Origin of the sequence: Streptomyces sp. NPDC058691, assembly GCF_042714775.1 — a bacterium.
Taxonomy (GTDB): Bacteria; Actinomycetota; Actinomycetes; order Streptomycetales; family Streptomycetaceae; genus Actinacidiphila.
On sequence record NZ_JBHXSO010000003.1, the window covers coordinates 1 to 56614 of the forward strand.

Annotated in this window: 46 protein-coding genes (1 of these 46 cut by a window edge); 14 read left to right on the forward strand and 32 right to left on the reverse strand. The window is 74.3% G+C overall.

What is annotated here, in order from left to right; all coding sequences use genetic code 11:
• Positions 1-4: 4 nt before the first annotated feature.
• Positions 5-2020, reverse strand: coding sequence for an acetoacetate--CoA ligase (locus tag ACFWVC_RS02765; protein ID WP_384275035.1), 2016 nt, complete (start codon positions 2018-2020; stop codon positions 5-7).
• A 219-nt stretch (positions 2021-2239) separates the two neighbouring features.
• Between ACFWVC_RS02765 and ACFWVC_RS02770 the strand changes: the two genes are divergently transcribed.
• Positions 2240-4594, forward strand: a complete 2355-nt coding sequence (locus tag ACFWVC_RS02770) for a glycoside hydrolase family 31 protein (protein ID WP_384275042.1) — start codon at positions 2240-2242, stop codon at positions 4592-4594.
• Here the strand turns inward: ACFWVC_RS02770 and ACFWVC_RS02775 are convergent.
• Positions 4588-5097: an NUDIX domain-containing protein gene (locus ACFWVC_RS02775; RefSeq protein WP_384275048.1), complete on the reverse strand. Its 510-nt coding sequence runs from the start codon at positions 5095-5097 to the stop codon at positions 4588-4590. The genes ACFWVC_RS02770 and ACFWVC_RS02775 overlap by 7 nt on opposite strands.
• Before the next feature lie 165 nt (positions 5098-5262).
• On the opposite strand from ACFWVC_RS02775, the gene ACFWVC_RS02780 reads away from it, so the two are divergent.
• Positions 5263-6684 (forward strand): VWA domain-containing protein, encoded by a 1422-nt coding sequence (locus tag ACFWVC_RS02780; RefSeq protein ID WP_384275054.1) that lies wholly within the window; start codon positions 5263-5265, stop codon positions 6682-6684.
• Here ACFWVC_RS02780 and ACFWVC_RS02785 read toward each other — a convergent pair.
• From ACFWVC_RS02785 to ACFWVC_RS02800, 4 genes are read right to left on the reverse strand one after another with little or no spacing between them, the layout of a single operon-like run.
• A complete protein-coding gene (locus tag ACFWVC_RS02785) occupies positions 6615-7928 on the reverse strand; it encodes an adenylosuccinate synthetase (protein WP_384275060.1) in 1314 nt (437 codons plus the stop codon). The two genes, ACFWVC_RS02780 and ACFWVC_RS02785, sit on opposite strands and share 70 nt — an antisense overlap.
• A 50-nt stretch (positions 7929-7978) precedes the next feature.
• On the reverse strand, positions 7979-8998 hold the full coding sequence (locus ACFWVC_RS02790; protein WP_384275067.1) for a hypothetical protein: 1020 nt from the start codon (positions 8996-8998) through the stop codon (positions 7979-7981).
• Between the two features lie 20 nt (positions 8999-9018).
• Entirely contained in the window at positions 9019-10050 is a 1032-nt protein-coding gene (locus tag ACFWVC_RS02795) for a molecular chaperone DnaJ (protein WP_384275074.1), read from the reverse strand.
• The gene (locus tag ACFWVC_RS02800) at positions 10047-10931 is read right to left on the reverse strand and encodes an NUDIX domain-containing protein (RefSeq protein ID WP_384275077.1); all 885 of its coding nucleotides are present in this window, start codon (positions 10929-10931) and stop codon (positions 10047-10049) included. Before ACFWVC_RS02800 ends, ACFWVC_RS02795 begins: the two co-directional genes overlap by 4 nt.
• 517 nt (positions 10932-11448) lie before the next feature.
• Between ACFWVC_RS02800 and ACFWVC_RS02805 the strand changes: the two genes are divergently transcribed.
• Both ACFWVC_RS02805 and glpK read left to right on the forward strand, forming a co-directional pair.
• Positions 11449-12180, forward strand: coding sequence for an MIP/aquaporin family protein (locus tag ACFWVC_RS02805; RefSeq protein WP_384275080.1), 732 nt, complete (start codon positions 11449-11451; stop codon positions 12178-12180).
• Between the two features lie 7 nt (positions 12181-12187).
• Complete coding sequence (gene glpK, locus ACFWVC_RS02810; protein WP_384275086.1) at positions 12188-13822, forward strand: glycerol kinase GlpK; 1635 nt, start codon at positions 12188-12190, stop codon at positions 13820-13822.
• Between the two features lie 14 nt (positions 13823-13836).
• Here glpK and ACFWVC_RS02815 read toward each other — a convergent pair whose 3' ends face one another.
• The 4 genes from ACFWVC_RS02815 to ACFWVC_RS02830 form a co-directional block, all read right to left on the reverse strand.
• Positions 13837-14442, reverse strand: coding sequence for an ATP/GTP-binding protein (locus ACFWVC_RS02815; RefSeq protein ID WP_384275094.1), 606 nt, complete (start codon positions 14440-14442; stop codon positions 13837-13839).
• A 135-nt stretch (positions 14443-14577) separates the two neighbouring features.
• Positions 14578-14970 (reverse strand): DUF742 domain-containing protein, encoded by a 393-nt coding sequence (locus ACFWVC_RS02820; RefSeq protein WP_384275101.1) that lies wholly within the window; start codon positions 14968-14970, stop codon positions 14578-14580.
• A 10-nt stretch (positions 14971-14980) separates the two neighbouring features.
• Positions 14981-15397, reverse strand: a complete 417-nt coding sequence (locus ACFWVC_RS02825) for a roadblock/LC7 domain-containing protein (RefSeq protein WP_384275106.1) — start codon at positions 15395-15397, stop codon at positions 14981-14983.
• Positions 15394-17943, reverse strand: coding sequence for a nitrate- and nitrite sensing domain-containing protein (locus ACFWVC_RS02830; protein ID WP_384275113.1), 2550 nt, complete (start codon positions 17941-17943; stop codon positions 15394-15396). Before ACFWVC_RS02830 ends, ACFWVC_RS02825 begins: the two co-directional genes overlap by 4 nt.
• 323 nt (positions 17944-18266) lie before the next feature.
• Between ACFWVC_RS02830 and ACFWVC_RS02835 the strand changes: the two genes are divergently transcribed.
• Positions 18267-18710, forward strand: a complete 444-nt coding sequence (locus ACFWVC_RS02835) for a hypothetical protein (protein WP_384275120.1) — start codon at positions 18267-18269, stop codon at positions 18708-18710.
• Between the two features lie 31 nt (positions 18711-18741).
• Here the strand turns inward: ACFWVC_RS02835 and ACFWVC_RS02840 are convergent, their stop codons facing one another.
• The 7 genes from ACFWVC_RS02840 to ACFWVC_RS02870 form a co-directional block, all read right to left on the reverse strand.
• Positions 18742-23451 (reverse strand): hypothetical protein, encoded by a 4710-nt coding sequence (locus tag ACFWVC_RS02840; RefSeq protein WP_384275127.1) that lies wholly within the window; start codon positions 23449-23451, stop codon positions 18742-18744.
• Positions 23452-23548: 97 nt separating this feature from the next.
• Positions 23549-24430, reverse strand: a complete 882-nt coding sequence (locus tag ACFWVC_RS02845) for a hypothetical protein (protein WP_384275132.1) — start codon at positions 24428-24430, stop codon at positions 23549-23551.
• A gap of 79 nt (positions 24431-24509) precedes the next feature.
• Positions 24510-26030: a hypothetical protein gene (locus ACFWVC_RS02850; RefSeq protein WP_384275137.1), complete on the reverse strand. Its 1521-nt coding sequence runs from the start codon at positions 26028-26030 to the stop codon at positions 24510-24512.
• A 239-nt stretch (positions 26031-26269) separates the two neighbouring features.
• Positions 26270-27334, reverse strand: a complete 1065-nt coding sequence (locus tag ACFWVC_RS02855) for an SGNH/GDSL hydrolase family protein (RefSeq protein WP_384275143.1) — start codon at positions 27332-27334, stop codon at positions 26270-26272.
• Positions 27331-28482, reverse strand: a complete 1152-nt coding sequence (locus ACFWVC_RS02860) for a glycosyltransferase (RefSeq protein ID WP_384275149.1) — start codon at positions 28480-28482, stop codon at positions 27331-27333. Before ACFWVC_RS02860 ends, ACFWVC_RS02855 begins: the two co-directional genes overlap by 4 nt.
• A complete protein-coding gene (locus tag ACFWVC_RS02865; protein ID WP_384275154.1) occupies positions 28479-29600 on the reverse strand; it encodes a glycosyltransferase family 4 protein in 1122 nt (373 codons plus the stop codon). The genes ACFWVC_RS02860 and ACFWVC_RS02865 overlap by 4 nt, the downstream gene beginning before the upstream one ends.
• A 320-nt stretch (positions 29601-29920) precedes the next feature.
• Entirely contained in the window at positions 29921-31375 is a 1455-nt protein-coding gene (locus ACFWVC_RS02870; RefSeq protein ID WP_384275161.1) for a HEAT repeat domain-containing protein, read from the reverse strand.
• A 346-nt stretch (positions 31376-31721) separates the two neighbouring features.
• Between ACFWVC_RS02870 and ACFWVC_RS02875 the strand changes: the two genes are divergently transcribed.
• Positions 31722-33212, forward strand: coding sequence for a PP2C family protein-serine/threonine phosphatase (locus ACFWVC_RS02875; protein ID WP_384275164.1), 1491 nt, complete (start codon positions 31722-31724; stop codon positions 33210-33212).
• A 232-nt stretch (positions 33213-33444) separates the two neighbouring features.
• Here the strand turns inward: ACFWVC_RS02875 and ACFWVC_RS02880 are convergent, their stop codons facing one another.
• A complete protein-coding gene (locus tag ACFWVC_RS02880; protein WP_384275167.1) occupies positions 33445-34920 on the reverse strand; it encodes a hypothetical protein in 1476 nt (491 codons plus the stop codon).
• 394 nt (positions 34921-35314) lie between these two features.
• Between ACFWVC_RS02880 and ACFWVC_RS02885 the strand changes: the two genes are divergently transcribed.
• Both ACFWVC_RS02885 and ACFWVC_RS02890 read left to right on the forward strand, forming a co-directional pair.
• Positions 35315-36412, forward strand: a complete 1098-nt coding sequence (locus ACFWVC_RS02885) for an aminoglycoside phosphotransferase family protein (protein WP_384275170.1) — start codon at positions 35315-35317, stop codon at positions 36410-36412.
• A gap of 311 nt (positions 36413-36723) precedes the next feature.
• Positions 36724-38751 carry an N-acetylmuramoyl-L-alanine amidase gene (locus ACFWVC_RS02890; RefSeq protein WP_384275175.1) on the forward strand — a complete coding sequence of 676 codons (2028 nt, stop codon included), beginning with the start codon at positions 36724-36726 and terminating at the stop codon, positions 38749-38751.
• Here the strand turns inward: ACFWVC_RS02890 and ACFWVC_RS02895 are convergent.
• From ACFWVC_RS02895 to ACFWVC_RS02905, 3 genes are all read right to left on the reverse strand, one after another.
• Complete coding sequence (locus ACFWVC_RS02895) at positions 38711-39214, reverse strand: hypothetical protein (RefSeq protein ID WP_384275181.1); 504 nt, start codon at positions 39212-39214, stop codon at positions 38711-38713. The two genes, ACFWVC_RS02890 and ACFWVC_RS02895, sit on opposite strands and share 41 nt — an antisense overlap.
• Positions 39215-39263: 49 nt before the next feature.
• The gene (locus ACFWVC_RS02900; RefSeq protein WP_384275188.1) at positions 39264-42146 is read right to left on the reverse strand and encodes an ATP-binding protein; all 2883 of its coding nucleotides are present in this window, start codon (positions 42144-42146) and stop codon (positions 39264-39266) included.
• Positions 42147-42734: 588 nt separating this feature from the next.
• Positions 42735-42974 carry a DUF397 domain-containing protein gene (locus ACFWVC_RS02905; protein WP_384275196.1) on the reverse strand — a complete coding sequence of 80 codons (240 nt, stop codon included), beginning with the start codon at positions 42972-42974 and terminating at the stop codon, positions 42735-42737.
• Between the two features lie 313 nt (positions 42975-43287).
• Here ACFWVC_RS02905 and ACFWVC_RS02910 point away from each other — a divergent pair, with 313 nt between their 5' ends.
• From ACFWVC_RS02910 to ACFWVC_RS02930, 5 genes are all read left to right on the forward strand, one after another.
• On the forward strand, positions 43288-43809 hold the full coding sequence (locus ACFWVC_RS02910) for an isochorismatase family protein (protein ID WP_384275204.1): 522 nt from the start codon (positions 43288-43290) through the stop codon (positions 43807-43809).
• Entirely contained in the window at positions 43800-44465 is a 666-nt protein-coding gene (locus ACFWVC_RS02915; protein WP_384275212.1) for a phosphotransferase, read from the forward strand. Before ACFWVC_RS02910 ends, ACFWVC_RS02915 begins: the two co-directional genes overlap by 10 nt.
• Positions 44466-44502: 37 nt before the next feature.
• Positions 44503-45051 (forward strand): chloramphenicol phosphotransferase CPT, encoded by a 549-nt coding sequence (gene cpt, locus ACFWVC_RS02920; protein ID WP_384275219.1) that lies wholly within the window; start codon positions 44503-44505, stop codon positions 45049-45051.
• 223 nt (positions 45052-45274) lie between these two features.
• Positions 45275-45847: a cysteine dioxygenase gene (locus tag ACFWVC_RS02925; protein ID WP_384275227.1), complete on the forward strand. Its 573-nt coding sequence runs from the start codon at positions 45275-45277 to the stop codon at positions 45845-45847.
• Complete coding sequence (locus tag ACFWVC_RS02930; protein ID WP_384275235.1) at positions 45844-46275, forward strand: rhodanese-like domain-containing protein; 432 nt, start codon at positions 45844-45846, stop codon at positions 46273-46275. Before ACFWVC_RS02925 ends, ACFWVC_RS02930 begins: the two co-directional genes overlap by 4 nt.
• On the opposite strand, the gene ACFWVC_RS02935 is transcribed toward ACFWVC_RS02930, so the two are convergent.
• The 9 genes from ACFWVC_RS02935 to ACFWVC_RS02975 form a co-directional block, all read right to left on the reverse strand.
• On the reverse strand, positions 46241-46942 hold the full coding sequence (locus ACFWVC_RS02935) for an alpha/beta fold hydrolase (RefSeq protein WP_384275241.1): 702 nt from the start codon (positions 46940-46942) through the stop codon (positions 46241-46243). The two genes, ACFWVC_RS02930 and ACFWVC_RS02935, sit on opposite strands and share 35 nt — an antisense overlap.
• A 30-nt stretch (positions 46943-46972) precedes the next feature.
• Positions 46973-47785 carry a universal stress protein gene (locus tag ACFWVC_RS02940; RefSeq protein ID WP_384275247.1) on the reverse strand — a complete coding sequence of 271 codons (813 nt, stop codon included), beginning with the start codon at positions 47783-47785 and terminating at the stop codon, positions 46973-46975.
• A 78-nt stretch (positions 47786-47863) separates the two neighbouring features.
• A complete protein-coding gene (locus ACFWVC_RS02945; RefSeq protein WP_384275251.1) occupies positions 47864-48262 on the reverse strand; it encodes a hypothetical protein in 399 nt (132 codons plus the stop codon).
• A 243-nt stretch (positions 48263-48505) separates the two neighbouring features.
• Complete coding sequence (locus tag ACFWVC_RS02950) at positions 48506-50416, reverse strand: tetratricopeptide repeat protein (protein WP_384275256.1); 1911 nt, start codon at positions 50414-50416, stop codon at positions 48506-48508.
• A gap of 109 nt (positions 50417-50525) precedes the next feature.
• On the reverse strand, positions 50526-51392 hold the full coding sequence (locus ACFWVC_RS02955; RefSeq protein WP_384275263.1) for an oxygenase MpaB family protein: 867 nt from the start codon (positions 51390-51392) through the stop codon (positions 50526-50528).
• Positions 51393-51518: 126 nt separating this feature from the next.
• A complete protein-coding gene (locus ACFWVC_RS02960) occupies positions 51519-52382 on the reverse strand; it encodes a biotin-dependent carboxyltransferase family protein (RefSeq protein WP_384275271.1) in 864 nt (287 codons plus the stop codon).
• On the reverse strand, positions 52379-53011 hold the full coding sequence (locus ACFWVC_RS02965; RefSeq protein WP_384275279.1) for an allophanate hydrolase subunit 1: 633 nt from the start codon (positions 53009-53011) through the stop codon (positions 52379-52381). The genes ACFWVC_RS02960 and ACFWVC_RS02965 overlap by 4 nt, the downstream gene beginning before the upstream one ends.
• Positions 53008-53772: a LamB/YcsF family protein gene (locus ACFWVC_RS02970; protein WP_384275286.1), complete on the reverse strand. Its 765-nt coding sequence runs from the start codon at positions 53770-53772 to the stop codon at positions 53008-53010. The genes ACFWVC_RS02965 and ACFWVC_RS02970 overlap by 4 nt, the downstream gene beginning before the upstream one ends.
• A 39-nt stretch (positions 53773-53811) precedes the next feature.
• Positions 53812-54603: a putative hydro-lyase gene (locus ACFWVC_RS02975; protein ID WP_384275295.1), complete on the reverse strand. Its 792-nt coding sequence runs from the start codon at positions 54601-54603 to the stop codon at positions 53812-53814.
• A gap of 108 nt (positions 54604-54711) precedes the next feature.
• On the opposite strand from ACFWVC_RS02975, the gene ACFWVC_RS02980 reads away from it, so the two are divergent.
• A complete protein-coding gene (locus ACFWVC_RS02980; protein WP_384275302.1) occupies positions 54712-55410 on the forward strand; it encodes a GntR family transcriptional regulator in 699 nt (232 codons plus the stop codon).
• 188 nt (positions 55411-55598) lie between these two features.
• On the opposite strand, the gene ACFWVC_RS02985 is transcribed toward ACFWVC_RS02980, so the two are convergent.
• Positions 55599-56264, reverse strand: coding sequence for a response regulator (locus ACFWVC_RS02985; protein ID WP_384275309.1), 666 nt, complete (start codon positions 56262-56264; stop codon positions 55599-55601).
• Positions 56257-56614, reverse strand: partial view of a sensor histidine kinase gene (locus ACFWVC_RS02990; protein WP_384275316.1) — the 3' end only. Its footprint extends 836 nt past the window's final position; 358 of the gene's 1194 nt are visible here — the last part of the coding sequence; the start codon falls outside the window, past its right edge; its stop codon occupies positions 56257-56259. Before ACFWVC_RS02990 ends, ACFWVC_RS02985 begins: the two co-directional genes overlap by 8 nt.

Genomic DNA, 56614 nt, shown 5'->3' on the forward strand with positions numbered 1-56614 from the left:
GCGCTCAGCCGCGGGTGCGGGCCAGTTCCTCGTAGAAGGCCAGGAGGCCGATGTCGTCAACGGAGCCGGGGTTGACGGCCTTGGCGAGGGGGGTGCCCTGGAGGAGCTTCTTGACGGGGACCTCGATGCGCTTGCCGGTGAGCGTGTGCGGGATGCCCGGGACCGGGATGATCTCGTCGGGGACGTGCCGCGGGGAGAGCTGCTCGCGGATGGTGCGCTTGACCTTGTCACGCAGGGTGTCGTCGAGTTCGGCGCCGTCGGCGAGCTGGACGAACAGCGGCATCCAGTAGCCGCCGTCGGGCTGTTCGATGCCGATGACGAGGGACTCGCGGATCTCGGGAAGCCGTTCCACGACCTCGTAGATGTCGGCGGAACCCATGCGGACGCCCTGGCGGTTGAGGGTGGAGTCGGAGCGGCCGTGGATGACCACCGTGCCGCGCGAGGTCAGGGTGATCCAGTCGCCGTGCCGCCAGACGCCGGGGAACATCTCGAAGTAGCTCTCGCGGTAGCGGTCGCCGTCCGGGTCGTTCCAGAAGTGGATCGGCATGGACGGCATGGGATTGGTGACGATCAGCTCGCCGACCTCGTCGGTGACGGGTTTGCCGTACGCGTCCCAGGCCTGAAGGTCGGTGCCGAGGCAGGGCGCCTGGAGTTCGCCGATGTACACCGGCAGCGTCGGCACGCCGCCCGCGAAGCAGCTGCAGACGTCGGTGCCGCCACTGACGGAGGCGATCCAGAGGTCCTCCTTGACCTCGTCGTGGATCCAGCGGAAGCCGTCCGGCGGGAGCGGGGAGCCGGTGGTGGCCACGCACTTGACGGCCGACAGGTCGTGGTCGCGACCGGGGTGCACGCCGGCCTTGCGGCAGGCGATGACGTACGCGGCGGAGGTGCCGAAGACGGTGGTGCCGGTGCGTTCGGCGACGCCCCACTGGGCACCGGTGTCGGGGAAGCCGGGGCTGCCGTCGTACAGGACGATCGTGGAGCCGGCGAGCAGGCCGCCGACGAGGAAGTTCCACATCATCCAGCCGGTGGAGGTGTACCAGAAGAAGCGGTCCTGCGGCCCGAGGTCCATGTGGAGCCCGGTCTGCTTCAGGTGCTCCAGCAGGATGCCGCCCTGGGACTGGACGATGGCCTTGGGCAGGCCGGTGGTGCCGGAGGAGTAGAGCACCCACAGCGGGTGGTCGAACGGGACCTGCTCGTACGCCGGTTCCCGGTCGCCGGAGACCAGGGTGTCCCACTCCAGCGTGCCTTCGGGCGCGGCGGTGCCCAGCAGCGGGATGTGGACGACGGCGCGCAGGGAGGGCAGTTCGGCGCGCAGTTCGGCCACGACGGCGGTGCGGTCGTGCTCCTTGCCTCCGTAGCGGTAGCCGTCGACGGTGAACAGCACGACGGGCTCGACCTGCTGGAAGCGGTCCAGGACGCTGCGGGCGCCGAAGTCGGGCGCGCAGGAGGTCCACACGCCGCCGACGGCCGCGGTGGCCAGCAGGGCCACGACCGCCTGCGGGATGTTGGGGAGGTAGCCGCTGACCCGGTCGCCGGGGCGGACCCCGAGGGCGCGCAGCTCGTGGGCGAGGGAGGCGACCTGGCGGCGCAGTGCGGCCCAGGACGTCTCGCCGATGTCGTGGCGCTCGTCGAGGTGGAGCAGCGCGGGCGCATCGGCGCGTGCGGGGTCCCCGGCCGGACGCAGCGCGTGCTCGGCGTAGTTGAGGGTGGCGCCGGGGAACCACCGGGCACCGGGCATGGAGGGGTCGGCGAGCACCGTCTCGTACGGGGTGGAGAAACGCACCTCGAACCACTCCACGACGGCCCGCCAGAAGGCCTCGGGTTCGCGCACCGACCAGGCGTGCAGCGCCGCGTAACCGGCGACGGGGTCGGCGAGGTCGGCCGCGGGCGCGCCGTGGTGCCCGGCGGCCCAGGTCTGGAAGCGGGTCACCTGGGCGTCGTTGACGCGGTCGGGGCCGGGCCGCCACAGCGGCCGCGGGGTCTGCGCGGGAGTGGCGGGCTCAGATGTGGTGCTCATGGGGCGGCTCCCGGACGGTACGCGGCGCTGCGTGGTGTGCGGTCGGACCGCGGCGGGCGGAATGTCCCGGCGCGCGGATGGGCAGGACGATGCCACGTGATCGTCTTCGGCGCCAGGGCCCACCCCACACATTCGGGGGTGTCACCATGTGCCGGGCCCCCGGTGGACAGGGGGCCCGCGGGCGGCGGGGCGGGCGGGAACGGTGAAAGGGTGGGGTTCATGGATGCTCGGGACCTGGTGCGGCAGGTGCGCACGGTCGGATCGGCGAACGGGCTGCGGTCGGTGCGCGCCGCGTGGCGCCGGCAGCGGACGGACGCGCGGGACCTGCCGCGGCGGGGCCCCGAGCGGGCGCGGGTGCCGGGGGCGGCCGAGGGGGCGGACCCGCTGCCGGGCGGCGGGCTGGTCCGCTTCGCCCGGTCGACCCTGCGGGTGCGGGTCACGGCGGGCGGCGCGGTCTTCTGCGGCTGGGACGGGGCGGAGCCGGAACCGTCGTACGCGCTGGCCGCGGGCTGCCCGGACGCGGACGTCCGGGCGGTGATGGAGCCGGACAAGGACGGCTGGCGGGTGGTCTCGGAGCGGGTCACCGTGATGGTGTCGCGGCACGGCGCGGTGGAGTTCCGCACGCCCGGCGGGCTGCTGCTGCGCAAGGACCTGCCGCCGCGCTGGTGGGACCCGCTCGGCTCCCGGGAGGGCACCGAGGCGCGCTGGGTGCAGCGCTCGGAGACGGCGGCGGACGCGGCGGTGTTCGGGCTCGGCGGGCGCGGATCGGGGCCCCGGCTGGGCGAGGGGTCGTACCGGCTGTGGAACACCGACCCGGACGGGACCTTCGAGCCGGAGACCGATCCGCTGTACATCACCATGCCCGTGCAGTTGGTGGTGGCGGACGCGGGCAGCCACCTGGTGTTCCACGACAACACCTGGGACGGCCGGGTGACGCTGCGCGACGGCGAGGAGGGCGCGGGGTCGGGGCACGACCGCCCCGGCGGCTGCGAAGTACGGGTGGACGGCGGTCCGCTGCGCTACTGGGTGATCCCCGGCACGCCTGCGCGCGTCCTGACCGCGTGGACGGCGCTGACCGGCCGTCCCGCGCTGCCGCCGCGCTGGGCGCTGGGCCACCAGCACTCGCGGTGGGGCTTCGGCTCGGCGGCAGAGGTGCGCCGGGTCGCGGCCGGCTACCGGGAGCGCGGGCTGCCGCTGTCGGCGATCCACCTGGACATCGACCACTACGACGGCCACCGGGTCTTCACCGTCGACCGCGAGCGCTTCCCCGATCTGCCGGGGCTGGCCGAGGAGTTGCGGAACGACGGCGTGCGCCTGGTCTCGATCGTGGACCCGGCGGTCAAGGAGGAACCCGGGAACCCCGTCCACGACAGCGGCGTGGCCGCGGACGCCTTCGTGCGCGACGCCCACGGCGAGACCGTCCGCGGTGTGGTGTGGCCGGGCGAGGCGGTGTACCCCGACTTCACCGACCCGCGCGTGCGCAAGTGGTGGGGCGGGCTGTACGCGGAACGCCTGGCGCAGGGCTTCGCCGGGGTGTGGCACGACATGAACGAGCCGGTGTCCTTCGCGGCGTTCGGGGACGCGACGCTCCCACGCTCGGCCCGGCACGCCCTGGAGGGCCGCGGCGGCGACCACCGCGAGGCGCACAACGTCTACGGCCTCACCATGGCGCGGGCCGGCTACGAGGGCCTGCGCGAGCTGCGCCCCGACAACCGGCCCTTCCTGTTCTCCCGTTCGGGCTGGGCCGGCATGCAGCGCTACGGCGGGACGTGGTCGGGCGACGTCGCGACGGGCTGGCCGGGGATGCGGGCCTCGCTGTCGCTCGTGCTGGGCCTGGGCCTGTGCGGGGTGCCGTACTCGGGTCCGGACGTCGGCGGGTTCACCGGCAGCCCGTCGCCGGAGCTGTATCTGCGCTGGTTCCAGATGGCCGCGTACTTCCCGTTCTTCCGTACGCACTCGGCGATCACCGCGGGCCGCCGCGAGCCGTGGGAATTCGGGCCGCGGGTGCTGGAGGGCGCGCGGGCCGCACTGCGCGAGCGGGAGCGGCTGATGCCGTACCTGTACACGCTGGCGCACGGGGCGCGGCAGTCGGGCGCCCCCTATGTGCGGCCGGTGTGGTGGGGCGACCCGGAGGACCGCAAACTGCGCTCCTGCGGGGACGCGTTCCTGCTCGGGGAGGCGCTGCTGGTGGCACCGGTGATGGAGCAGGGCGCGACGGAGCGGGCGGTGCGGCTGCCGCGCGGCCTGTGGTACGACACGGCGTCCGGGGAGGCGTACCAGGGGCCCGGGCAGGTGCTGCTGCCCGCGCCGCAGGAGCGCATCCCGGTGCTGGCCCGGGCGGGGTCGGTGGTGCCGGTGGCGGAGGAGGACGGGTCCGTGGCCCTGGAGGCGTGGGCGCCGGCGGCCGGGCGCACGGGCGGCGGCCTGCTGGTCACGGACTCCGGCGACGGCTGGGCGGAGCCGCGTACGGAGCGCTTCACCTCCCGGCTCGCGGACGGCGCGGTGGTCGTGACGCGCGAGGGGTACGACGAGGTGGGCCGTGCCGTGCGGGTGCGGGGCGCCGGCGCTCAGTAGCGGCCGGCGAACCAGTTCCGCACGGCCTCCGTGTGCAGCGGGAAGGCCAGTTCGGCGGGCGCGGTGAGGATCTGCCGGGAGTCGGTCTCGTCGGTGGGGAGGTCCGGCGGCAGATCCTCCTCGGCCCGCTCGGGCAGCAGGCCGAAGAGCAGCACATGGCCGGTGTCGCCGCTGAGGGCGTCGGCGAGCCGGACGTCGGCGACGGCGGCCTTGATGCCGGTCTCCTCGTCGAGTTCGCGGACGACGGCCTGCTGCCAGGTCTCGCCGTGGTCGACGAATCCGCCGGGGAGGCCGAGCAGGCCGCGCGAAGGCTCGATGGTGCGGCGGACGACGACCAGCCCGGTCGTGCCGTCCGTCCGCACGGGCAGCAGGGCGATCGCGACGGGGAGCGGGTTGCGGTAGGTGACGTTCCCACAGACGGGGCAGGTCCGCGGCCACCCGGCGGCGGGGCCGAACTCCGCACCGCAGTAGGAGCAGTGGCTGTCCTTCTGACGACTGGTCACGCGGGGACTGTATCCGAGGGCGGCACGGGCGGCGGGTACGGGGCGGTGGTACAGGGCGGCGGGTACCGGGCAGTAGGGCCGGGCAGCGGGTGCCGGGGGCCGACTGCCGGGTGTCGCGTGCCCATCCCTGTCCGTCGCGGCGGGTGACAGGGCAGACTGGCGTCCGTGACACCCGAATCCCTTCGAAAAGGCGCCAATCTCCCGGTTCCCGTGCCCGCCGTGCGGGCCGTCCTGGACTGGTCACCGGGCCCCGGCGTGCCCGACGTCGACGCCTCCGCGCTGCTGCTGACCGCCGAGGGGCGGGTGCGTTCCGACGGCGATCTCGTCTTCTACAACCAGCCCGTGCACGGCTCCGAGGCCGTACGGCACGTCGGGAAGCAGACCGGCCCCGCACAGGCGACGGACGCCCTGGACGTGGACCTCGCCCGGGTGGAACCGGCCGTCGAGCGGATCGTGCTCTGCGCGTCCGCGGACGGCGGGACCTTCGGGCAGGTGCCGGGACTCCGGCTGCGGCTGCTGGACGCCCGCAACGGGGCGGAGATCGCGCGCTTCGACATGCGGGCGGAGACGGAGACGGCGTTCGTCGGCGGGGAGCTGTACCGGCGGGGCGGCGTCTGGAAGTTCCGGGCGGTGGGTCAGGGTTACGCGTCCGGCCTCGCCGGGCTGGCCACCGACTTCGGCATCACCGTCGACGCGCCGCCGCCCCCGGTCCCGGCGCCGCACCCGGTCCCACCGCCGCCTCCCCCGTACCCGGGGACGGTACCCGCGCCCGCACCGTTCCCGGCGGCCGCCGCTCCTCCCCCGCCGCCGGTCACACGGCTCACCAAGGGCGAGGAGCACCTGCCGCCCGACATGCGCAAGCGCCTGAGCCTGCGCAAGGAGCAGGTGGCCGTCAGCCTGCGCAAGCACGGCGCGGCGGACGTCGTGGCGAGGGTGATCCTCGTGCTCGACGCGTCCGGGTCGATGAGCGGCCTGTACGCGCGGGGCGTCGTGGCCGGTGTGGTGGAGCGCATGGCGGCGGTCGCGGCGCAGATGGACGACGACGGCGAGATGCAGGCGTGGACCTTCGCCTCGTACCCGGCACGCCTGCCCGACCTGCGCCTGGCGGAGCTGCCGGAGTGGCTGCGGCTGCACGTGCGGGTCGGCGAGCTCAGCCTGTTCGGGCGTCCCAAGAAGCCGCGTCACGGAATGCGGCCGGGCCAGGTCGACATGCGGCTCGTCGGCATCCAGAACGAGGAGCAGAAGGTCATCGCGGAGGTCCGCGCGTATGTGGCGGCGAACCCGGCGCCCGCGCCGACCCTGGTGCTGTTCTTCTCCGACGGCGGCGTCTACCGCAACGCGCAGATCGAGCAGCAGCTGCGGGAGGCGGTGGAGGAACCGCTGTTCTGGCAGTTCGTCGGTCTGGGCCGGGCCAACTTCGGGGTGCTGGAGCGGTTCGACACCCTGCCGGGCCGACGTGTCGACAATGTGGGCTTCTTCGCCGTGGACGACATCGCGAGCGTGCCGGACGGCGAGCTCTACGACCGGATCCTCTCCGAGTTCCCGTCTTGGCTGGCCGCCGCGCGACGGGCGGGCATCGTTCGCTGAACCTCCCGCTTGTCGGCCGCCGTCGGCCCGTACGACTCCAGGACGACGGGGGCGCCCAAGGCCTCGCCGACCGCCTCCGACCAGGCGTCCGGGTCGGCGCCGGGGGTGTCCCAGCGCGCGGGCCGGGCGGTCGACAGCCGGTCGGTGAGGGCGCTCTGGCCGGCCAGGTCACCGGGGCGGGAGACCGGCAGCCGGCGCTCCCCGGTGTCGTATCCGCGGACCAGGCGCAGCGCGGGGCAGCGCGCGGGAGCGTCGAGGTGGGTGAGCGCGAGGGCGTCCACGCCGCCGCACACCTCGGCGGCGTAGGCGTGTGCCACGGCGTCGAAGTGGCCGATGCGAAACGCTCCCTGCCAGGCGCCCGCGCCGTTGTGAGGCTCGGGCAGCAGCGGGGCGAGCGCGGGGTCCTCGGTCATGTGCGGCCCCGGGCCGTGCCGCGTGGTGTAGGCGCGGACGACCCCGAGGCGCCGGGCCGCACCTGACCGGGCCGATTCGGCCAGCAGCGCCTCGGCGTTGGCGAAGGTGGTCGTCGACCACGTGGTGTACGGGTGGAAGCCGTGCCACTCGTCGAGCAGGACCCCCTGGGCGCCCTCGAACACCACGGGTCCACTGCGCAGGACGCGGGCAAGGTGCGCGTCGTCGGTGAGCGTCACGGCGCGGGCGAACGCGGTGAAGGCGTCGGCGCCGTGCTCCGGCGGTGGGACGGGCAGAGCGCGCCCGAGCTCGTCGGCGAGGCGGTCGTGCAGGAGGCGGAGCTTGCGCAGCAACCGGGGGCGGGAGACGCAGTCGCCGGCGGTCGGCGCGTCCTCGGGGTGTGCGAGGGCGTAGGCCGCGGTCTCCCCGATGCCCATGCCGCACGAGCCGTGCCGCGCCGCCCCGCGCGCCCGCTCGCGCAGGCGGTTGGCGGCGGCGTGGTACGGCGTGGTCAGCCGGGCCTCGCGGTCGACGGTCAGCAGGGCGTACGGCGCGGGGACGCCGAGGGCGGTGAGATGGTCGGCCTCGGCGGCGAGCGCGAGCGGGTCGACGAGCATGAAGCGCGACAGGTGCGTCGGCACGCCGTGCAGGGTGCCGGAGCCGAACTGGGCGAACGTGTGGTGGCGTCCGTCGGTGGTGACGACGTTGTGGGCCGCCTGGGCGCCGCCGTTGAAGCGGACCACGGCGTGGACCGGCCCGGTGGCGCAGAGCCGGTCCACGACGGTGCCCTTGCCGGCGTCGCCGTAACCGAGGTCGACGACGATGGTGTGCACGGTTCCGGGTCCCTCCGGTGGGATGGGTGCGGCGGTGCGGGGCGCCGCCCTTACAGGCGCGTCGTGCCCGTCGTGTCCGTCGAGCCGTCCTCGCCGTGCGCGTCGTCCGCGTCGTCGATCAGCGGCGTGTCCGTCACCGCCACGGCCGCGCGGTCGCGGTCGAGGGCGGCGAGGGCCTTGCCGACGGAGGCGGTGGCGGCGGAGCCGACGTCGGCGAGGTCGTCCAGGCCCTCGGCGAGGTCGATGGCCTCCTCGCCGAGACCGATGGTGAGGGCGATGGTCTCGCAGACGGCGTCGAGGTCGTCCAGCTCGATCACGTTCTGGCCGAGCAGCTTGCGCCAGGTGCCGAGGACTTCGGCGTTGCCGACGTACGAGGAGCCCGCCGGCAGGATGTAGTAGACGTCGAACTTCTGCCGGAGCTCCGCGACGATCCGCGTGACGGGGATGTCCTCGGGAAGGTCGTCGCCGAGCACGTCGTACACCTCGTCGGCCTTGACCATGCCGTAGGGCAGCTCGTCGCCGATGAGGAAGAGGTAGCCGCGGCGGCCGCGCTTGTCGTGGCAGTCGAGGGAGGTGTGGCGGGCCATGGCGTAGAGGGCGAGTTCGTACGACTCGGTCATCTGGCCGCCGCCCCCGCCCTCCAGCAGGATGTTGCCGAGGTCGTCGTCCATGCGGTTGTCGGACTCGAACTGGCCGAGCTGGAGCGGGACCCGGTCGCAGGTGGCGTCGCCGACCGCGCCGAAGAGGATCTGCGGGTGCTCGGTGTAGCCCTTGCGCAGCAGCAGGCCGAACAGCTCGGGGAGCTTGGTCTGCAGGGTCTGCGGGACGGTCCGCATGGAGCCGGTGACGTCGAACAGGACGGCGATGGCGAGCGAGGTGGGGTGCTCGGCGGAGTCGCGGCTCTCGCGGACGCCTATGCCCTTCGGGTCGAGCGAGGGGTGCGCGGCCCAGGAGCCGCGCGGCGCGGACGAGGTGACGCGGTCGCTGTAGGCGAAGGCTCCGGTGCCGGAGGCGGCGCGGTAGCGCGCGGCGGCGTCGTAGACGTTGGTGGACCAGCTTCCGCTGCCCATGGTGTTTCCCCCTTGGTGGGTCAGGTGTCGGTGCCCGGCATGGTGAACGGGCGGAAGGTGCGCGGACCGTAGAGGCGTTCCAGGGCCTCGTCGAGTTCCGCGAGCAGCCGCCACGCGTCGTGCGGACGGCGGGCCTCGGAGGGGAGCGTGCAGCCACGGAGGAAGGCGCGCAGCGGCTTCGGCGCGCGATCCCCCATCAGTTGCTCGACGCACCGCGAGGCGAGGTGGATGTCGGTGGCCTCGGTGGCGGGGCGCCGGCCGGTGACCTCGGGCGGGTAGAGCGCGCGGTGCCGCTCGACGAGCGCCGGGACGGTCGCGCCGCGATCGGTGGACCAGCACCAGTCGATCAGGACGAGGCCGTGCTCCGCGGGATGGATCAGTACGTGCTCGGGCAGGACGGCGCCGTGCACGATCCCCGCGCGGTGCGCCCAGCCGAGGGCGACCAGCAGACGGCGCCACATCCACGCGGCGTCGCGCGGGTCGAGGCCGCCGGGGTGCAGGGCCCGGACCTCGGCGAGGGTGTGGAAGCCGCGCAGCCGCTGGAGAACGTTGACGCGGCGCTCGGCGCCGTCGGGGCCGCGGTGGCGGAACGACTCGACGAGGCGGGGGGCGTAGGCGCGGTGCCGGGCCTCGGCCACGGTGTACAGCCTGGTGAGGGCGTCGGCCTCCCGCTCCATCAGGTCGTTGTCGGCGGGCCGACGCGGGATCTTCAGCACGGTGTCCGGACCGCCGGCGCGCAGCACCGCCAGGTCGCCGGTGGCGAGGACCCGGCCCAGCGGGTAGGTGCCGCGGGCGGTGGTGAGCGTGGGACCGTGCCCGGTGTGCCGCCGCCACGAAGCGGTGAGCCGGACGAAGGCCGCCTCCGCCTCGTCCGCGCGGCCGGCCGGGGCCGTGTCCGGGTGGAGCAGGCGGGCGAGCCGGCGGTAGTGGCGGGCGGCCTCGGCGGCATCCGCGGGGAACGGACGGCCGAGGGCGGCCAGGGCCTCGTCGAAGGTGCGCGGGCGGGCGGTGGTCGTACGGCGCGTGGTCGTGGGGCGGGCCGTGGCGGTCATCGGACGCTCTCTTCCCGGTCGGGGCGGAGCAGTGCGGGATGCAGCAGGCGGGCGTCGCCCGCGCGGTGGAGGCGGGCGCGGGGGCCGCCCTTGGAACCGCCGCGCGTGGCGGTGGCGCCGGTGGACTCCACGAATCCGGGGACGGACAGGACCTTGCGGTGGAAGTTCCCGGCGTGCAGGCTCCGGCCCCACACCGCCTCGTAGACGGAGCGGAGTTCGGTGATGGTGAACTCCTCGCCCAGGAAGGCGGTGGCCAGCGGGCTGTACTCGATCTTGGACCGGGCGCGCTCGAGCCCGTCGGCGAGGATCGTGCCGTGGTCGAAGGCGAGCGCCGTACCCGCGGCCGACGGGACGGCCTCGGCGGACCGGCGGCCGGAACCACCCCCGTGGATCCCGGCCGGCCGGTCCTGCTCCATGGGACGCGGCGGGGCCGCGTCAGGGTTCCCCTCCAGGGCGAGGGACGCCACCGGGACCCACTCGGCCGCGGCGGCGTCGCTGCCGGCGCGCGCCTCGGGGAGATCCGGTGCGAAGGCGAGATAGGCGACCGAGACGACGTGCATGCGCGGGTCGCGGTCGGGCGCGCCGTAGGAGCCGAGCTGTTCGAGGTGGACGCGGCCGAGGCCGCGTTCCGCGTCCAGCCCGGTCTCCTCGGCGAGTTCACGGGCTGCCGCCCGGTCCAGGGACTCGCGGCCCGCCCGCACGAAGCCGCCGGGCAGCGCCCAGGCGCCCTCGAACGGCGGCCCGCCGCGCCGCACGAGCAGCACGTGGAGGGCCCCTTGACGCAGGGTCAGCGCGACGACGTCGACGGTCACGGCGATGGGGTCGAAGGCGCGCGGGTCATAGGTGGCGAGGAAGTCGTCCTCGCCCTGCCGGTCTGCCATCCTCCGCCACCCCTCGGCCAGTTGTTCTCAGTTCGAGAATTTCTCGCTTCGAGAAGAACTTAACAGCCGGCACTGACACCGTCCAGCCTGTTTTCGCCACGAACCGTGCCGGGCCTCACACATGACACTCCGTCAGGCCGGGGGCTTCGCCCGGGCGGAGCCGAGGGGCGGATTCCGGTCAATCCCAGCGGGGGGCCTCGTCCCGTCCGGGGCGGCGGCGACCGCCCACGCGTTCACCCGCCCGCGCGAGCTGACCTGGCCGTTGCGCGGCCGGGCGGCGGCGCGGCAGGTCGCCGGTGCCCGCGTGGGGGTGACGGCGCGCCGGGCCTGTTCGGGCACGGCTCGTCGGTGGTCGTAATCAGGTGATCTGTCCGATAGCTTGACGCTCCATCACCCCAGGACAACACTTCCGGGTGGCGCGGAAGCCGGGCGGGAGGCGGGACCCTCTGCACCCGTGTCTCCGTGCGATTCTCTGGCCGGCGCATGCCCGACACGTGCGCCCGCAGAAGGAGCCGCCATGTATTCCAACGGAGACGTCTTCGTCGGCGAGATCATCGGAACGGCGATCCTGATCCTTTTCGGCGCCGGTGTGGTCGCGGGCGTGCTGCTCCACCACTCGAAGGCGAGGGCGTCGGGCTGGATCGTCATCTCCTTCGGCTGGGGCCTCGCCGTCCTGGCCGGCGCCTACACCGCAGGACCGCTGTCCGGCGGCCAGCTCAACCCGGCGGTGACTTTCGGGGTCGCCATCAGCTCGGGCAAGTGGGCCCAGGTGCCGTACTACCTGGCAGGGCAGATCATCGGCGCGATGATCGGCGCCGTGCTGTGCTGGCTCGTCTACTACGGGCAGTTCCGGGCCAACGCCGAGGAGGAGGCCCGGCAGCCCACCCTGGCGGTGTTCTCGACCATCCCCGAGATCCGCGTCTGGTGGCAGAACCTCATCACCGAGGCCATCGCCACCATGGGCCTCGTCCTGCCGATCCTGGCCTTCGGTCTGAGCAAGGGCCTCGGCGAGACCGGCACCGGCACCCTCATCGTGGCCCTCCTCGTCACCGGCATCGGCCTGTCGCTCGGCGGCCCCACCGGTTACGCCATCAACCCCGCACGCGACCTCGGCCCGCGCATCGTCCACTCCGTTCTGCCGATCCCGTTCAAGGGCACCTCGGACTGGACCTACGCGTGGATCCCGGTGGCCGGCCCGCTGCTCGGCGGCGCCCTGTCAGGTCTCATCTACAACGCAGCGTTCAAGTGAGGCGGTCATGACCGAAACGTCCGACCAGGCCACGCGATACGTGGCCGCCATCGACCAGGGCACGACCTCCAGCCGGTGCATCGTCTTCGACTCCCATGGGTCGATCGTCGCGCTCGACCAGCGCGAGCACCGCCAGATCTTCCCCAAGCCGGGCTGGGTGGAGCACGACGCGACCGAGATCTGGTCCAAGGTGCAGGCGGTGGTGGCGGGCGCGCTCGCCAAGGCACGGCTGCGCCCCGACCAGCTCAGCGCCCTCGGCATCACCAACCAGCGCGAGACGACCGTGCTGTGGGACCGCGCCACCGGCCGCCCGGTGCACAACGCGATCGTGTGGCAGGACACCCGGACGGCCGCGCTGTGCGCCCGGCTCGGCGGCACCGATGGCCAGGACCGCTTCCGCGAGTCCACCGGGCTGCCGCTGGCCAGCTACTTCTCCGGGCCCAAGGCCGCCTGGCTGCTGGACAACGTGCCGGGGCTGCGGCGCCGGGCGGAGAACGGCGAGATCGCCTTCGGCACCATGGACTCCTGGCTGATCTGGAACCTCACCGGCGGCACCGAGGGCGGCGTGCACGTCACGGACGTCACCAACGCAAGCCGGACGATGCTGATGAACCTGGAGACGCTCCAGTGGGACCCGGCGATCCTCGCCGCGATGAACGTCCCCGAAGCGGTCCTCCCGGAGATCCGCTCCTCCTCCGAGGTGTACGGCACGGCGGTCGGCCAACTCGCCGGGGTGCCGGTCGCCTCCGCGCTCGGCGACCAGCAGGCGGCGGTCTTCGGCCAGGCCTGCTACGAGACGGGCGACGCGAAGAACACCTACGGCACGGGCAGCTTCCTGCTGCTCAACACCGGTGACCGTCCGGTGCCGTCCAAGAGCGGGCTGCTCACCACCATGGGCTACCGGCTGGGCGGCGAGCCGCCGGTCTACTGCCTGGAGGGGTCGATCGCCATCACCGGCGCCCTCGTCCAGTGGTTCCGCGACAACCTCGGCATCATCAGGTCCGCCGACGAGATCGAGCCGCTGGCCGCGAGCGTCACGGACAACGGCGGCGCCTACATCGTCCCGGCCTTCTCCGGTCTCTACGCGCCCTACTGGCGCTCCGACGCCCGCGGCGTGATCACCGGCCTCACCCGGTACGTCACCAAGGCGCACCTGGCGCGGGCCGTGCTGGAGGCGACGAGCTGGCAGACCCGCGAGGTCGTGGACGCGATGTACCAGGACTCCGGGGTACAGCTGACCGCCCTCAAGGTGGACGGCGGCATGACGGCCAACAATCTGCTGATGCAACATCAGGCGGACGTGCTGGGCGTCCCGGTGGTCCGGCCGCGGATCTCGGAGACCACGGCGCTGGGCGCGGCCTACGCGGCGGGGCTCGCCACGGGTGTGTGGGACGGGCTGGACACGCTCAAGGCGCACTGGCAGCAGGACGCGCAGTGGCAGCCGCGGATGGACGGGAAGACCCGCGAGGAGGGCTACCACCGCTGGAAGAAGGCGGTCGAGCGCAGCTTCGGCTGGGAGGAGGAGTCCCCCGGCACCGCCGACACCACCGCCGACACCACCGGCAACGCCACCGTCAGTGCCGGGAACGCCGGCAACGACGACACCGGGGACGAGGTCCCCGTACCGGCCGGGAACGGCTGACCGGGCCGCGTGGCTCAGTTGGCGGCGGCCGCCCGCCGGACGCCCGCCAGCTGGGCCGCGTGCTCGACCACGGTGATGAGCACCTTCTTCGCGGAGGCGCGGTCGCGCGCGTCGCACATCACCAGCGGCACCTCGGGGTCGAGGTCGAGCGCGTCGCGCACGGTCTCGGCCTCGTGCCGCTCCGCGCCGTCGAAGCGGTTCACGGCCACGGCGAAGGGGATGCCGCGCCGCTCGAAGTAGTCGACCGCGGAGAAGCAGTCCTCCAGGCGCCGGGTGTCGGCCAGCACGACCGCGCCGAGAGCGCCCTGCGCCAGCTCGTCCCACAGGAACCAGAAGCGGTCCTGGCCCGGGGTGCCGAAGAGGTAGAGGACCAGATCGTCGCGGAGGGTGATGCGGCCGAAGTCCATCGCCACGGTGGTGGTCCGCTTGGTCTCGACGCCGGCGAGGTCGTCCACCGGACGTCCCGCCTCGCTCAGCGTCTCCTCGGTGCGCAGCGGCCGGATCTCGCTGACCGCGCCGACGAGCGTGGTCTTGCCGACACCGAAGCCGCCCGCCACCAGGATCTTGAGGGTGACCGGCTCGACGACGGAAGAACGGCGGTCAGAGCTCCCGAAGCCCATCGATCACTCCCGGAATTGTCGGACGGTCGGCTCACGGCAGGGGAACCCTACTACGATCCGACCATCCAACTCGCCCCGGCCCCCGAGCCGTTGCCGGGCCCTCGCCGTTCGTCCCACGCCGGCCCCGGCAGTCCGTCACAGGGCGCGCAGGCCGTCGATGACCTCGCGCAACAGCCCCGCGTCGGGCAGTTCGGCGGGCGGCACCGGGCGGGTGACATGGACGAGCCCGGCCTCCAGCACGTCGCCGACGAGCACCCGGACGACACCGACCGGCAGATCGAGGTCGGCCGCGAGTTCCGCGACCGACATCGGCTGCTCCCGGCACCGGTCCACGATGTCGACGTGCTCGGGCGACAGCGTGCGGTCGGTGTCCTCGTCCGGGTCCCCGGAACGCGACTCGGAGATCACCAGGGCGATCAGGTCGAGCCGGCCCTCGGCGGCATGGCTGGTACGCCCGCGTGTCATGGCGTAGGGCCGCACCACGGGTCCGGCGTCGTCGTCGTACCAGCGGTCCGCTTCGGAAGTCATGGCGCCGCCGTCACACCACCCGGGCGTCGTCTTCGCGCGGCGCGGTGGCGAGGTGCACGCCCACCCGCTTCACCAGCAGCGCCATCTCGTACGCGATCTGGCCGACGTCGGAGTCGGCGTCGGCCAGGACCGCCAGGCAGCTGCCGTCGCCGGCCGCGGTGACGAACAGGAAGGCCTCGTCGAGCTCCACGAGGGTCTGCCGGACCTGGCCGGCCTCGAAGTGCCGGCCGACGCCCTTGGCGAGGCTGTGGAAGCCGGAGGCGACGGCCGCGAGGTGCTCGGCGTCCTCGCGCGACAGCCCTTCGGACGCGCCCGTGGCCAGGCCGTCGCCTGACAGCACGAGGGCCTTGCGGATGCTGGCGACGCGGCCGACCAGCTCGTCGAGGAGCCAGCTCAGCTCGCGGGTCGGGCTCGATGGTGCGGTCATGGACCGTTCCCCTCCGTGGTGGTTCCGGTTGCGCTGTCTTCCCCGGCCTCCGCCGGGGGAACCCCCGTGCCGGCGGGACGGGGGGCGTCTGGTGCGTCTGGTTCGTCGAGGTGGTCCGCCCGGCCGCGTTCCCAGCCGCGCTGGAGGGAGGCCATGCGGTCGCGTACTTCCTCGGGGGTCCGCTCACGGCCCGCGCCGTTCCCGGACGAGCCGGACGAGCCGGGGACGGGCGTACGCGTCTCGGTGGTCGCGTCTGTGCGCAGTTGCGGGGCGAGGCTGGCCTGCCGCACGCGGCGCGGGAGCCGGTCGGAGGCGGTCGGCTCGGGAGCCTCGGTCGCGGGAGCGGGGCGCTCCCCGGTGCCCCCGGCGACCGGCCGGCCGTTCTCTGCGACCAGCACCGGGGTACGGCGGCGGCGCGGCAGGGCGCCCGGCTCGGCCGGTTCGGACGGTTCGGGCGCGGCCGCCGGGGCAGCCGCCGGGAGAGCCGACAGTGACGCGGCCCGAGGGACCGGGTGGTGCCTGCGGTGCTCGCGCGGCTCCTCGTCCGGCTCCGGGTTCAGGCCCCATGTGCGGAAGCCGTGCTCGGTGCCGCCGGTCAGGTGGGCGTCGTCGAGGTCGTCGTCCTCGGCACGGCCGCCCGCACCGGCGTCGCCGCCGTCGGTCAGCAGCGCCGTCGGAACGAGGACGACCGCCGTGGTGCCGCCGTACGGCGACTGGCGGAGCGAGACGCGCACGCCTTGGCGCCTGGCCAGGCGGCTGACCACGAAGAGGCCGAGCCGGTCGGTGTCGGACAGCTCGAACTCGGGGGTCTCTGCGAGCCGGAGGTTGGCCTCCAGCATGGCGTCGGGGGTGAGCCCGAGGCCGCGGTCGTCGATCTCCAGGGCGAAGCCGTTGGGTACGGCCTCGCCGTGCACCTGGACACCGGTGTGCGGCGGCGAGAACACGGTCGCGTTCTCGATGAGTTCGGCGATCAGGTGGGTCAGGTCGGCGACGGCCTGGCCGGTGACGGCGAGCCGGGGCAGCCGGCGCACCTCGACGCGCTCGTAGTCCTCGACCTCGGCGATGGCCGCGCGGACCACGTCCATCAGCTGGACCGGTTTGCGCCACTGCCGCGACGGCACCGCGCCGGAGAGGATGACCAGGCCCTCGGCGTGCCGGCGCATGCGGGTGGTCATGTGGTCCAGGCGGAAGAGGTCCGCCAGTTCCTGGGTGTCCTCGGTACGGCGCTCCATGGCGTCCAGCAGCGTCAGCTGGCGGTGCAGCAGCACCTGGCTGCGTCGGGCGAGGTTGACGAAGACCTCGGAGACGCCGCGGCGCATCTCGGACTGGCGCACGGCGGCCTCGACGGCCGCCCGCTGGAGGGTGTTGACGGCCTTGCCGACCTGGCCGACCTCGTCGTCCGGGTAGTCCAGGCGCGGGGCCTCGGTCTCCACGTCGACCTCCTCGCCGGCGGCAAGGCGACGCATGACGCGGGGCAGCCGGACGCCGGAGACCTCCTGGGCCTCCTGGCGGAGCCGGGACAGGTCGCGGATGAGGCCCCGGCCGATGCGGATGGAGACGATCACGGAGGCGATCACCGCGATGAGGCCGAGCCCGCCGGCGATCGCGGCGCTGGCCAGCAGCCGCATGGCGATCGGTTCGGCGCTCTTCTTGTACAGGTCGCCGGCCTCGACGCCGGTACGGTCCAGCTCTCCGAGCGCGGTGGTCGCCGTGTCCTGCCACGAGGCGCGATCGGCGGCGCGGGGTGCGCCGCCGGGGCCGGCGGCGATCACCGCGTCCTCGGTGGCACGCAGGGCGCGGCCGGCCCGGCCGTCCCAGTAGTCCTGGTAGACGGCGCGCTCGGCCTCCGTCAACAGGCCCAGGTTGTCGCCGAAGTAGGCGCGCTGCTCGGCCACGGCGAAGGTGAACGAGCGCATCTCCTGCGGGCTCATGCGGCCGGCCGTGATGGCGGCGGCCATGAGCGCGTCCTCCTGGCTGACCGCCTCGTGGGCCCGGGCGAGCTGGATCAGGGCACGGCCCTGTTTGTCGATCGCCGCGTTGTTGAGCGGGTTGAGCGTGTCGAGGAAGTCGTAGCAGGGGTCGAACAGGCCGCTGTAGGCGGCGAAGGCCTCGTTGCGGCTCACGGTGCCTTTGACGACCTTGTCGCGGAGCGCGTCGACGGCGCCGAACCCGCTGACGACGAGGTCGAGATGGCGGCGGGCGTCCGCGGTCAGCGGGGCCCGGTTGGCGGGCGACTCAGCGTTGGAGCGCAGTCCCGCGATCAGCTGATCGGTCCGGCGCTCCCGGCCCAGCAGCGCGGCGCGGGTGTCGGAGCGGCGAGGATCGGCCAAGTACACCAGGGCGGCCCTGCGTTCCCACTGGAGCGCCCGAACGGTGTCCTCGACGGGGTAGCGGAGTTCGTTGACCGTGCGCTCCACACCGAACAGCCCCCACACCTGACGGCCCGTCAGCGTGGCCGCGAAGGCCCAGATGGCGGTGAGGGACACCAGCGGAATGAGCAGCAGTGCCACGATCTTCCGCCGGATCGTCGTACCGCGAAAGCGCATGGCCTCCCCAACGTCGGACCCGGTCACGGGGCGTCCTGTTCCGGCAATAAACGGCGCGAGCCTACTACTGCAACCTGCCCCATCCGAAAGCCCGCCTTCCTCCCTTGTCCCGGGAAGACCCGATTCGTACGGATGAACGGTGGCCGTCACTGGCCGAAATACAGCGCACCGGGAACCCCGGACACCCTTCGTTCGTGATCCGTACGGGAGGGGGGCTCCGGAATGCGGCGGGCATTCATCGGCGGAAACCGGGCAGCAACTGTGGAGTCGGACATCGGGGGTCCGGCACCGCATCACCCGGATCCCGCGAGGGAGCAGAATTCATGGACGACCTTGTCGAGGACGCTTTGGATCGCGACATTCCGGAACGGCGGAAGCGGCGCTCGTTGTGGGTCGAAGAGCCGGTCGGGCGCCCGCGCATGCCCGATCCGGTGCGCGCCTCGGCGGTGCGCGCCGTGCTCATAGTGGCCTTCAGCCTGATCGTGGCGGTGGTCGCGATGCTGGGGGCGGCAGGTCACTCGTGGATCGCCGCGCCCGCGACGCTCACGGCCATAGGCAGCACCGTGGTGGCGACCTGGGCCGTACTGGACGTGTGGATCACCCGTCAGGTGTGGAACCAGCGCAACGGCGTGCTCTCGAGCCCCAGCAGCGCGGCCCGCGCGCTGCGCCGCGAACGGCGGCGGGATCGGCGCCGGGCCCGCCGGGCGGCACGCGGCACGGGCGGTGCCCGGAGGCTGCCCGGGCACGGAGCGCGGGTGGCTTCCTAAGCAACGCGAGGCGGGCGGCCGGCCGGCCCGGTCAGCCCCCTTGGGCGGCGGGCTGATCGGCCGGGCGGCGGAACATCCGGGTCGCGGTGATCTCGCCGTGCACCGGCTCGGACTCCGGGTCCTGCTGCGGCAGTCCGGGACGCAAGTGCTCCTCCACGCTGATGTACTTCAGCCCGGCCCGCAGGTCGGCGTCATTGCGCAGCCTCACCACCAGCGGGAACTCCGCGAGAGCGGTGGTGTCGAACAGGCCGGTGGTGTAGATCAGCTGCACGCCCAGCGCGTCGGCGACGGCCCGCTGCAACTCCAGCAGGTACGTGGCGTTGGCGCGGCCGATGGGGTTGTCCAGGAAGAGCGTGCCCGCGTGCCGGTGCCGGTCCCGGCCGCGGTCGTTGCTCCGCAGCGCCGCCATCGTGCAGTAGAGCGCGATGGCGGCGGTGAGCAACTGGCCGCCGGAGAAGACGTCGCCCATCTGCCCGACGGGAACCCGCTCGGCACGCAGCACGGCGTCCGGCTTGAGGATCTCCACGGCCACGCCCTTGGGTTCCAGCGCCGCGGCCACCGCGCGCAGCAGCAGGGACATCCCGTCGCGCCGCAGATCGGAGTTCTTGCGGACGGCGGCGCGGGTGGCCTCGTCGATCACCGCGCCGAGCCGCTCGCCGAGGACCGCGTGGTCCGGGTCCTCGAAGCGGATGCGCAGGAACTCCTGCCCCGACCACTCCCCCAGCCCCTCCGGCAGCCGGGACAGCCGCTGCGCGGAGCGCAGCGTCGCCAGTGAGGACTCCACCAGACCGCGCAGCCGGTCCACGATGCTGTCGCGGTTGCGCTCCAGCTGCTCCAGCTCGTCGGTGAGGACACGCAGCCGGGGCTCGAACGCCACGTGCCAGGCCGCCGCGTGCTCCGGCAGCGCCGCGGCCGGAAGTTCCCGGATCTGCTGCCGGGCGGGGGTCCTGACCTGCTCGAAACGTGCGGCGTTGGCGTGCCGCACGAGGACGTCGCTCGCCTCGCGGAGCTGCGCCTCGGCGCCCGACAGGTCGGCGGCGCAGCCGCGCAGGCCGCGGCGGGCCTCGGCGGCGGCCGTCCTGGCCTCCTCCAGGGAGCCGGGGTGCGGCTCGGGCTCGTCCTCCTCCTCGTCGGCCTGCCGGTCGCCGTCCCGGAGCAGGTCGCGCAGGAGCGCGGCCAGTTCGTCGAAGCCGCTCGCCGCGTCCTCGGCGGCGCGATGCGCGCGGACGAGGTCGCCGTGGGCGGCCCGGGCGACGTCGAGCGCGTCGGTGCGGGAGGCGAGTTCGACATTGGCGGCGCGCAGCAGCTCCTGGGCGTGCTCGGCGTCGCGGGGCAGCAGTTCCTCGGGCAGCGCGGTGTGCGCCTCGCCGTCGGCGGGGGCGTGCCGCTCGGCCTCTCCGCGCAGCCGGCCCAGGTGTTCGCTGGCGGTGGCGGCGCGCGCGTCCAGGGTGGCCACGAGCTGTTCGGCGCGGGCGGCGGCGGCCTGCCGGGACGGGCCGTCGGCGCCGTCCGGTCCCTCCAGCAACTGGGCCGCGCGGGTGCGGACCTTGTTGGTCAGGCGCTCCAGCTCGGTGAGCGCCGACTGCTCGCTGCTCTCGGCCCGTGCCTGCTCGGCGCGCAGATCGGCGCCGACCCCGACCTTCTCGTACAGCTGTGACGCCGCCCGGTACGCCTCGCGCAGCGCGGGCAGCGACCCGGCCGGGCGCTCGGCGTCCTGTGCGGCGTCCGCGGACGCCTCGTCGGGGGCGCCGGTGATCTCGGCCCGCTCGGCGCGCAGGACACGGGCGGTGCGACGGGCGTCGTCCGAGGCGCGCTGGGCGGCGCGGCGGTCCTCGTCCGCCGCGCGGGCCAACTGGAGGCACGCCTCGGCGCGGGTCTCCGACTCGGCCGCGTCCTCGGCCAGTTCACGGGTCCTGCGCTGCCAGGTGGCCCGTTCACGCAGCCGGAATGCCAGGCCCGCCAGGGCGTCGGCGGCCCGGCGGGCCTGCTGGGCCGCCTCCTGCCGCTCGTCGCGCAGCCGGGTCGCCTCGGCGGCGGACTCATCGGCCTCCACGCGCCGGCCGCGGGCCTCGGTGAGCTCGTCGCGTGCGGTGCGGGCGGTCTCCCGGGCGGTCTCGACACCCGCCGCCAACTCATCGAGGCGGCCGGGCGGGCAGCCGTCGCGCCACGACGACAGCCGGGCGGCGAGCGTGCGGTCCTCGGCCAGCCGGGCGGCCAGGCCCCGGATGTCCTCCTCCCGGGCGCCCGCACGCGCGCGCAGCGCCTGGCGCTCGCCGTCGGCGGCCAACTCGTCGTGCATCGCCGGGTTCGGCGGCACGAGGAAGACCTCCGGCTCCGGACCTGCCGGGGCCGGCGGCGCCAGCAGCGCCGCGGAGGTGCCGACCGCCACCGTGGACCGGGGCAGCAGCGCCGCCTGCGCCAGCACCTCGCGGGCCCGCGCATGGGTGGCCGGGTCCGTGATGACGACGCCGTCCACCAGCTCCGGCCTGGCGGCCAGCACCGCGGCGTGGTCGGCGGGGTCGACGGCCTGCGCGAGGTACCGCCAGCCCGGGAGCGCGGGGATGCCGTGCTCGCCCAGGTACTCCACCGTGGCCAGCACATCGGGGCCGGGGGGCAGGAGGCCGCCGTCACCGAGGGCCGCCAGGATGCGGGCGTCGTCCGCGGCGGCGGTGCGCAGATCGAACAGCCGGCGCTCGGCGGACGCGACGGCGCCCTCCAGCGTCTGGGTCAACGACTCGGCGAAACCTTCGAGTTCTGCGGCGGTCAGCGGGCCGTCGGCGAGGGCACGACGGAGCGCGCCCGCCGCGGCGGGGCGGCGTGCGCCCGTGGCCTGCGAGGGAATCGCGGCGCCCGGCTCACCGGCGTCACGGCCGCCGTCATCGGCGGGGGCCGGAACGGGAGGCAGGCTCAGTAGTTCCGCGAGGCGCGTCTCGGCGGCCAGGGCGTCGGCGACCCGTGTCTCGGCGGCGTGGGCGGTCTCGGCCGCCGCGAGGGCGTCCGCGGCGCGGGCGGCGGCGAGTTCGGCACGGGACTCGGCGGCTGCGGCCACGCGGGCGAGGTCGCCGGTGCGCCGGGCGGCCTCGCGGGCCGTCTCGGCGGCGCTCGCGGCGGCCTTCTCCGCGTCGGAGGCCTCCAGGGCGGCGCGGGCCGGATCGGCGTCCGGGGCGGAGTCGTCCAGCCACCCGGCACGGACGGCCTCGGCGGTCTCCTGCTCCACCTCGGCGAGGCGCTGCACCAGGTGGCCGGACTCGCTGCGGGCCCGCTGGGCGGCGGTGGCCGCTTCGGTGGCGTCGCGGTGCGCGGCCTCGGACCGCCCCTGCAACTGCGCCGACCGCTCCTCCTCCGCGTCGGCGCGCTCGTCGGCGGTGTCGGCGGCCGCGTGCAGGGCCCGTACGAGGTCCCCCGCTGCTTTGGTGCGGGCCGCGAGCGCGGGTGCCGCGTCGCGCTCGGCCTCGCGGATCGCGGCGGTGACCCGGGCGAGGCGGTCGGCGGCGGCGCGGTGCCGGAGGACGATCTCGGCGGCCTGCCATGCGGACTGGAACGTGCGGGCGTCGTTGAGCTCACGCCGCAGCGCCGCGGCGCTCTTCTCGCCCACGGCCAGCGCCAGCGAGGCGTGCCGGTAGGCGAGTTCGGCGGCGATCAGGGAGCCGCGACCCCGGGCGGCGTCGGCGTCGGTGACGGTGTGCGCGGCCCCGGCCATGTCCTGGGCGAGTTCGGCGGCCCGGCCGCGCTCCTCGTGGGCGCGGGCCGACAGCCTCCTGGCCAGGCCCCGGGTACGGCGCTCGGACTGGGCGTGCACGGCCCGGGCCCGGTCGCGTGCCGCCGCGGCGTCCACGATGCGGCCGAGCAGTTCGAGGGAACCGGCGGTGAAGTCGCGTTCGGCGATGAGTTCGGCGCGGCGGCCCAGTTTCCCGGCGAAGCCGTGCACGAGGTCGGCGAGCCCGTCGGTGTCCCGGGTGTCGGTGACCGCCCGCAGCAGCAGATCGGTGAAGTCGGAGTCCTTCTTGACCGCGAAGAGACCGGCCGCCTCGCCCTCGTCGGCGTTCATCTCCCGCTGGTAGCGGAAGAGTTCGGGGTCCAGGCCGAGCAGTCCCAGATGCTCGTTCCAGCGGTCGTGGATCTCCTCCCACACCACGTCCAGGTGCGGGTAGAAGCGGCCGGCGTCGGTGAGGGCGTCACGGAAGCCCTTCATCGTGCGACGGCGGCCGCGGGCGCCCGAGGTGCCCTCGGCGGCCGGCCGCACGGCGGTGGACTCGGCCACGGGAAGGGAGTCCAGGCTCAGCCCGGGGCCGGGGCGGAAGGAGTACCAGGCCTCGGCGAACCGGCGCGGGTCGGAGGAGACCTGGCGCCCCCGCCACTCGCTGACCTTGCCGACCACGACCAGTTCGCCGGTGACGGTGTGCTGCCACTCCAGCGCGACGTGCCCGCAGTCGTCCGCGAGCAGGAACTTGCGGAGCACGCCGGAGCTCGCGCCGCCGAGCGTGTTGCGGTGGCCGGGCAGCATCACGGAGAAGATCAGCTTCAGCAGGACGGACTTGCCGCCGCCGTTCTCCAGGAAGAGCACACCCGCCGGCGCCGGGCGGCGCGGCGGCCCGGCCGGCTCGTCCTCGAAGAACTCCGCCTGGGCGGGGGCCGGCTGCGGTACGGGCTCGCCCACTCCGCGCAGGTCCAGCACGGTGTCGGCATAGCGTGCGCCGGCCGGCCCGATGGAGTAGAGGCGGACCCGGGACAGCTCGTACATGGCGGACTCTCGTGGTGGTGGTCAGGGATCGGGGGACGGGTGCCGGGACGGGATCCCGGCGGATCAGGGATCGGTGGTCGGGGAGGCGGGCCGGGGCTCAGGAGTGGAAGGGCAGGCCCGCGCCGGCGACGAGGTCCAGGTCCTCGCCGTCCTCGGGCGGCAGCAGCGCGGCGGATTCGTCGGCCGGCGGGACGATGCCCAGGTCCAGGAGCTCGGCCATGGCGGCGCTGCCGGCCATGTCGCGGACCTGCAACTGGTAGCGGGCGGTCGTGCGGAAGGTGCCGCCGGACTCGTCGCCCGTGCGCTGCAGGAAGCCGGAGTCGACGAGGAACGCCACCGCCTTGCCGACGATGCCGGTGGTGGAACCGGCCAGCCGGCGGGCGTCCTTGGTGGCGCCGGTCGCACTGCGGCGCACATACACGCGCCAGGCGGCCTCCAGCCCGGGGGCGTCGCTGGCCGGGTCGGTGTTCTCGCCCTGCTGCTCGGCACGTTCCTCCAGGCGGCGGCAGGCCTGGCGCAGGAAGCCGTCGATGCCGTTGACGGTGACCCGGCCGATGTAGGCGTCGTCGGCCAGGTCCTCCGGGCGGGGGAACGACATGGCCGCGGTGGCCAGATGGGCCAGGCCGTGCAGGAAGCGGTCGCCGGCGTCGGAGGCGGCGCGGCGCGAGTAGTCGCCCATGCGGACGGCGAAGACGGAGTCCTCGCCGGCGGCCATCGCCATGCCCGCGCGCGGCGAGACCTCCAGCACGACCAGGCCGAGCCCGGTCGCGACGGCGTCGGCGAGCCGGGCGAAGGGTGGGTCCTCGCGGTAGCGGCGGATCAGCTCGGCGTACTCGGCGTCGCGGGCGGGCAGCAGCTTCGGCTGGAGTCCGAAGGCCACCAGGCGGGCGGCGTCCGCGGCGTCGGCGGGGGTGACGGCCGCCGGGCCGGCGGCGGGTGCGGGCGGTGGCGCGCTCTCGCCTTCGCGGTGGTCGCTCACGGGGTGGTCTCCTGGGGACGGGCGGTGGTGCGGTGTGCGGTCGGTCGGGCGCCGGGGCGGCCCGGGGCGGGTGAGGCCGTCACGCCACCTCCGAGCGTTCCGCCGCCATCCCGGCCGCGTCCAGCCGGGCGGTTCCCACGATGAGGTCGGCTCCGCCGAACTCGGGGTCGTCCAGTTCGGTGCCGTCGTCGACGGCGAACAGCAGGCGCTCCTCGCCCTGGCGGTAGGCCGTGCCGACCGGCGGGCTGGCGGCGTGCACGGCCAGCAGGGCGACCAGGTAGGGCAGTTCGGGGTCGCGGCGGCGGGCCTCGGCCAGCAGGCCGGACAGCCGGCGCGGGGCGTCGTGCGGGAGGTCGAGCAGATCGAGCGCGGACTCCAGCTGCTCGTCGCTGAAACGGCTGTCGTCCGGGGTGGCGATGAGGTCGGGCTCCGGCATCTCCGCGCCCAGGTGCTCACGTTCCAGCGGCGGGGTCAGGAGCGCATCCACCAGGTCGGTGACGCGCACGGACGCGGCCGTACGGAAGCCGGTGCCCCGGGCGAACCATGCGTCGGTGACGCGGAGCGCCCGTTCGACGGGGAGCGGGAGGACGGGGGCGACCAGCTGCCCGTACAGGTCGAGCACGCCGACGAGGGCGCTGCCGCGCGGGGCGGCGAAGGCCTGGCGGTCCTGTTCGGCGCGGAAGATGGGGCCGGCCTCCAGCAGCCGCGACTGGAGCTGGGTGTGGCGGCGGATGCAGTCCTTGACGATGTCGACGAGTTCGGCGGCGCGGCGCTTGTTCTCCGGGTCCTCGGCCTCGTCGCGGGCCTTGCGGATGTTGGTGAGGATCGCGTTCTCGTGCCGGTAGCGGTCGGCGACGTGGTCCAGCGCCTCGTCGATCATGTCGGGCACGGTGCGCAGCCAGTCGACGGCGCGGACGTTGCGGCGCGTGGCGTCCAGGGCGCGGCGCAGCGACTCGGCGTACTGGACGGTGCGATAGCGGGCCTGCTCGGCGGCGAGCTGGGCGTCGGCGAGCCGGCCGCGGTTGACCAGCACCTCCAGCTTGACCTCGGCCGCGATCTGGGCGCTGGTGACGTCGGTGTCGAGGGCGCCGACCAGGACGTTGACGGCCTCGTCCGTGGTGCGCAGGTAGACCGTGCCGTCGCGGCCCGGGACCTCCTCGACGAGCTTGAAGTCGTAATCCCGGCGGACATAGGACCCGTCGGGCCCGAAAGTGCCGTAAACGGCACGGAAGCCGCGGTCGACACTGCCGACGTTGATCAGGTTCTCCAGCACCCAGCGGGCCACGCGCTCGTGCTCGGCGACGGAACGGCCCGGTGCCTGGGCGGCGACGCGGGGCATCAGCCGGGAGATTATCTGGTCGTGGTCGGCCCCGGTGTCGAAGTCCATGTTGAGCGTGACCAGATCGATGGCGGCCAGGGCGACCTCCGCCATCGCGTACACCGAGTACTCGCCCGCCAGGTTGGCCTTGCGCACGTCGAGATCGTGCAGCGGCGCGGTGCAGGCCAGGGCCTTGAGCCGACGGGCCAGGCCCTCGTCGGCGGCGGGTCCCGGCGCGGGCCGGACACCGCCGCTGAACTGGTGCGGAACGGTGGTGGTCACGCAGACAGACTAGGCGGTCCCACCGACATCGGCCGAAACGACGCGGACCGGCCGGTCTGTCCCCCCGCCGCTTCCGCCGTCTTCCGTGGCTTCAGCCGTTTTACCGCCTCATACGCCTTCTGTTCCTTCTCCATCCTTCTGTCCCTTCCGGGGTTTTCGGGCGCCGCTCCCGGCCGGGTCCTGCGCGGAAGCCGACGGACCGGTCCGCGCCCGCCCGGGACGGAGGGCGCGGTCCCGCGTCACGTCGTCGGCGTCATGCCCGAAAGGCGTGCGAGCGCCAGCTCGGTGGCGAGCCGGGACCGCAGGTCCAGCAGGCCGTCGGTGCCCGCGAGGCGGTGCCGGGCCTCCTGGCCGGCCAGCCGCATCAGGTCGGGCAGCAGGTCCGTGCAGCGGGCGACCACCCAGCGCGTGCCCTTGGTCGCCATCCACAGCACGCTCGCCGCGGCGCCGGGCCCGGGACCGCCGGGGACCGTGGACGGCGGCTCACCGACCGGCAGTCCCTCCGCGACCAGCAGGTTGTGGAACTCGCGGGCCAGCAGGCGGTGTCCCAGCTCGCTCGGGTGCAGCCGGTCCGCGCTCCACGACGTGCGGTCGGCGACCCAGGAGTGGCGCGCGGCGTGCAGGTGCACCGCCCCGTACCGCTCCGACAGGGCGTGCACGACCGCGTTCAGCTCCGCCATGCGCCGTCCCAGCGGGCGGGCCAGCGGCCACGGCAGCCCCAGCATGCGCCCGGGGTCGGGCAGGCAGGCGGTGAGCACCACCGCGCCGTGGGCGCGGAGTTGACCGACGACCGCGTCGAGCCGCCGGGCGACGGTGACGATGTCGAATGAGCCGCGGAGCGTGTCGTTGGCGCCGACCACCACGGACGCGATGTGCGGGCGGTGGCCGAGCGCCTCCTTCAGCTGCTCCTCGGCGACGTCCTTGGTGAGGGCGCCGCTGCGCGAGCAGTTGATCATCCGTACGTCCGAGGGCTCCGCGGCGAGACCGGCGGCCAGCAGCGCGGCCCAGCCGCGCCATCCGCCGGGGACGGGGTCGCCGAGCCCGGCGGTGAGGGAGTCGCCGAGCGCGACGAAGCGCACCTCCCGTGTGCCGAGCTTCGACACCAGGGACGGTACGGACGGTCGGGCCGGCGACGCGGGCGCGGGCGCGGCGACCGGGACGACGGGTGTGACCGTGACCGGCACGGCGGCAGGTATGCCCGCGGTGACCGGAGGAGCGACCGGCACGGCGGCGACGGAGCCCACGGAGGCCGGAGGTCCGGGCATTTCCGCGGTGACGGGTACGTCGGTGCCCGCCGTGGTCATGTCGTGACCTCCGGGCTGTACACGGGGGCGGCGTCGTGGGCGGCGAGGAAGGCGTTGACCGCGGTGGGCCAGCCGTACCGTTCGGCCTGGGCGCGGGCGACGGCGCGCCGGACGTGCTCGGGCCGGGACAGCAGGTGGCTGACCGCGTCGGCGAAGGCGGGGCCGTCGTCCGTGGCGGCGGCCCCGGCAGGGCCCAGGATGTCGGGCAGGGCGGACAGGGCACTGGCGACGACCGGGGTGCCGCAGGCCAGTGCCTCCAGGGCGGACAGCCCGAAGGTCTCCACGGGGCCGGGCGCCAGGACCACATCGGCGGTGGCCTGGAGCGCGGAGAGCGACTGCCGGCCGGAGACGTGGCCGAGGAAGGAGACCGGCAGCCGGGCCTCGCGGGCGCGCGCCTCCAGCCGTTCCCGCATCGGCCCCTCGCCGGCGACGACGAGCACCGCGTCCACGCCCTGGCTGCGCATGTACGCCAGTGCCTCCAGCGCGCGGCCGGGACGCTTCTCCGGTGACAGCCGTGAGCACATCACCATCAGGATCTCCGCGCCGCCCGCGTACCGGGCCCGCAGCTCCGGGTCGTGGTACGACGGGTGGCAGTTCTCCAGGTCGACGCCGAGCGGTGCGCGCACCACGTTGCGGGCGCCGATCCGCTCGAACTCGGCCGCGGCCCAGCCCGTCGTGCACACGATGCGCGAGTAGTGGTGCGCGCTGCGCCGGTTGATGCGGTCGGCGGCGTTCTGTGCCATGGCGCTGGGCATGCCCCAGGTGCGCAGAACACCGTCGACACTCTCGTGGCTCACCATGACGGCGCGCACCCGGCGGCGGCGGGCCCACTCGCCGGTCCAGCGCAGCGTCGTGCGGTCGGAGACCTCCAGGCGGTCCGGGCGCAGCGAGTCCAGGAGCCGCTCCAGGCGCGGGCGTCCGGTCAGCACGCGGTAGCCGCCGGTGCCGGCGACCAGCGGGCCGGGGAGGGTGATGACGCGGCCCTGGGAGGTCATCTCGTCGGAGCCGGTGGCCCCGGGGACGATCAGGACGGATTCGTGGCCGGCGGCGACGTAGCCCTCGCCGAGGTGGCGCAGCGCGGTGCGCAGGCCGCCGGAGGTGGGGGTGACGAAGTTGGCGAGCCGGACGATGCGCAGGGGGCGGTTCATGCGGCCACCGCCGTACGCTCGTCGAGCACCTGCGCGTAGTGGCCGAGCAGCAGGTCGCCGACGGCCTCCCAGGTGCGGGCGGCGACGTCGGCACGGCCTGCGGCACCGAACTGGTCGCGCATCGCGGGCGCGGAGGCGAGCGTCCGTACGGCCTCGGTGACCGCGTCCACGTCGCCGGGGGGCACCAGCAGGCCGGTGCGGCCGTGCGTCACCAGGTCCAGCGGACCGCCCACGGCGGGTGCGACCACCGGCAGGCCGCTCGCCATGGCCTCCTGCACCGTCTGGCAGAACGTCTCGAACGGGCCGGTGTGGGCGAAGACGTCCAGCGACGCGTAGATCCGCGCCAGGTCGTGGCCGGTGCGCCGGCCGAGGAAGACCGCGCCCGGCAGCGCCTCGCGCAGGCTCGGGGCGCTCGGCCCGTCGCCGACGATGATCACCTTCACGCCGGGCAGCCCGCAGGCGCCGGCCAGCAGCTCCACGTGCTTCTCCTGGGCGAGGCGGCCGATGTAGCCGACCAGCACCTCGCCATTGGGGGCGAGTTCACGGCGCAGCGACTCGTCACGGTGCGAGGGGTCGAAGCGCGAGGAGTCCACGCCGCGCGGCCACAGGTGGACCCGCGGCACGCCGTGCGCCTCCAGGTCGTTCAGCGACGCGCTCGACGGGGCGAGCGTGCGGTCCGCCGCGGAGTGCACGGCGCGGATGCGGCGCCACGCGGTGTTCTCACCGAGGCTCAGGTACGTACGGGCGTAGCCCGCCAGGTCCGTCTGGTAGACGGCCACGGCCGGGATGTGCTGCCGGGTGGCGGCGGCCATGCCGCGCACCCCCAGGATGAACGGGCTGGCCAGGTGGACCAGTTCCGCGCGGTGCGCGGCGATCGCCGCGGCGGTCCGGCGGCTCGGCAGCGCCACCCGCACCTGCGGGTAGCCGGGCAGCGGCAGCGACGGTACGCGGACGACCGGGCACGGGTCGTCTCCGGGTGGTACGTCGTGCGGTCCTGCTGGCGCGATCACCAGCGGTTCATGGCCCTTTCGGGCCAGGTGCTCGGCCGTGCGCAGGGCGCAGTGGGCCACTCCGTTGACGTCGGGAGGGAAGGACTCTGTGACGATGGCTACTCGCATACGGACGTTGTCGGCTCTCCGGGCGTGTTCCCGGCCACGTGGATCTTTCACCTTGGGGAACGGGCCGTGAGCGTTGGCCCCTCACTGCGCCTTCCGCCCGAAGCGCCGGTCCCTACGCGAACCGGGGCCAAGTGATCGACTGCCGCGGAAGGCGCCGTGCCACGACGGTGAAACGGCTCTGCGAGTGCCATCCGTTGAAGGAGAACGCCGCCGGTTCCCCGCGAGTTCCCACGCCTCGCGGATGTGTCCGAAAACCGGTGCCCGCCAAGCCTGTTGCGAAGCCCGTTGCCCAGCCTGACGCCAGACGCGTCCGGGCGCGGTCAGCGGGCGGGTTCGCCCGAGCTGAGGCGGCCGCGGACCGCGGTCTGGACCTCGGCCTCCTCCGCGGGGTCGGCGGCGAGCCGGCGGAGCTGGGCGAGGACGCGGACGTCGGCGGTGGTCGCCGCGCGGGCGGCGAGCTCGCGGGTGGTCTCCTCGCAGTCCCAGAGGCACTCGACGGCGAGGCCGGCCCCGAAGGAGGGGTCGGTGCGCGCGAGGGCGTGGGCGGCGACGCCGCGCAACTGGGAGGAGGAGGTCTCGCGGTAGATGTGGCGCAGCACCGGGGCGGCGCAGTCGATCCTGAGTCGGCCGGTGCCCTCGACGAGCTCGGCCAGCCCGTCGGCGTCGGCCCCCTCGCGCTGGACGAGGCGGCGCAGTGCGCCGAGCACGCGGTCGGCGTCCTGCGCGCCACCGCGGCAGGCGAGCATACGGGCCGCGGCGGCACCGAGCGCGTCGTCGCGGGCGGACCAGGCGCGGGCGCGGGTGAGGGCGGCGACGCTGCGCATGCGGGCGAACGATTCCAGCGCGGCGCGGGCGACGAGGTCGGAGGGACCGGCGGCCGCGGCCTCCACGAGGTCGAGGGCGGCGCGGTCCTGACGGTCGGCGAGATGCCGCAGGGCCGCGGCACGGGCGGCGTCCGGACCGCCGCGGGCGGCGTCGAGCAGTTCGTCGCGGTCGTCGGGACCGGCTACGGCGGCGAGGCAGCGGGCGGCGGGCGCGTCACGGTACTGCGGCGGGTTGGCGGCCAGGCCCTCCTCCGCCCAGTCCAGCACGGCGCGCACGCTCCACCCCGGCGTCGGGCCGGCGGGCCGCATCTGGCGTTGCCATCGGTCGAAGGCGGTCTGCTCCGAGGCCTTGCGCACCCGGTCAGAGACGGCGGGGTCCGGATCCTCGGCCCACAGCCGCCAGGGCCGGGGCTCGTACGCCTCGCGCAGCGCGGCGGCCAGCCGCGCGTCGCCCTCGGCGGTCTGCGGGAAGCGGGCGAGGATCGCGGGACCGAGTGCCCTCAGCGACTCGTCGTCGTCACGCACCGCGAGCTCGTCAAGCGCCCATTCCCAGTTGCCGCCCGTGGCGGCGTAGCGGCGGAGCAGCAGCACGGCGTCGCGGCGGCCGTAGCCGGCGAGGTGGCCGAGCACGGACAGCGCGAGGCCGCAGCGGTGCTCGTCGGGACCGGTGGTGCCGACGGGGGCGTCGTCGGAGCCGCCGAGGTCGTCCGGGTCGAAGAGGTGTTGTTCGATGCCGTCGAGCGGACCCTCGAGCTCGGAGTACAGGCGCGCGTAATAAAGGGAGCGTGACTCCACGCGCCAGTCGTGGCGGGGGTCGCGCAGGACGCACTGCTCCAGCGCGGCGAGCGCGTCGGCTCGCTGCGCCGCGAGGGCATGCAGGGTCCCGTCTCCGCGTCCTCGCTGGAGGAGGCCGAGAAGGGTACCGCTGGGCGCTATGTCGGGGTCGAACATGAGGTCAGCATCCGGTGCGGGAGATAGGTTGGCAACGGGATTTCCCGTTACCGACTGCGAGGTATCTTCGCAGATCGTCCCGGGTTCAAACCCTGTGGCCAGGGCCGGGGCGGCCCGCGGGGGCCCCCGCGGTCGACGGGCCGAAGCTTACCCGGACCGGGCCATTCCGCGGAGGGTGAACACGTCCCGGGCCGCAAGGCTTCCGGCATATGCCGGAAGCACCACCGGATCGGGTATCGCCGAAACCCTTACAGGCCCTCACGCCTTGTGCAACAGTCGTGACTGGCCCATCCGTACGGCCCCAGTTCGGCCGGCGTCCGCATCGGAGACATGTTCGGAGAGCGTCATGCCGCCCCATTTGCATGAGGATCGTGACACCGCGAAACCGGAGCCCGGTGCCGTGGACGCGCTCATCTCCCAGGCACGTCAGTTGCGCGGCAAGGTCGACGCGGTGCGCCGCGACGCGGCCGACGACACGGAGGACCCGCAGCAGCGCTGGCAACGCGCGCTGTGCGACCTGGCCGTCCACCAGCTGGACGACCTGGGCGAGCATCTCGGCCAGCTCCGCGAGGGGCTGCCCGCCGCCGCGGCCGCCACGAACACGGGTACGGCGCAGAGCCGTGACACCGCGGCCTACGCGCCGCCCGAGACCTTCCTCTCCGTCCCCGCCCCCGGCCGTGCCGCCGTGCAGGCCCTGGGGCGGGCCGGCAGCGCCGAGTGGGATCTGGTCACGGACGGTGTCGAGTGGTCGGACGAGCTGTACCGCATCTTCGGGCGGGAGCACCACGACGGACCGCTGACCCTGGACGAGCTGCCCTCGTTCCTCTTCGCCGAGGACCAGGCGGTCCTCAGCACGGCCGTCACCGGCTGTCTGGTGGACGCCCGGCCGATCGACTGCGAGTTCCGCATCGTCTGCCCGGACGGTGCGGTGCGCACGGTGCACATGGTGGGCGAGCCGGTGCTCGACGCCGCCGGCGCCACCGCCTCGATGTGGGCGGTGCTCCGCGACGTCAGTGAACTGCGCCGCAGCCAGCGAACGCTGCGTGAGACCCGTGACTCGCTGCAGCGCGAGCGGCAGATCGCGCAGACCGAGCACCGGCTGGCGGTCGAGCTGCAGGAAGCCGTGCTGCCGCCGTGGCGCGGCTCCCTGCGGTTCCCGCAGGACGGCGGCCCGCCCGCGGTCGACCTGGCCGCGCATTACCTGCCGTCCGCGACCAGCGCCCTCATCGGCGGCGACTGGTACGACGCACTGCAACTGCCGAACGGCTCGGCGCTGCTGACCGTCGGCGATCTGACCGGGCACGGGGTGTCCGCCACCTCCGGCATGGCGATGCTGCTCGGCGCGCTGCGCGGCATGGCCGTGGCCGGGCTGGAGCCCGGCCCGCTGATGGGCTGGCTCAACCAGATGCTGGACAGTTCCGCCCAGCCCGCCCTGGGCAGCGCCCTGTGCTGCCGCTACGACCCGGCCGACCGCAGCCTGGTGTGGTCGCAGGCCGGCCATCCCGCCCCGCTGCTCTTCCGCGACGGGACGGGGCAGCGGCTGGAGGCGCCGGAGGGCGTGCTCCTCGGCGCCACCGCGGGCGCGCAGTACGGTCAGGCGACCGTGCGGGTGTTGCCCGGCGATCTGCTGGTGCTGCACACCGACGGGCTGACGCCGCGCCGCCCGGGTCGCGGGACGGCCGCGGACGCGCCCGCCGGAGTGCGCCGGTTGCTGGAGCTCGGCCCGAGGTTCGCCCAGGCCCGCACTCCTCAGGAGTGTGTACGGATCGTGGTGGAGGAACTCGGCGCCCCCGAGCGCGAGGACGACGCCTGCGTGCTCATCGCCAAGTTCCACTGACCGCCGTGAACCACTGACCGACGTGGCCGTCCGGTCACGGACGACGTTCACGGCAGCGGGTCACCGCTTGTACACCGGTACATCTGTGCGCGCTGCTGCCGCACGTGCTCGCGGTCACATCCGAAGGGGTGTCCGGACGCTCGGGAGAGCCGGCTCGTTCGGCGTCGAGTCGGCTGGTCCCGGTTCAGGGCACCCGGTCGGCGGTGCGGACGGTGCGATCGGCGCGGGTGGATCAGATGGCCGTGCCCCGGTGCTTCGGCGAGCTGGGCAGTGAGTTCTCGATCTCCTCGCGCAGGTCCTGGATCTTGGTGAAGTCGGCATAGCGCGCCGTGAGCCGGTACATCTCCCGCAGCCGGTCCCAGGTGCGCACCGAGGAGTTCTGCTGGATGGTGAGCAGCGCGAGTCGCGCGTAACGGTCCGCCTGCTCCGGGTCGTCGGCGATGAACAGGGCCGAGGCGAGCGAGATGTAGTCGAAGATGTTGGAGCGCTCACGGCCCTTGCCGCGCAACTCCAGCGCCTGCCGGGCGTGCATCTGCGCCTGCCGGGCCGCGAGCGGCTCGTGCTCGGCGAGAGTGCGGAACGCCAGCGCCTGCATGCCGTGCAGGTCGGCCTCGTCGAACATCTGCATCCAGCTGGGCGGTGGGACGTCGCCCCGGTCCGAGGCGAAGAGGTCCTCCGCCTCGCCGAGGGTGCGGCGCATCGCCTGGCCCCGGCCCATGGACGCCTGTGCCCAGGCCTCGATGGTGCAGAGCATGGCGCGGGTGCGGGGCAGCGTCTGCTCCCCCGAGCCGGACTGCGCCAGTTTCATCAGGTCCAGGGCGTCGTCGGGACGGCCCAGGTGCACCATCTGCCGGGCGGCGCGGGACAACGCCTCGCCGGCCCGCGGCCGGTCGCCGCCCTCGCGGGCGGCGTGCGCCGCGATCACGAAGTACTTCTGGGCGGTGGGTTCCAGGCCCACGTCGTGCGACATCCACCCGGCCAGTACCGCCAGGTTGGCGGCCACGCCCCACAAGCGGCGTGTGAGGTGCGTGGGGTGGTGGTAGGCGAGCATGCCGCCCACCTCGTTGAGCTGGCCGACGACCGCCTTGCGCTGCAGCCCGCCGCCGCGGGCCGCGTCCCAGGCGCGGAACACCTCGACCGAGCGTTCCAGCGCCTCGATCTCCTGGGAGCCGATGGGGGCCGCCTCGTACCGGTCGTAGGAGGCGGCGTCGGCGGTGAAGGGGTCACCTGTGATCTGTGGCCCGGCGGTGATCGCCGGATCGGTGTGGAGCCAGTCGTACATGGCGTTGCTGATTGCGGAGCCCGCGGCGAGCGCGGCGCCCGCGCCCACCAGACCGCGTCGGTTGAGCATGAGGTCCATTCCCGTGAATTCGGTGAGGACCGCGGCTGTTCGCTCCGGTGGCCAGGGCAGTCCGTCGGCGCTGACGGCCTGCTTCTTCCCCGTACGCCGATGCCGGCCGAACCCGAGATCCTCGATGGTTACGACACGGCCGAGGCGCTCGGTGAACAGTGCGGCCAGCACGCTCGGGACGGGTTCGCGCGGGGATTCCCCGGTATCGATCCAGCGGCGCACGCGCGAGGTGTCGGTCGCCAGCTGCGGGTGGCCCATGGCCGCCGCCTGCCGGTTGACCAATCGCGCGAGCTCTCCTTTGGACCATCCGGTGAGTGCGAACAGGTCCGCGAGCCGTGTGTTGGCTTCCTTGTCCATTCAAGCCCCCAGGTTCCTCGGCACTCTTGACACTAATGGCCGGTCACAGCCGCCGCGAGCATTCGCCAGGGTTCGCCAGGGTTCGCCAGATGGTCTGCCACCCGCAATCAGTGGTCAAGTAAGAACGCGCCACCCGGCCCGGCACCAGTCGGCTCGCGAACGGTCGCAATCGAGCATCTTTCGAAAAACGCCGATCAGCGTTGAACACCTTGAGATGCCGATGCGTACTTGTCCGCGAGGGGCACACGGCGCGTGGAAGGAACGGACCGCCGGCCCGGACCCGCATTCCCCAGGATGCGGGACCGGCCCCGGTTGGAATCCGGCTCCGCCCCACGCGCCGGCCCGCCACCTCGTCAAGAGCTCGTTGGCACACGAAGGGATCTGTCTCCCCCTCATGTATTCAGCATCGTCCTCCGTGTCCGCACCGCCCCGGCCGACTCAGCTCCCGGGGTTCGCCGGGACAGGGACCGCCGTACGTCCGCGACCCGTGCTTCCCGCCCCGCGACGGGGTGCCCCGGGCGGTGTCTCCCATCCGCTCAGCGGGAGGCTCGACTTGACCGGCCCACAGGGCGCCCAGCTGCGCTCGGCCATCGCCTCTGTGCAGCGCATCGCCCCGGAGTTCACCCCTGTCCAGATGCTGCGCCGCAGCAGCCGCTCGGTGCTGCTCGTGGGCACCTCCGGGCGGGCGCCCGCCGTGGCCAAGTGCCTGCTCGACCACTCCCCCGGCTGGGTGGAGCGGTACCGGCACGAGATCGCCGCGTACCGGGCGTTCGTGCGGCACCGGCCGCCGGTCCGGGTGCCCCGGCTGATCGCCGCCGACCCCGAGAGCTGCACGCTGGTCCTGGAGCGCATGCCGGGACGGGTCGCCGCCCTGCAGCGGCACCCCTCCGAGGCACCGCCGCGCGCCGATGTGCGCATGGCGCTCGGCGCGATCTCCCGGCTCAACATGTGGCGGCCGCCGGCCGGCGTCTTCGACGCCCCCGTCGACTACGCGGCCCGGCTCTCCCGCTACCACGAGCTGGGTCTGCTCACCGACCGCGACATGGGCGACCTGCAGAAGCTGCTGCACGGCCTGGCCCACGTCCAGGGGCAGTTCAACCACGGCGACGCCCTGCTGTCGAACGTCCTGCTCTCCCCGGCCGGCCCGGTGCTGGTCGACTGGGAGCACGCGGGCTGGTACCTGCCCGGCTACGACCTCGCGGTGCTGTGGATGATACTGGGCGACGACCCGATGACCCGGCGCCAGATCAGCCAGATGGCCCAGGCCGCGGGACCGATCGCGCGTGACGCCTTCCTGGTGAATCTGATGCTGGTCACCACCCGGGAGATCCGCACCTACGAGACCGCCATGCAGCGCACCATGCGCGGCACCGTCCCGGCCGGTCCGGGCGCGGCGGAGGCCGGTGAGGAGCAGCGGCTGCTGCTGCGCCGGCTGCACGACGACGCGGGGCTCGCCCGGCGGGCCGTACGGGCCGCCGTCGGCACGAGGTGACCTGCGGGGCGGTGCGGGGCGGTTCCGCCCCCGGCCGGTGGCCGCGCGCCGCCGCCGTGGACCCGGAGGCCAGGGGAGAGTCCTCCGGCGCCGCCGTACGACGGGGCACACGGCCCGTCAGCCGGGACCGAACGGGCACCAGTGGTCCAGTCCACTGACGCACCGCAGGCCACGGCGCCCGTGTCAGGAAAGCACCGACACGGGCGCTGACATGCACGAACGCACTCCTCCTCGGGTAGTTGACGGATGATCGGCTCGCGGGATACCTCTGTGGTTTCCGATCGGCCCCGTGCGTCACACAGGAGGCTGCAGTGCGAGGAGTCACCCCCCACCCCGCCAGACGCCGGCACCGGAACGTCGTCACCACGGCCACGGCGAGCGTCGCCGTGGGCGCGTTGCTGTCGGCGCTCCCACCCTCGCCCGCCGCGGGCGCGACACCGCCCGGCACCCGGGCCCCGCTGCAACGGGCCTTCGCGGCCGCGGCCGAGCGCTACCACGTACCCGAGAGCGTGCTGCTGGGTGTCTCCTACCTCGAGTCGCGGTGGGACACCCATCGGGGGCTGCCCAGCGTCACCGCCGGCTACGGGCCCATGCATCTGACCGACGCGCGTACCGCGCTCGCCGACTTCCCCCAGCGGGGTGACGGTGGGGAGGATCCGCGCGGCGACGAGCAACGACCGCTCGAGGACGCCGCCCTGACCGCCCTGACCGCCCGGGCGACGCGTTCACTGCCCGCGACGCTGACCACGCTCGACCGCGCCGCCCGGCTCACGGGCCTGAGCGCCGCCGATCTGCGCGAGCGCGCCGCGGCGAACGTCGAGGGCGGCGCGGCCCTGCTCGCCCAGGCGCAGAAGTCCCTCGGTGCGGCGCTGAGTTCGGACCCCGCACAGTGGTACGGGGCGGTCGCCCGCTACTCGGGCGCCGACGACACCGCGACCGCCGCCTCCTTCGCCGACGACGTCTTCCAGGTGATCCGGGACGGCGCCCGGCGCACCACGGACGACGGCGCGGAGGTGGCCCTGGAGGCACACCCCGGACTGGCCCCGGACACCGCCCAGGTCCACGCGCTGGGACTCCACGACGTCGACCGGGACGGGACCGAGTGCCCGCGGACGGTGGCGTGCGAGTGGCTGCCCGCGCCCTACACGGAGTACGGCGACAAGAACTACGGCAACCACGACCTCGCCGACCGCCCCCACGACCAGTCGATCGACTACATCGTCGTCCACGACACCGAGGCCACCTGGGACACCTCGCTCCAACTGGTGCAGAAGCCCGACTACCTGGCCTGGCACTACACCGTCCGCTCGGCGGACGGCCACATCGACCAGCACGTGAGGACCAAGGACGTCGGCTGGCACGCCGGCAACTGGTACGTCAACGCCAAGTCGATCGGCGTCGAGCACGAGGGCTTCCTGACCGACCCGGGCACCTGGTACACCGAGGCGATGTACCGGGCGTCGGCGCGCCTCGTGCGCTACCTCGCGCACCGGTACGACATCCCGCTGGACCGGCAGCACATCCTCGGCCACGACAACGTCCCCGGGACCACCTCCGCGTACATCGCCGGCATGCACACCGACCCCGGTCCCTACTGGGACTGGGCGCACTGGTTCGAGCTGATGGGCGCGCCCTTCCACGCCACCTCGGGCCCCGCCGGCGGCCTGGTGACGATCGCCCCCGACTACGACGGCAACCGCCCCGTCTACACCGGTTGCGCGACGGCGGGCGACACCTGTCCCGTCCGCGGCTCCGAGGCCGTCCGGCTGTACACCGAGCCCCGCGAGGACGCCCCGCTGGTGAAGGACACCGGCCTGCACCCGGCCGGCGACTCGACGACCGGGGTCAACGACACCGGCGCCCGTGCGTCCACGGGCCAGCAGTACGCCGTCGCCGAGCGACGGGGCGACTGGACGGCGATCTGGTACCTCGGGCAGGAGGCGTGGTTCCGCAACCCGCTCACCGAGCCGACCGCCGCCGACGGCCGCGGCTGGGTGGTCACCCCGAAGGACGGGCGGACCGATGTGCCCGTGTACGGGCGTGCCTACCCGGAGGCGGCCGCCTATCCGGCCGGGGTGCCGGTACAGCCGGACTCACCGCTGCCGTACAAACTGCTCGCCGGCCAACGGTATGTGGTCGGGCAGGCGACGCGCGGCGAGTACTTCCGCGCGGTCACCTTCGACGCCTCGCAGCATGTGGTGGTGCGCGGCCGACAGGTCTACTACGAGATCCAGTTCGGTCACCGGGTGGCCTATGTGAAGGCCGAGGACGTGACCGTGCTGCCGTCGGAGACCGGGTTCAGCCCTGCTGCTGGAACATTTCCGCGGGCAGGGGCTTGAGCAACTGGTAGAGGTCGTCGGTGATCGGCCGGTCCCAGGTGGCGATGGTGACCAGCACACCGTCGCTGCGGTCGAACTGGGTGCAGGACACGCGTCCCTCGGACAGCTTGATCCTGCGGACGATCAGCAGGTTGTCACCGTGCATGACCGGGGTGTCCTCGGTGCCGACGACCTCGACCGGCTCCTCGTTGCCGAGCGCGGCGAGCAGCTGGGCGACCTCGAAGGGGGGCTGGCCCTCTTCGAGGTCGCGTGCCGGCGAGCCCTCGGGGAGGTTGCCGATCAGCATGGCGGGACCGCGGCCGCCGAACAGGTCGTAGCGCAGGAAGATGCCCTGGCAGCTGCCGTCCTCTCCGGGCAGCAGCCCGGCGCCCAGTTCGCCCGGCCAGTCGCCCGGGTCCATGGCCAGGACGTCGAATTCCGGCCCTGTGGGCGTTGCGGCACTGCGGCGGCGGAGGAACGACATGCGCCCATCGTACGGTCCCCGGGCCGCGCACGTGCCCGGGGCCGCCGTCCTACACCGACAGGGCTCGCGGCAGGCCCGCGCGGTCGGTGCCGATCTTGCGGTAGACCGCGGAGAGCAGGCGGGTGACGGTGTCGCCGTCGACGCCGAGCGCGGCCGCGATGTCGGCCTCGTCCGCGCCCCGGGCGGCGTGGGCGGCGGCCGCCCGCTCCTGCGCGGTGAGGGCGTCGGTCTCGGTGGCGCGCAGCCGGCGGGGGCGCAGTCCGGCGGCGGCCAGTTCGTCACGGGCGCGCTCGGCGAGGGCGTCGGCGCCGCAGTGAACGGCGGTCTCCAGTCCGCGGTAGAGCTGCTCGGCCGCGTCCTGGAGATGGGCCTCGCGGCGCAGGGCGGCGCCGTGGTCGACCAGGGCCCGCGCCAGTTCGTAGCCGGCGGGCGACCGCTCCAGATGGCTGACGGCCTCTTGGAGCAGTTTGAGCCGTTCGGGCTCGGGGGCCACCTCGGCGGCCACGCGCAGCGCCTGGCCGATGGTGGAGGCGGTGCCGTACTGGCGGGCGCGTTCGACGGCCTCCGCGGCGGTGGCACGGGCCCGGTCGGGGGTGTCCTGCGCCTCGGCGAGCGCGAGGTGGAGCTGCCACGGGCTCCATGCGGGGTTGCGCATGCCGCGCGGGTCGAGGCGCCGGCCGACCGTGCTCAGCTGCGTGATGGCGTCCTTGACCAAGCCGCGCGCGAGCAGCAGCTCGCCGTAGACGGTCTGGGCGTCGGGGAAGGTGACGGCCGCCGGGAAGGGCTCGCCGAACTCATACTCCTCGGCGAGGGCGGTGGCCTCGGTCACCCGGCCCCGGGCCACCAGGATGGTGATGAGGATGGCGACGCTGTACCAGAGCACGGGGGTGCCCCGGCCGACGCGGTCCGCCAGTCGCAGGCCGTCGCGGGCGAAGTCCTCGGCCTCGGCGAGGCGGCCGCGCCGGTAGCGGACGTAGCCGAGGAGGGAGTAGCCGAAGGCGAGATGGGCGCCGCGCCAGCCCTGGCGCTCGTAGTCACCGATGCCGACGGCGAACAGCTCCTCCGCGCGGCCCGGCCGGTCGGCGTACATGTAGGTCATCGCGACGAGGACGGGTACCTCGAATCCGAAGTCCTCGCTGGCCCAGGGCAGGCTGCCGGTCAGGGCGCGGTCGGAGTGGCGCAGGGCGCTCTCGGCGGGCTCGCCGCGCAAGGTGGCGTCCCAGGCGCGCAGTCCGATGATGTACCGCTCGGTGAGGTCGCGGCCGGTCAGCCGGTCGGCCAGGCGGGCCAGCCGGCGGGAGCGGGCGGGTGAGTCCGGCTCGTCGCTGCGGAAGGCGTCCCACATGAACTGCTCTTCCTGCATGCGCAGGCGGGTACGGGCGTTGCCGGCCGTGCGGGCGGCCTGCCCCACGGTGTCGGCGGCCTCGCCCAGCCGGTCGGAGTGGGCGAGGGCCTGGGAGAGCCGGTAGATGATCGCGGCGCGCAGCCCGGCGTCGGCGATGGGCTCCTCCAGCGCCGCGCGGAGGTGGTTCACGGTGGTGGCGGGCTCGCTGAGCAGTGAGGAGCAGCCGAGTTCGAAGAGGACCGCGGCCCGGTCGTCGTAGGCGGGAGGTTCCCGCAGCGCGCGGGCCAGATAACGGCGGGCGGCGTCGGGGGCGCCCGCGCGCGTGGTGTCGCGGGCGGCCTGGCGGAGCTGCGCGACGACCCAGGGGTCGCCCTCGGGATGGGTCTCCAGCAGGTGCCGGGCGGCGACGGAGGGCCCGAGGCCGGCGTCGACGACCGACCAGGCGGCCTGCCCGTGCAGGGCGACGCGGATCGCGTCGGGGATCGCCCGGTAGACGGCGGTGGCGATCAGCGGGTGGACGAACTCCAGGATGTCGCTGCCGGTGAGGATGCGGGCCTTGCGCAGCCGGTCCGCCGCGTCGGCCGCCTCCTCGCCGCCGAGGCCCGCCACACTGGCGGCGATCGCCGGGGAGATGGACGTGCCCAGGACGGCGGCGGCCCAGGCCATGCGCACGGTGGAGGCGCCGAGCCGTTCCAGCCGGGCGATGAGTCCGCTGCCCTTGGCGGCGGCCGCCAGGTCGCGCAGCAGGTGGGCGCTGGACTCCTCGGGGTTCAGCCGCCGGTCGACGACCTTGGCGGTGAGCTCCACGGCCTCGAAGGGGTTTCCGGCGGTGACGGCCCAGCACTCACGGCAGAAGGCGTCGTCGGCGTGGTCGCCGACCGTGGCGCGCACCAACTGCCCGATGGCCGCGGCACTCAGCGGCTCCAGGCCGAGCGGACGGCTCCCGGAGCGGTCGGGCAGACCGCGGAACGCCTCAGCCGTGGGCGGGAGTTCGTCGGGCCGGTAGGCGACGACGACGAGCATGGGCAGTTCCTCGGCGCGGGGCGCGAACGAGGAGAGCCAGCGCAGGGATTCGGGGTCGGCCCAGTGGGCGTCGTCGAGGACGAGGACCACGGGCGCGCGCCGCACGGCGATGTGGGTGAGGACCCAGTCGAGTCCGTCGCCGATGCCCTGGGGGTCGGGGGGCGCGCCGCCCTCGGCGGTGCACAGGCCGAGCGCGGGGCCGACGATGCCGTACCAACTGCCCAGCGTGTTGCGGAGTTCCGCCTCGCCGGCGCCGGCGAGCTGGGGCTGCAGCAGTTGGCGGGCGACGTGGAAGGCCACGCCCTGCTCCTGGTCGCCGCCGCGGGCGAAGAGCACCGTGCAGCCGAGCGCGGAGGCCCGGCGTCGGGTCTCGGTGAGCAGGGTCGTCTTGCCGAGGCCGGCCGGGGCCGCCACCGCGAGCAGTCCGCCGCGGCGCGGGCCGACGTGCTGCTGGGCCCCGTCGGCCCTGATGCCGGTGAGTTCGGCCAGCGCCTCGTCGACGGCCACCAGTTCCGCTTCGCGCTCGAGCAGTGGCCGCCGGGACTTCGGCGTGCGCTGTGTCATGTGTGCACCCCCTGGCCCTGATGGCCCTCGTGGCCCTGACCCGGCGCGCGCCGGAGCACGCCGTTGCCGTAGACGATCGGACGCCTGTCCGGTGACATCTCAGCGTACGCCCACGGGAACGCTGGGTGAGTGGATAGAGGTGAACTGGTGCCGCCTGTTCGCTATCGTCCGCGCCGTGATCGGCTTCTTTCGACATGGCACGTCATCACACGTCATCGCACGCCATCACGCGGCAGAACCACCCGAATGTTCCGTCGGCGCAGGCGTAATACGGAAGAAACGCCGTGCCGCACTCAAGGGCGTTGGACACAGTGGTGGTTCGGACGGACGGAACACCACGGCGCGAGCTTACAGATCGGCATGACGGACCGTCAAGAACGATCAGGGCGGGGGCGCGGTGACGGCCCCGCGGTCGCATGACGGCTTCTCAGGCCGTGGGGACTGGAGTTCGACCGGGTGGCCCACGGGGTTCCCGTGGGGACGGGCGGTCGCGATGCGCGGATCGCGCCGCCCACCCGGGTGAGCCGGCGGCTCGCCGTCGTCCACGGAGCGGGCCGCCGCATTGGCGCCCGGCCCGGAAGCGGCCCGCTACGTCAGGTCGAACTCGCCGTCACGGGCGCCGAGAACGAAGGCGCGCCACTCCGCGGGCGTGAAGACCAGGGAGGGACCCTCCGGGTTGCGGCCGTCTCTCATCGCGATGTAGCCCTCGACGAAGGCGATCTGCACATCGCCCGTCCCCTGGCTGCTCGACTGCCACTCGGCGTTCACCAGATCCAGCTGCGGCTTCGTCCCGCCCGCCAACGGCGATCCGATCGTGCTCTCGGCCACGTCCGCTCTCCTCCCGACTGCGTCGTCCGGGCCAGCCTAGCGAGGGTGCCGGGGCCCGGACAGGTCATGGGAGAACCTGCCCGGCCCCGGTACCGGTTCATGCCCGCTTCACCCTCCGGGGTGTCGGGACCCCCGGCCGCCGGGAGAAGAAGCGCGGGCCGCCGCCACCCGGGTGAGCCGGCGCCCGCCGCACCCCCGGCCACGCGGCGGCCGAGCGCGGCGCTCTGGGCCCGTCACCACGGAATACGCGCCTCCGGCCGCCGATTTCGACGTCACCGGGGCGGGCCGGGGCGAGTGTCCTTAGGGTGTGGCCATGACGCGTCTCGACCCGCAGCGCACGGCACTTCTCGTGATCGATCTGATGGACCGCATCGTGGGCCTGCCGTTGGCCCCGCACTCCGGACGCGAGGTCGTCGCCGCGTCCTCGGCGCTCGCCGCGGCGTTCCGCAAGGCGGGGGCGCCGGTGTTCCTCGTACGGGTCGAGCGCCCGGGCGTCGACGAGCAGCCGCCCGGCAGTGACCTGGTGGCGGGCCTGGCCGAGGACGGTGACACCGTGGTCGTCAAGCGCACGGTCGGCGCGTTCCACCGCACTGGTCTGGACGAACTGCTGCGCGGGCAGGGCATCGACACCCTGGTGCTGTGCGGCGTCGCGACCAACATGGGGGTGGAGTCGACCGCGCGGGCCGCCGCCGACCACGACTACGAACTCCACTTCGCCGAGGACGCGATGGCCGCCCTGACGGCCGAGGAGCACAGCGCCGCCGTGGCCCAGGACCTCCCGCGCTTCGGAGAGGTCGCCACGGCCGCCGGGCTCGCCGCCGCCCTGTGGAACTGATCGGCCGCGGCCGGGACGCGGACGTCTTCGCCCTCGACGGCTCCCGCGTACTGCGCCGCTACCGGCACGGCGGACCGGCCCGCGAGGAGGCCCGCCTCATGGCGTACCTCGCCGCGCGGGGCTGCCCCGTGCCCCGCGTCCACGAGGTGACCGACTCCGACATGGTCATGGACCGGCTCACCGGTCCCACCATGGCGCAGGACCTCGGCCGCCGCCCCTGGCTCGCCCACGCGCACGGACGCACGCTGGGCCGCCTCCAGGCCGCGCTGCACCACGTCGCGGCCCCGGACTGGCTGCCGCGGCGCTTCCCCGCCGGCGGGGACGGCGACGACCGCGTCCTCCACCTGGACCTGCACCCCGAGAACGTGGTTCTCACCCCCGGCGGACCGGTGGTCATCGACTGGCGTACCGCCGCGGCCGGCGATCCGGCCGCCGACGCCGCGCTGACCGTGGCCGTGCTGCGCGGGGTCGTGCTCGGCAGGACGCAGCGGGCCGGGGTCCGGGTCCTGCTGCGCGGCTTCCTCAAGGAGTGCGCCGTGGACCCGGCCCCGCGCCTGGCCGAGGCGGTCGCCGCCCGGCTCTCCGACCCCAACCTGCGGCCGGAGGAGGCGGAACGGCTACGCCGGCTCTCCCCCCGGACACCGGGCGGCAATTGAGTCGCCTACCGCGGCGCAGGGCACCTAGCCTGGGACGATGGCTCCCCGCGTGATCGTTCTCAACGGCGGCTCCAGCTCGGGCAAGTCCGGCATCGCGCGCTGCCTCCAGGCGTTGCTGCTCCCGGAGACCTGGCTCACCTTCGGCGTCGACACCCTGGTCGAGGGGCTGCCGGCCGCGCTGCGCGCCTCGGAATCGGGACCCGGCATCGCCTTCGGCGCCGACGGCGAGGTCACGGTCGGAGCGGAGTTCCGGGCGCTGGACGAGGCCTGGGCGCGGGGCATCGGGGAGATGGCACGGTCGGGGGCGCGGGTGATCGTGGACGAGGTGTTCCTCGGCGGGGCGGTGTCGCAGGACCGCTGGCGGCGGGCCCTGGACGGGCTGGACGTGCTGTGGGTCGGGGTGCGCTGCGCCCCCGTGGTGGCCGAGGGGCGGGAGACCGCGCGCGGCGACCGCGTGCCGGGAATGGCGGTCGCGCAGGCCGGCCTGGTGCACCGCGGAGTGATCTACGACCTCGAAGTGGACACGACACAAACGGAGTCCATGGACTGCGCGCGGACCATCGCCGCCCGCGTTTCGCCCATGTGACGAGTGCGACCAGGGGCGCGACGCGGGACCCGTCCTGTGGTTTCATGGGCTCATGCGCACGAACATCTGGAATTTGGGGCCGCTGTGGCCCTGCCGCCGTGCGCATCACTTCGACCAGAGCTGTCGCCGGGGCTGACGTCCGCCCTCGTCCCGACCGACCCTCGTCGACGCCTCCCCGCGGTGCCGTGAGGCGTCAGGCGTTCATTGCTCTGGAGCGATTCCCATGGCCCTGCACGACAGGGCGGGCGGTCCCACCCCGCTCGTCCTCCCCCAGTTGCGCGCCCTCGTGCGCGGCTACGCCGAAGCCGTCGCGGACGGCACGCACCAGCCCGTCCACCTGGCGGACCAGCGCTGGTACACGCGACTGCATCAAGACCCCTACGTCGACGTCTGGCTGATCACCTGGCCGCGCGACACCTCCACCGAACTCCACGACCACGCGGGGTCGCTCGGCGCGCTCACCGTCGTCAGCGGCGTCCTCACCGAGCACCGCTGGACGTACGACCGCGAGGGCCACGGCCGGATCACCGGACGCGAACTGGCGGCGGGCCGCGGGGCCGGCTTCCCCCTCGGGCATGTGCACGACGTCGTCAACGCCTCCACAGCGCCCGCGGTGAGCGTGCACGCCTACTCGCCGCCGCTGACGGCGATGGCCTACTACGCGGTCGACGACACCGGCTCGCTGCGCCGCACGCGTACGGTGCTGACCGACGCGCCGGAACCGGCGGCCGCCCTGCCGGCCCCTCCCGTGCCGGCGCTGTCCCCGTCCGCAGTCCTCCCGGAGGCCGTCCGATGACCGGGCCCGCCGCAGCCCCCGTCCCGTCCGGCATCGACCGGATGCTCGCCCGCGCCCGGGACCGTCTGCGCAGGATCGGCCCCCACGAGGCGGCGGCCGAACTGGCGGCGGGCGACGCCCTGCTCGTCGACATCCGGCCGGCCGCGCAGCGGGCCCGGGAGGGCGAGTTCGCCGACGCGCTGGTCATCGAGCGCAATGTGCTGGAGTGGCGGCTCGACCCGCTCAGCGACGCGCGCATCCCCGAGGCGACCGGGCACGACGTGCGCTGGATCGTGGCCTGCTCCGAGGGCTACACCTCCAGCCTCGCGGCCGCGTCCCTCCACGACATCGGGCTGCCGCGCGCCACCGACCTCGAAGGCGGCTTCCAGGCCTGGCGGGCCGCGGGGCTGCCGGTCACGGGCGGCGAGGAGCCGCCAGGAACGAGATGACCTCGGCGAGGAAGCGCTCCGGCTGGTCCTCGTGGACCAGGTGCCCGGCATCGGTCGTGACCAGTCGCGCGCCGGGGATGCGTGCGGCGATCCGCTCGATCCCCTCCTGGGAGACATGACTGGCCGGGCCGCCGGTGATCACCAGCGCGGGGCAGGTGATCCGGCCCAGCAGCTCCCACCAGCCGGGATCGGGGGCGTTGATCCACCGGTTGACGGCCGCGACGACCCGCCAGTCGAACGTCTCCCCGCCGTCGGGCGCGGTGGGCACCGCCCGCGGCGGCACCGCGGGGTCCGGGGGCACGGGCTCCTCCAGTACGAGCGAGGTCAGCCGTTCCGGACCGGCTGCGGCCAGCAGGTACGCCACGACCGCGCCCATCGAGTGCCCGACCAGGGCCACCTGTCCGAGGCCGAGCGCGTCGAGAAAGCCCGCGACGTCGTCGCGCATGGCCTCGAAGGCGTACTCCCCCGGCCACTGGCTCGCGCCGTGGCCGCGCAGATCGGGCGCGTACACCTTGTGCGTCCGCGCCAGCGCGGGGACGACCGGCGCCCAGTCCGCGCCGTCCGACCCGCGCCCGTGCAGCAGGACCAAGGGCGGGGCCTCGGGATCACCCCAGGCGCGGTAGGCCAGCCGGATGCCGTTCACGTGCATCGTACGAAGATCTTCCACACGCCCGACGCTACCCCGGCGCCGGGAGCCTCATTCGTACGGGACCACGGCCACCGGGCAGAGCGCGTGGTGCAGCACGGCGAACGCGGTCGGCCCCAGGCAGGCGGGCTGATGGGTGCGGCGGCCGATGACCAGCAGGCACGCGCCGGCGGCGGCGTCGACGAGCGCCTGCGCGGCGTTGCCCGCGACGACCTCCTGCGCCATCTCCACACCCGGCGCCTTCTCCCGCCAGGGGTCCAGCGCGGCCGCGACGGCGTGCTTCTCGCCCGCCCCGATCTCCGCGCCGCAGGCCGGGTCCATCGCCGCGGGGGCGTACCGGTACATCGGCGGATAGGACCAGGTGTGGACCGCCCGCAGCGGCGTACCGCCGCGCTGTGCGGCCTCCACGGCGAATGCGGTCACGTCGGCGGCGCCCTGCCGCAGGGCAAGGCCCAGCACGACCGGCCGGGGGTCCTGCACCTCGGGCGCGCGGCCGCTCTCGCGGACCACCACGACGGGACGCTTCGCGCGGGCCAGCGTGGCCTGGCCGACCGACCCCACGACGTAACCGGACAGCCCGCTCAGTCCCTGCGAGCCCAGCGCCAGCAGCTCGCTCCGCCCGGCCTCCGCCACCAGCAACTCCGCCGGCGGGGCGTCCGCCACGTCCGTGGTCACCGCCAGTCCGGGATGGGTGGCCGCCAGCTCCTCCGCGGCCTCGCGCAGCATCCCGTCCCCGTACGGGTGACCGCCCGCGTGCACCACCCGCAGCGGGACGTTCCGCCGCACCGCCTCGCACGCCGCCCAGCGCACCGCCGCACGGCTCTCCGGCGACCTGTCCAAGCCCACGGTCACGGGTCGGATCATCGGACGCGCCTCCCTCCACCCACCACCACCCCCACAGTAGGCGCCCCCGCCCCGCGCGGCGCCCCGGTGACCGCCCGATCAGGTCAGCCGCAGGTCCCCCGCCCGGCTGTCGCACCGCACCCGCCCGGCGGCGAACGCGATCTCGACCGCGACGCGCCCCGTGTGCTCCCCGTACTCCTCGCCGACCGCCGTCACGAGCTGCCCGAGGTGGGCCCCGAACGGCGTCCCCTCCGCGATCGGCCCGACCTCGACCCGGCCGTGCGCGCCCATGTCGTACCCCGTGTGCGGCTGCCCCTCGTCCACGATCAGGCACCAGTCGGAGCCGGTGGTGAGGTGCACGGACCTCCCGGCGGCGTCGATCAGCCACATGTCCAGGGGGCCGCTCCGAGCCGCGGCCTCAGTCCGGTGCCAGGAGGTGACCACGCGCTCCAGCCGCCTCCCGACGAGGGCCACGGCGGGCAGCCCGGGTCCGTGCACCGGGCAGGGCCGATCCCTGGGGGGGGAGTCGTTCCTGCGGGCGGCCGTACCGGGCGGGGCGCAGAGGGCGTTCGTCGTTTCCGGCACGGCGCCGGAAGGCGGCGTTCCCCGGATGCCCCCGCGGCGGTTCGCGCGGACGGCGACCGCCGCCCACGCTCCCGGTGCCGGGCCCGCACCCAGAGCTCGTACGGGTACCGGTATCGCGCGCCAACGTGCGGAACCGGCGCATATTCTGACGCAGCGTCAGCCAGGCTGGCCGGCCGCCGCACCGGCCGGCGGCCGCGCGGGACGACCGAGGCGTTCCAGACACTGGGCCTCGTCGGCGCGGCTGGCCTGGGTGTCGGGATGGCCCGCGCCCAGGACGCCTTCGCGGGCCGCCGCCACCTGGCCGTGCAGCACCAGTGCCTCATCCCACTGCCCCAGCCAGCCGAGCGCGACGGCGGCCTCGCGGCGGCTGACGAGGGTGTCCCGGTGGTCGGCGCCGAGCACGCGTTCGCGGGCGTCCGCGACCGCGCGGGCCTCGGCCAGCGCGTCCTGCCAGCGCCCGAGGCGGCCCAGGTTGAGGCCGAGGCCGTGCCGGGCGCGGAGGGTCTCGGGGTGGTCCGGGCCGCTGACCCGGGCGCGGATCTCCGCCAGGTCGGTGTACAGCGCGCACGCCTCGGCGTACATGCCCATCCGGCCGAGGCAGGCGCCCAGTTCGTACCGTGCGGCGAGGGTCTCCGGATGCTCGGGGCCCAGGGCGCGGGCACGCGTGGCGGCGATGCGGTCGTACTCCAGGCGGGCCTCGGACCAGCGGCCCAGCAGGTCGAGCAGATGCGCCGTCTCGCCGAAGGTGGTGAGGGTGTCGGGGTGGTCCGGGCCCAGCACCCGGGCGCGGGAGGCCCCGACCTCGGCCGCCAGGGTGTGGGCGTCGGCGGTGCGGCCCAGGCGGCCCAGCGTCACGGCGAGGTTGTGCCGGCAGTGCAGCGTGTCGGGGTGGTCGACGCCCTGCCGGCGTTCACGGGCGGCCAGCACGGTGGCGTACGCCGCGTGCGCCTCGGTGTGGCGGCCCAGCCTGCCGAGGGTGTACGCCGCCTCCTGGAGCGCGGCCAGCGTGTCGGGGTGGTCCGGGCCGAGCCGGCCCGCACGCGCGGCGGCGACGTCCTCGTACGTACGCAGCGCCTCGGCGGCGCTCGCCTGCGGCCGGCCCTCCGCCACCCGCAGGCCGGGCGGCCCCGGCTGCAGTCCGGCCCGCCGCGCCCACGGCGGCAGGTCCGGCCGGGCCGCCGGGTCGGGGTCGGGGGCGGCGGCGCCTCGCAGCGGCGCCAGGCGGGCGCTGACGTCGGACGCGCTCTGCGGACGGTGCGCGGGCTCCTTGGCGAGCAGATCGAGGATGAGGCGGTCCAGCCCGGCGGGGAGGTCCGGGCGGTGCTCGCGCGGCGGCACAGGCGGGGTGTCGCGGTGGCCCACCAGCACGGCCCAAGCGTCGTCGTAGTCGAACGGCGGGGCGCCGGTGGCCAGTTCGTAGAGCACGCAGCCGAGCGAGTACAGGTCGCTGCGGTGGTCGATCTCCTCGTCGGCGCCGATCTGCTCCGGCGACATGTAGTGCGGGGTGCCCATGGCGACGCCGGTCCCGGTCAGCCGGGAGGTGAAGCCGATGTCGTGGCCGAGCCGTGCGATGCCGAAGTCGCAGATCTTGACGGCGCCGTCGGTGAGCCGCACGACGTTGGCGGGCTTCAGGTCGCGGTGCACGATGCCGCGCGCGTGCGTGTACGCGAGGGCGTCGGTGATCTGCGCGGCGATGTCGGTGACGTCCGCCACGGGCAGCGGCTCGCCGCCGTTGTCCTCCAGCAGCCGGCGCAGGTCCCGCCCCTCCAGGAGCTCCATGACGAGGAAGAGCACGCCCTCGTACTCGCCGAAGTCGTGCACGACGGTGATCCCGCGGTGCGGCAGCGCCGCCGCGACCCGGGCCTCCCGGCGGAACCGCTCCTGCAGGACCCGGCCCGCCGACGGGTCCATCGTCGGGCTGAGCTGCTTCAGGCACTTGACGGCGACCTCCCGCCCCAGTGCCTCGTCCTCGGCCCGCCAGACCTCGCCCATACCGCCCCGGCCGATACGTTCCAGCAGCCGGTAGCGTCCCTGCAGCAAGGTGTCGCCGTCGTGTACCGCCTTCATGCCGCGCGCCGCCCCCGTCGTTCCCTGACTCGCCCCTCCCCCAGTATGGCCGCGCGGGCGGCCGATCGGCATATCGCCGTTGGGCGTATCCGCGACGGGCAGAGCGCGATCAGATCCCGGAGCGGGCCCGCTCGCGCAGCCGGTACGCCGACGGATGCGTCCCCGGGCCGAGCCGGCCCACCGCCTTCAGGATGTGGCCGGGCGGCAACTGCCAGCGCAGGTACGACGGGACCGCCCGCAGCACGCGCCCCGTGGCGCGCAGTCGCCGTACGGTCACGGGCACCGACGGCGCGGGCCGCCCGTACAGCTCGTGGGCGAAGGGCGGCAGCGCGGCGTACGCCAGGTCGGCGGCCTGCCGCCACAGCGCCTCGCGCAGGGGCAGCAGCGCCGTGGGGACGGGCGGCCTGCGCAGGAAGGCGTGGACCTCCAGGGCCTCGGGTGTGAGGGCCAGTTCGGGCCGGATCTTCTCGAAGTACACCGACAGCTCCGCGGTGTCGGCCGGGACGCCCGCCGGGTCCAGGCCCACCAGGCGCGCCGCCTCGCGTTGTTCGTCGACGTAGGCGTCGGCCTGCGCCTCGCTCAGCCGGTATCCGGAGCCGCGGGCGACCGACAGATAGGAGTCGATCTCCGCGCAGTGCACCCACAGCAGCAGTTCCGGGTCGTCGACCCCGAACCGCGCGCCGCTGTCCGGGTCCTGCGCGCTGAGCCTGCGGTGGATGCCGCGCACCCGCGCGCCGGCCCGCTCGGCCTCCAGGGTCGTCCCGTACGTGATCGTGCCGACGAAGTCCGCCGTCCGCAGCAGCCGGCCCCAGGAGTCCTTGCGGAAGTCGGAGTTCTGCGTCACGCCCCGTACGGCCCGGGGGTGCAGTGCCTGCAGATACAGAGCCCTGACTCCGGCGACCCACATCATGGGGTCTCCGTGCATCTGCCAGGTGACCGATGCGGGCCCGAAGAGCCCGGGGTCCGTGTCGCGCATGGCTCCCCCTTCCGGATGGGCCCAGCATAGGACCGCGCGCTCCGATCGGCGCTCTGCCGCACCGGGCGGCGCGAACACCGCCCCGAGGCCCGGGCGCCGGACTCCGCCGCGCCCCTTGCCGTGTCCTCAGCGCACGAGGGTGAACCGGACGGGCAGACCCGGTGCCGCCTGGGCCGCTGCGGCCAGGTGGCGTTCGGGGACGACGCCGATGACCGGGTAGCCGCCGGTGGTCGGGGAGTCGGCGAGGAACAGCACGGGCCGGCCGTCGGGGGGCACTTGGACCGCGCCGACGACCATGCCCTCGCTGGGCAGTTCACGCTCCACGGCCCGCTCCAGCGCGGGGCCCGTCATCCGCAGCGCGATGCGGTTGCTGCGCGGGGAGACGGCGTAGCGGCCCGCGGTGAGGGTGCGCAGCGCGACGGGGGTGAACCAGTCGTCGCGCGGGCCGAGGAGGACCGGCAGCACCAGTTCGCCCGGCGGGCCCTGCCAGGGCGGCAGGTCGGTGTGGACCGGCGGGCCCGCCGGTTCGCCCAGCGGCAGCACGTCGCCGTCCTTGAGCGGCGCGGGGCCGAGTCCCGACAACAGGTCGGCGGAGCGGCTGCCCAGCACCTCCGGCACGGCGACACCCCCGTCGACGGCCAGGTAGCTGCGCACTCCGCTCGCGGCGGGGCCGACGTCGAGGACCGCGCCGGCCGGGACGTGCACGGGCTCGGCCCAGGCCGCCGGGCGGCCGTCCACCCGGACGGCCGCGGGGGCGCCGGTGACCACGGCCGTGAGGGCGCGGCCGGCCCGGACGGCGACCCCGGTGAGCGTGGTCTCCAGGGTGGCCGCCCCCGCGGGATTGCCGGCCAGGCGGTTGGCAAGCCGGTGCGCGGGCCGGTCCAGGGCCCCGGAGCGGGCCACGCCGAGCGCGGCGTGCCCGTACCGCCCGAGATCCTGGACCGTGGTGAGGGCTCCGGCCCGTACGACGTCGAGAGTGCCGTCGCTCACGCGTCCCCCTCCGCGTCCCCGACGGGCGTGAAGCGCACACGCGTCCCCGGCACAAGGAGCGCGGCGGGCTCACGCCCGAGGTCCCACAGACGGACCCCGGTCGTGCCGATCACCTGCCAGCCGCCGGGCGACTCCCGCGGGTAGATGCCGGTGTAGTGGCCGGCGAGCGCGACGGAACCGGCGGGGACGGCGGTGCGGGGCTCGGCCCGCCGGGGCACGGCATGGCGCTCGTCCATGCCCGTCATGTAGGCGAAGCCGGGCGCGAACCCGCAGAAGGCGACGCGGTGTTCGGTGGCGGAGTGCAGCCGCACGACCTCGTCCCGCGGCACCCCCCAGGCCTCGGCGACCACGCCGAGGTCCTCGCCGTCGTAGCGGACGGGGATGTCCACCAGGGGGCCGCTGTCCGCCGGCAGGGGCCGCACCGGCCGGTCGCGCAACGCGGCGCGTACGGCGGGGAGATCGGGGACGCCGTTCAGCAGCACGGTCCGGTCCCCCGGCACGATCTCGCGGACGGACGCGAGGGCGCCCTCGCCCCGGCGGCGCAGGAGTTCGGCGTGCCAGGCCTGGGCCTGCTCGGAGGAGTCGAGGTCGAGCAGGAGCGCGTCCTCCCCGACCGGGAGGAGCCTCATGCGAAGGCCTCCAGCCCGATGCCGGCCTCGCCGAGGGCGGTGCGGACCCGGCGGGCGAGGTCCACGGCGCCGGGCGTGTCCCCGTGCAGGCACAGGGACCTGGCGCGGACCGGGACGGTCTCGCCCGTGATCGCGGCGACCTGGCCGTCACGGGCCAGGGCGACGGCCTGCCGTACGACGTGGGCGGGGTCGGTGATGACCGCGCCGGGCGTGCGGCGCGGTACGAGGGTTCCCTCCGCGGTGTAGGCGCGGTCCGCGAAGGCCTCCGCGACGGTGGGGAGCCCGAGTTCCGCCGCCGCCTGGTGCAGGGCGGAGCCGGGCAGGCACAGCAGGGGAAGTGCGGGGCCGGCGAGCCGGGCGCCGCGCGCGACCGCGAGGGCCTGTCCGGGGTCGGCGACCACGCGGTTGTAGAGGGCGCCGTGCGGTTTGACGTACGCGACGCCCGTGCCGGCGGCGCGCGCGAACACCTCCAGCGCGCCGATCTGGTAGCTGATCTCGTCGGCCAGTTCCTCCGGGGGCACCTCCATCGCCCGGCGCCCGAATCCGGCCAGGTCCCGGTAGGAGACCTGGGCGCCGATCCGGACGCCGGCGGCCGCGGCGCGGTCGCACACGCGGCGCATGATGGCCGGGTCGCCGGCGTGGAATCCGCAGGCCACGTTGGCGCTGGTCACCACGGCGAGCATGGCCTCGTCGTCGGTCAGGGACCAGCGTCCGAAGCCCTCGCCGAGGTCCGCGTTGAGATCCATCACGGTGTGTGTCATGGGTGGTGCCGCTCTCCTCGCAACCGTACGGGCGCCGGCTCACGCGACCTGTTGGTCGATGTCCCGTATGTCGGTGATGAACATGTACCCCGGCGCGTGGGTGATCGCGAACGGCGGACGCGAGGCCGTCAGCGCGGCCTGCACCGTGACGCCGCAGGCCCAGAAGACGGGCACGTCGCCGGGCTCGGCGCGCACGGGGTCGCCGTAGTCGGGGCGGTTCAGGTCGACGATGCCCAGGGCGGCCGGGTCGCCGATGTGGAAGGGGCCGCCCTGGGCATCGCGGACGCCTGGCGTCCGGGCGCCGGCCCGGATCGCGGTGCCGACGAGCCGCGCCGGGACCGGCCGCATGGACACCACGACGGGGCCCCACAGCCGGCCGCCGGGGCGGCAGTATCGGTTGGTGCGGTACATCGCGGCGTTGCGCCCCTGGTCGAGATGGCGCAGCGGTACTCCGGCGCCACGCAGCGCGGCCTCGAGGGTGAAGCCGCTCCCGATGAGGAAGGCGACCATGTCGTCACGCCAGTGGGCGACGACGTCGCGCGGCTCGTCGACCAGTACCCCGTTCTCCCACACCCGGTAGCGCGGGAGGTCGGTGCGCAGGTCGGCGCCGGGGGCGAGCGCGGTGCTCCGGGCGCCGGGACCGGTGATGTCGAGCAGCGGGCACGGCCTGGGGTTGCGCCGGCAGAACAGGGCCACGTCATGGGCCCAGTCGGCGGGCACGGCGATCAGGTTCACCTGCGTGTGGGCCGAGCACCAGCCGGTGGTGAGCCGGGTGGTGCCCTCCCGGAACATCGACCGGGCCGCCGACGGGGTCAGAAGGGATTCCTTCACAGTTGCCACCCTAGATTCTCGTTGAACAATCCGACAAGGAACCTGTTGTCTCGTTCCCGGGTTTTCGATTGACTGAGGCCCTGCGAGCCGCGAGACGAGGGATGTGACATGGCAGCCGAGCTCGATCCGGCCGTTCTGGCCGGCGACCGCGCCCTGCTGGAGCGTTCCAGCACCGCCGACCGGGTCGCGGACATCCTGCGCGCCCGGATCGCCGAGGGTTTCCTGTCCCCCGGCACCAAGCTGTCCGAGGACGCCATCGGTACCGCCCTCGGTGTCTCGCGCAACACGCTGCGCGAGGCGTTCCGGCTGCTCACGCACGAGAAGCTGCTCGTCCACGAGCTCAACCGCGGGGTCTTCGTGCGGGTCCTGACCGTGCAGGACGTGGTGGACATCTACCGGGTGCGCCGCCTCGTCGAGTGCTCGGTGGTCCGCCATCTCGGCGCCCCCCCGTACGACCTGGCGAACGCGGAGGCCGCCGTCGAGGAGGGCGAGCGGACCGCCGGGGACGGCGACTGGCGGGGCCTGGGCACCGCCGACATCCACTTCCACCACGCGGTGGTGGACCTGGCGCACAGCCGCCGGCTGACCGAGCTGATGACCGGCGTCCTCGCCGAACTCCGCCTGGCCTTCCACGCGATGGACAACCCGCGCGAGTTCCACGAGCCCTACCTCGGCCGCAATCGCGAACTGCTGACCGTGCTGCGGGCCGCCGATCTCGTCAAGGCCGAGCTGCTGCTCACGTCATACCTGGACGACGCGGAACGGCAGCTCGTCCGGCGCTACTCGGAGACCATCGCCCTCACGTGAGTCACGTCGTCGTTCACGGTCGGGGGACTGAGCGGGGCAGCTGTCATGGCGACCTCACAGTGGCAGGCGGAGCTGCGGACCGGGCGTGTCGACCAATGTAAGGATTGTTCAACGATCCCTCAAGAGGGCAAGAGGCACTTTCCGTTCGGCCGCCCCGGCCTCGGGGGGCCTCAGGGGGGCCTCGGGGGTCAGGCCAGGCCCGCCGCGATGGCCCGGCGCACGGCGTCGGCCCGGTCCCGGATCCCTGCCTTGGCGAAGAGGTTGTTGATGTGCGTCTTGACCGTGGCCTCACTGATGAAGAGCTTCTCGGCGATGGCCCGGTTCGGCAGCCCCCGGCCGATGAGCGTGAGCACCTCACGCTCGCGGGGCGTGATGTCCCCGGGCAGCGGCTGCGCCGGCTCCGGCGGCTTGGTCCGCACCGTGGCGAGGAGCCGGTCCTGGACCTCGCGGTCGAGCACGGACTGACCCGCGGCGGCCGCCCGGATCGCGCGGAGGATGTCCTGCCGGCCGGCGTTCTTGGTCAGGTAGCCCCGGGCGCCTGCGCTCAGCGCGGCCAGGATCGAGTCGTCGTCGGCGAAGGTGGTCAGGACGACCACGGCCACCTCCGGGTGTTCCTCGCTGAGCCGGCGGGTCGCCTCGGTCCCGTCCATCACCGGCATGCGCAGGTCCATCAGCACCACGTCGACCGGCCCGGCGGCCACGGCGGTCAGCACCTCGGCCCCGTTCGCCACGGCCGCGACGACCTCGATGTCCTCGGACAGGGCGAGCACGGCCGCGAGCGGCTCGCGGACGGCGGCCTGGTCGTCGGCGACGATCACTCTCGACCGCTCGGGGTCACCGGTCCGCTCACTCATCGGGGATCACCGCCTCCACCTGCCAGCCGCCCTGGTCCGGTCCCTCGGTGACCGGACCCGCGGTGATGCTCCCACCCAGCAGGGCGACGCGTTCGCGCATCCCGATCAGTCCCATCCCGCTCCCGGCGCCCACGGTCACGGTGCGGGTCGCCGCACGGTTGCGGATCGTCAGAGTCGTCGAGGAGGGGGCGAACGTCAACTCCACGCGGACCTCGCCGCCGGGAGCGTGCCGGGCGGCGTTGGTGAGCGCCTCCTGCGCGATCCGCAGCAGATTCTGTGCCACCGGGGCCGGTACCTCGCGGACGCTGCCGCTGATGCCGAGCGCGTCGCGGTGGCCGGACGACTCGAGC

What these genes read in the sequence shown, in the direction of transcription:
- ACFWVC_RS02765 (WP_384275035.1), bottom strand. Translation starts at nt 2,020, where the DNA reads ATGAGCACCACATCTGAGCCCGCCACTCCCGCGCAGACCCCGCGGCCG.
- ACFWVC_RS02770 (WP_384275042.1), top strand. Translation starts at nt 2,240, where the DNA reads ATGGATGCTCGGGACCTGGTGCGGCAGGTGCGCACGGTCGGATCGGCG.
- ACFWVC_RS02790 (WP_384275067.1), bottom strand. Translation starts at nt 8,998, where the DNA reads ATGGGCAGCGGAAGCTGGTCCACCAACGTCTACGACGCCGCCGCGCGC.
- ACFWVC_RS02795 (WP_384275074.1), bottom strand. Translation starts at nt 10,050, where the DNA reads ATGACCGCCACGGCCCGCCCCACGACCACGCGCCGTACGACCACCGCC.
- ACFWVC_RS02800 (WP_384275077.1), bottom strand. Translation starts at nt 10,931, where the DNA reads ATGGCAGACCGGCAGGGCGAGGACGACTTCCTCGCCACCTATGACCCG.
- ACFWVC_RS02805 (WP_384275080.1), top strand. Translation starts at nt 11,449, where the DNA reads ATGTATTCCAACGGAGACGTCTTCGTCGGCGAGATCATCGGAACGGCG.
- glpK (WP_384275086.1), top strand. Translation starts at nt 12,188, where the DNA reads ATGACCGAAACGTCCGACCAGGCCACGCGATACGTGGCCGCCATCGAC.
- ACFWVC_RS02815 (WP_384275094.1), bottom strand. Translation starts at nt 14,442, where the DNA reads ATGGGCTTCGGGAGCTCTGACCGCCGTTCTTCCGTCGTCGAGCCGGTC.
- ACFWVC_RS02820 (WP_384275101.1), bottom strand. Translation starts at nt 14,970, where the DNA reads ATGACTTCCGAAGCGGACCGCTGGTACGACGACGACGCCGGACCCGTG.
- ACFWVC_RS02825 (WP_384275106.1), bottom strand. Translation starts at nt 15,397, where the DNA reads ATGACCGCACCATCGAGCCCGACCCGCGAGCTGAGCTGGCTCCTCGAC.
- ACFWVC_RS02830 (WP_384275113.1), bottom strand. Translation starts at nt 17,943, where the DNA reads ATGCGCTTTCGCGGTACGACGATCCGGCGGAAGATCGTGGCACTGCTG.
- ACFWVC_RS02835 (WP_384275120.1), top strand. Translation starts at nt 18,267, where the DNA reads ATGGACGACCTTGTCGAGGACGCTTTGGATCGCGACATTCCGGAACGG.
- ACFWVC_RS02840 (WP_384275127.1), bottom strand. Translation starts at nt 23,451, where the DNA reads ATGTACGAGCTGTCCCGGGTCCGCCTCTACTCCATCGGGCCGGCCGGC.
- ACFWVC_RS02855 (WP_384275143.1), bottom strand. Translation starts at nt 27,334, where the DNA reads ATGACCACGGCGGGCACCGACGTACCCGTCACCGCGGAAATGCCCGGA.
- ACFWVC_RS02860 (WP_384275149.1), bottom strand. Translation starts at nt 28,482, where the DNA reads ATGAACCGCCCCCTGCGCATCGTCCGGCTCGCCAACTTCGTCACCCCC.
- ACFWVC_RS02865 (WP_384275154.1), bottom strand. Translation starts at nt 29,600, where the DNA reads ATGCGAGTAGCCATCGTCACAGAGTCCTTCCCTCCCGACGTCAACGGA.
- ACFWVC_RS02870 (WP_384275161.1), bottom strand. Translation starts at nt 31,375, where the DNA reads ATGTTCGACCCCGACATAGCGCCCAGCGGTACCCTTCTCGGCCTCCTC.
- ACFWVC_RS02875 (WP_384275164.1), top strand. Translation starts at nt 31,722, where the DNA reads ATGCCGCCCCATTTGCATGAGGATCGTGACACCGCGAAACCGGAGCCC.
- ACFWVC_RS02880 (WP_384275167.1), bottom strand. Translation starts at nt 34,920, where the DNA reads ATGGACAAGGAAGCCAACACACGGCTCGCGGACCTGTTCGCACTCACC.
- ACFWVC_RS02885 (WP_384275170.1), top strand. Translation starts at nt 35,315, where the DNA reads ATGTATTCAGCATCGTCCTCCGTGTCCGCACCGCCCCGGCCGACTCAG.
- ACFWVC_RS02895 (WP_384275181.1), bottom strand. Translation starts at nt 39,214, where the DNA reads ATGTCGTTCCTCCGCCGCCGCAGTGCCGCAACGCCCACAGGGCCGGAA.
- ACFWVC_RS02900 (WP_384275188.1), bottom strand. Translation starts at nt 42,146, where the DNA reads ATGACACAGCGCACGCCGAAGTCCCGGCGGCCACTGCTCGAGCGCGAA.
- ACFWVC_RS02910 (WP_384275204.1), top strand. Translation starts at nt 43,288, where the DNA reads ATGACGCGTCTCGACCCGCAGCGCACGGCACTTCTCGTGATCGATCTG.
- cpt (WP_384275219.1), top strand. Translation starts at nt 44,503, where the DNA reads ATGGCTCCCCGCGTGATCGTTCTCAACGGCGGCTCCAGCTCGGGCAAG.
- ACFWVC_RS02925 (WP_384275227.1), top strand. Translation starts at nt 45,275, where the DNA reads ATGGCCCTGCACGACAGGGCGGGCGGTCCCACCCCGCTCGTCCTCCCC.
- ACFWVC_RS02930 (WP_384275235.1), top strand. Translation starts at nt 45,844, where the DNA reads ATGACCGGGCCCGCCGCAGCCCCCGTCCCGTCCGGCATCGACCGGATG.
- ACFWVC_RS02940 (WP_384275247.1), bottom strand. Translation starts at nt 47,785, where the DNA reads ATGATCCGACCCGTGACCGTGGGCTTGGACAGGTCGCCGGAGAGCCGT.
- ACFWVC_RS02950 (WP_384275256.1), bottom strand. Translation starts at nt 50,416, where the DNA reads ATGAAGGCGGTACACGACGGCGACACCTTGCTGCAGGGACGCTACCGG.
- ACFWVC_RS02955 (WP_384275263.1), bottom strand. Translation starts at nt 51,392, where the DNA reads ATGCGCGACACGGACCCCGGGCTCTTCGGGCCCGCATCGGTCACCTGG.
- ACFWVC_RS02965 (WP_384275279.1), bottom strand. Translation starts at nt 53,011, where the DNA reads ATGAGGCTCCTCCCGGTCGGGGAGGACGCGCTCCTGCTCGACCTCGAC.
- ACFWVC_RS02970 (WP_384275286.1), bottom strand. Translation starts at nt 53,772, where the DNA reads ATGACACACACCGTGATGGATCTCAACGCGGACCTCGGCGAGGGCTTC.
- ACFWVC_RS02980 (WP_384275302.1), top strand. Translation starts at nt 54,712, where the DNA reads ATGGCAGCCGAGCTCGATCCGGCCGTTCTGGCCGGCGACCGCGCCCTG.
- ACFWVC_RS02985 (WP_384275309.1), bottom strand. Translation starts at nt 56,264, where the DNA reads ATGAGTGAGCGGACCGGTGACCCCGAGCGGTCGAGAGTGATCGTCGCC.